At 69.0% G+C, this 57,671-nt stretch carries 43 protein-coding genes and 8 pseudogenes (2 of these 51 running past the window's edge); 25 read left to right on the top strand and 26 right to left on the bottom strand.

The window, feature by feature from the left end; all coding sequences use genetic code 11:
• From ACSYGN_RS01075 to ACSYGN_RS01030, 10 genes and pseudogenes are all read left to right on the top strand, one after another.
• Positions 1–93, top strand: partial view of a hypothetical protein gene (locus ACSYGN_RS01075; RefSeq protein WP_460390840.1) — the final stretch only. 297 nt of this gene lie to the left of the window's left edge; the window shows 93 of its 390 coding nt (coding positions 298–390); its start codon lies off the left edge, out of view; the stop codon is at positions 91–93.
• A 55-nt stretch (positions 94–148) separates the two neighbouring features.
• Entirely contained in the window at positions 149–1,285 is a 1,137-nt protein-coding gene (locus ACSYGN_RS01070; RefSeq protein WP_460390838.1) for a ricin-type beta-trefoil lectin domain protein, read from the top strand.
• A 76-nt stretch (positions 1,286–1,361) separates the two neighbouring features.
• Positions 1,362–2,828, top strand: a pseudogene (locus ACSYGN_RS01065) (endo-1,4-beta-xylanase); the annotation flags it as partial.
• Between the two features lie 422 nt (positions 2,829–3,250).
• On the top strand, positions 3,251–4,672 hold the full coding sequence (locus tag ACSYGN_RS01060; protein ID WP_460390836.1) for an arabinofuranosidase catalytic domain-containing protein: 1,422 nt from the start codon (positions 3,251–3,253) through the stop codon (positions 4,670–4,672).
• A gap of 42 nt (positions 4,673–4,714) precedes the next feature.
• The gene (locus tag ACSYGN_RS01055; RefSeq protein WP_460390834.1) at positions 4,715–6,367 is read left to right on the top strand and encodes a glycoside hydrolase family 27 protein; all 1,653 of its coding nucleotides are present in this window, start codon (positions 4,715–4,717) and stop codon (positions 6,365–6,367) included.
• Positions 6,368–6,503: 136 nt separating this feature from the next.
• On the top strand, positions 6,504–7,982 hold the full coding sequence (locus ACSYGN_RS01050; RefSeq protein ID WP_460403147.1) for an arabinofuranosidase catalytic domain-containing protein: 1,479 nt from the start codon (positions 6,504–6,506) through the stop codon (positions 7,980–7,982).
• Between the two features lie 115 nt (positions 7,983–8,097).
• Positions 8,098–9,927, top strand: a complete 1,830-nt coding sequence (locus ACSYGN_RS01045) for an RICIN domain-containing protein (protein ID WP_460390832.1) — start codon at positions 8,098–8,100, stop codon at positions 9,925–9,927.
• Between the two features lie 23 nt (positions 9,928–9,950).
• Positions 9,951–12,359 carry a ricin-type beta-trefoil lectin domain protein gene (locus ACSYGN_RS01040; protein ID WP_460390830.1) on the top strand — a complete coding sequence of 803 codons (2,409 nt, stop codon included), beginning with the start codon at positions 9,951–9,953 and terminating at the stop codon, positions 12,357–12,359.
• Positions 12,360–12,420: 61 nt separating this feature from the next.
• On the top strand, positions 12,421–14,403 hold the full coding sequence (locus ACSYGN_RS01035) for an alpha-L-fucosidase (protein ID WP_460390828.1): 1,983 nt from the start codon (positions 12,421–12,423) through the stop codon (positions 14,401–14,403).
• A 248-nt stretch (positions 14,404–14,651) separates the two neighbouring features.
• Positions 14,652–15,992: a ricin-type beta-trefoil lectin domain protein gene (locus tag ACSYGN_RS01030; RefSeq protein WP_460390826.1), complete on the top strand. Its 1,341-nt coding sequence runs from the start codon at positions 14,652–14,654 to the stop codon at positions 15,990–15,992.
• Between the two features lie 88 nt (positions 15,993–16,080).
• On the opposite strand, the gene ACSYGN_RS01025 is transcribed toward ACSYGN_RS01030, so the two are convergent.
• Positions 16,081–17,106, bottom strand: a complete 1,026-nt coding sequence (locus ACSYGN_RS01025; protein WP_460390824.1) for a hypothetical protein — start codon at positions 17,104–17,106, stop codon at positions 16,081–16,083.
• A gap of 295 nt (positions 17,107–17,401) precedes the next feature.
• Here ACSYGN_RS01025 and ACSYGN_RS01020 point away from each other — a divergent pair.
• Positions 17,402–17,521: pseudogene (locus tag ACSYGN_RS01020) on the top strand (PadR family transcriptional regulator); the annotation flags it as partial.
• 248 nt (positions 17,522–17,769) lie between these two features.
• Here ACSYGN_RS01020 and ACSYGN_RS01015 read toward each other — a convergent pair.
• The 5 genes and pseudogenes from ACSYGN_RS01015 to ACSYGN_RS00995 all read right to left on the bottom strand — a co-directional run.
• Positions 17,770–18,630, bottom strand: a complete 861-nt coding sequence (locus tag ACSYGN_RS01015; RefSeq protein WP_460390822.1) for an endo alpha-1,4 polygalactosaminidase — start codon at positions 18,628–18,630, stop codon at positions 17,770–17,772.
• A 61-nt stretch (positions 18,631–18,691) separates the two neighbouring features.
• On the bottom strand, positions 18,692–20,056 hold the full coding sequence (locus ACSYGN_RS01010) for a sensor histidine kinase (RefSeq protein WP_460403145.1): 1,365 nt from the start codon (positions 20,054–20,056) through the stop codon (positions 18,692–18,694).
• 71 nt (positions 20,057–20,127) lie between these two features.
• The gene (locus tag ACSYGN_RS01005; protein WP_460390820.1) at positions 20,128–20,802 is read right to left on the bottom strand and encodes a response regulator transcription factor; all 675 of its coding nucleotides are present in this window, start codon (positions 20,800–20,802) and stop codon (positions 20,128–20,130) included.
• Positions 20,803–21,538: 736 nt separating this feature from the next.
• Positions 21,539–22,138, bottom strand: coding sequence for a transposase (locus ACSYGN_RS01000; protein ID WP_460390818.1), 600 nt, complete (start codon positions 22,136–22,138; stop codon positions 21,539–21,541).
• Positions 22,065–22,232, bottom strand: a pseudogene (locus ACSYGN_RS00995) (NADPH-dependent F420 reductase); the annotation flags it as partial. The pseudogene ACSYGN_RS00995 and the gene ACSYGN_RS01000, both read right to left, overlap by 74 nt.
• A gap of 44 nt (positions 22,233–22,276) precedes the next feature.
• Here ACSYGN_RS00995 and ACSYGN_RS00990 point away from each other — a divergent pair.
• The 6 genes and pseudogenes from ACSYGN_RS00990 to ACSYGN_RS00965 form a co-directional block, all read left to right on the top strand.
• Positions 22,277–22,516 (top strand): annotated as a pseudogene (locus ACSYGN_RS00990) (MerR family transcriptional regulator); the annotation flags it as partial.
• A gap of 92 nt (positions 22,517–22,608) precedes the next feature.
• Entirely contained in the window at positions 22,609–23,424 is an 816-nt protein-coding gene (locus tag ACSYGN_RS00985; protein WP_460390816.1) for an FHA domain-containing protein, read from the top strand.
• Between the two features lie 243 nt (positions 23,425–23,667).
• On the top strand, positions 23,668–24,120 hold the full coding sequence (locus tag ACSYGN_RS00980; protein WP_460390814.1) for a hypothetical protein: 453 nt from the start codon (positions 23,668–23,670) through the stop codon (positions 24,118–24,120).
• A 771-nt stretch (positions 24,121–24,891) separates the two neighbouring features.
• A complete protein-coding gene (locus tag ACSYGN_RS00975) occupies positions 24,892–25,224 on the top strand; it encodes a hypothetical protein (protein WP_460403143.1) in 333 nt (110 codons plus the stop codon).
• A gap of 149 nt (positions 25,225–25,373) precedes the next feature.
• Positions 25,374–26,514: pseudogene (locus tag ACSYGN_RS00970) on the top strand (PLP-dependent cysteine synthase family protein).
• Positions 26,514–27,812 (top strand): MFS transporter, encoded by a 1,299-nt coding sequence (locus ACSYGN_RS00965; RefSeq protein WP_460390812.1) that lies wholly within the window; start codon positions 26,514–26,516, stop codon positions 27,810–27,812. Before ACSYGN_RS00970 ends, ACSYGN_RS00965 begins: the two are co-directional and overlap by 1 nt.
• 569 nt (positions 27,813–28,381) lie before the next feature.
• On the opposite strand, the gene ACSYGN_RS00960 is transcribed toward ACSYGN_RS00965, so the two are convergent.
• Together ACSYGN_RS00960 and ACSYGN_RS00955 are read right to left on the bottom strand one after the other, a co-directional pair.
• Positions 28,382–28,627 carry a hypothetical protein gene (locus ACSYGN_RS00960; protein ID WP_460403945.1) on the bottom strand — a complete coding sequence of 82 codons (246 nt, stop codon included), beginning with the start codon at positions 28,625–28,627 and terminating at the stop codon, positions 28,382–28,384.
• Entirely contained in the window at positions 28,624–28,953 is a 330-nt protein-coding gene (locus ACSYGN_RS00955) for a family 20 glycosylhydrolase (protein WP_460390810.1), read from the bottom strand. The genes ACSYGN_RS00960 and ACSYGN_RS00955 overlap by 4 nt, the downstream gene beginning before the upstream one ends.
• A gap of 269 nt (positions 28,954–29,222) precedes the next feature.
• On the opposite strand from ACSYGN_RS00955, the gene ACSYGN_RS00950 reads away from it, so the two are divergent.
• Positions 29,223–30,062, top strand: coding sequence for a GntR family transcriptional regulator (locus tag ACSYGN_RS00950; protein ID WP_460390808.1), 840 nt, complete (start codon positions 29,223–29,225; stop codon positions 30,060–30,062).
• Positions 30,063–30,212: 150 nt separating this feature from the next.
• Here ACSYGN_RS00950 and ACSYGN_RS00945 read toward each other — a convergent pair whose 3' ends face one another.
• The 5 genes and pseudogenes from ACSYGN_RS00945 to ACSYGN_RS00925 all read right to left on the bottom strand — a co-directional run bounded on the left by ACSYGN_RS00945 (position 30,213) and on the right by ACSYGN_RS00925 (position 34,636).
• Positions 30,213–30,500, bottom strand: coding sequence for a hypothetical protein (locus tag ACSYGN_RS00945; RefSeq protein WP_460390807.1), 288 nt, complete (start codon positions 30,498–30,500; stop codon positions 30,213–30,215).
• A 97-nt stretch (positions 30,501–30,597) separates the two neighbouring features.
• Positions 30,598–31,302 (bottom strand): hypothetical protein, encoded by a 705-nt coding sequence (locus tag ACSYGN_RS00940; protein ID WP_460390806.1) that lies wholly within the window; start codon positions 31,300–31,302, stop codon positions 30,598–30,600.
• Positions 31,299–31,889: an RNA polymerase sigma factor gene (locus tag ACSYGN_RS00935; RefSeq protein ID WP_460403141.1), complete on the bottom strand. Its 591-nt coding sequence runs from the start codon at positions 31,887–31,889 to the stop codon at positions 31,299–31,301. The genes ACSYGN_RS00940 and ACSYGN_RS00935 overlap by 4 nt, the downstream gene beginning before the upstream one ends.
• A gap of 75 nt (positions 31,890–31,964) precedes the next feature.
• A pseudogene (locus ACSYGN_RS00930) lies at positions 31,965–32,792 on the bottom strand (serine/threonine-protein kinase); the annotation flags it as partial.
• Complete coding sequence (locus ACSYGN_RS00925; RefSeq protein WP_460390804.1) at positions 32,789–34,636, bottom strand: ABC transporter ATP-binding protein; 1,848 nt, start codon at positions 34,634–34,636, stop codon at positions 32,789–32,791. The pseudogene ACSYGN_RS00930 and the gene ACSYGN_RS00925, both read right to left, overlap by 4 nt.
• A 334-nt stretch (positions 34,637–34,970) precedes the next feature.
• On the opposite strand from ACSYGN_RS00925, the gene ACSYGN_RS00920 reads away from it, so the two are divergent.
• The 3 genes and pseudogenes from ACSYGN_RS00920 to ACSYGN_RS00910 all read left to right on the top strand — a co-directional run.
• Positions 34,971–35,552: an IS110 family transposase gene (locus ACSYGN_RS00920; protein WP_460403139.1), complete on the top strand. Its 582-nt coding sequence runs from the start codon at positions 34,971–34,973 to the stop codon at positions 35,550–35,552.
• A 402-nt stretch (positions 35,553–35,954) separates the two neighbouring features.
• Positions 35,955–36,596, top strand: coding sequence for a cysteine hydrolase family protein (locus ACSYGN_RS00915; protein ID WP_460390802.1), 642 nt, complete (start codon positions 35,955–35,957; stop codon positions 36,594–36,596).
• 98 nt (positions 36,597–36,694) lie between these two features.
• Positions 36,695–36,840 (top strand): annotated as a pseudogene (locus tag ACSYGN_RS00910) (phosphotransferase-like protein); the annotation flags it as partial.
• Positions 36,841–36,904: 64 nt separating this feature from the next.
• Here the strand turns inward: ACSYGN_RS00910 and ACSYGN_RS00905 are convergent.
• Together ACSYGN_RS00905 and ACSYGN_RS00900 are read right to left on the bottom strand one after the other, a co-directional pair.
• Complete coding sequence (locus tag ACSYGN_RS00905) at positions 36,905–38,179, bottom strand: glycoside hydrolase family 6 protein (protein WP_460390800.1); 1,275 nt, start codon at positions 38,177–38,179, stop codon at positions 36,905–36,907.
• Between the two features lie 160 nt (positions 38,180–38,339).
• Positions 38,340–39,305: a glycoside hydrolase family 6 protein gene (locus ACSYGN_RS00900; protein WP_460390798.1), complete on the bottom strand. Its 966-nt coding sequence runs from the start codon at positions 39,303–39,305 to the stop codon at positions 38,340–38,342.
• A gap of 425 nt (positions 39,306–39,730) precedes the next feature.
• Here ACSYGN_RS00900 and ACSYGN_RS00895 point away from each other — a divergent pair, with 425 nt between their 5' ends.
• Together ACSYGN_RS00895 and ACSYGN_RS00890 are read left to right on the top strand one after the other, a co-directional pair.
• Entirely contained in the window at positions 39,731–40,744 is a 1,014-nt protein-coding gene (locus ACSYGN_RS00895) for a LacI family DNA-binding transcriptional regulator (protein ID WP_460403137.1), read from the top strand.
• A 266-nt stretch (positions 40,745–41,010) separates the two neighbouring features.
• The gene (locus tag ACSYGN_RS00890; RefSeq protein ID WP_460390796.1) at positions 41,011–41,499 is read left to right on the top strand and encodes a hypothetical protein; all 489 of its coding nucleotides are present in this window, start codon (positions 41,011–41,013) and stop codon (positions 41,497–41,499) included.
• Here ACSYGN_RS00890 and ACSYGN_RS00885 read toward each other — a convergent pair.
• The 6 genes from ACSYGN_RS00885 to ACSYGN_RS00860 all read right to left on the bottom strand — a co-directional run bounded on the left by ACSYGN_RS00885 (position 41,469) and on the right by ACSYGN_RS00860 (position 50,585).
• Positions 41,469–42,341 carry an IS5 family transposase gene (locus ACSYGN_RS00885; RefSeq protein WP_460390794.1) on the bottom strand — a complete coding sequence of 291 codons (873 nt, stop codon included), beginning with the start codon at positions 42,339–42,341 and terminating at the stop codon, positions 41,469–41,471. The two genes, ACSYGN_RS00890 and ACSYGN_RS00885, sit on opposite strands and share 31 nt — an antisense overlap.
• Positions 42,342–42,957: 616 nt before the next feature.
• Positions 42,958–44,970 (bottom strand): non-reducing end alpha-L-arabinofuranosidase family hydrolase, encoded by a 2,013-nt coding sequence (locus ACSYGN_RS00880; protein WP_460390792.1) that lies wholly within the window; start codon positions 44,968–44,970, stop codon positions 42,958–42,960.
• Between the two features lie 818 nt (positions 44,971–45,788).
• Positions 45,789–46,052 (bottom strand): hypothetical protein, encoded by a 264-nt coding sequence (locus tag ACSYGN_RS00875; RefSeq protein WP_460390790.1) that lies wholly within the window; start codon positions 46,050–46,052, stop codon positions 45,789–45,791.
• 943 nt (positions 46,053–46,995) lie between these two features.
• Positions 46,996–47,193, bottom strand: coding sequence for a hypothetical protein (locus tag ACSYGN_RS00870; RefSeq protein WP_460390788.1), 198 nt, complete (start codon positions 47,191–47,193; stop codon positions 46,996–46,998).
• A gap of 1,629 nt (positions 47,194–48,822) precedes the next feature.
• The gene (locus tag ACSYGN_RS00865) at positions 48,823–49,323 is read right to left on the bottom strand and encodes a universal stress protein (RefSeq protein ID WP_460390786.1); all 501 of its coding nucleotides are present in this window, start codon (positions 49,321–49,323) and stop codon (positions 48,823–48,825) included.
• A gap of 5 nt (positions 49,324–49,328) precedes the next feature.
• Positions 49,329–50,585 (bottom strand): SLC13 family permease, encoded by a 1,257-nt coding sequence (locus ACSYGN_RS00860; RefSeq protein WP_460403135.1) that lies wholly within the window; start codon positions 50,583–50,585, stop codon positions 49,329–49,331.
• Positions 50,586–51,080: 495 nt separating this feature from the next.
• Here ACSYGN_RS00860 and ACSYGN_RS00855 point away from each other — a divergent pair.
• Positions 51,081–51,308, top strand: a pseudogene (locus ACSYGN_RS00855) (transposase); the annotation flags it as partial.
• Positions 51,309–51,503: 195 nt separating this feature from the next.
• Positions 51,504–52,016 carry a transposase gene (locus tag ACSYGN_RS00850; RefSeq protein WP_460390784.1) on the top strand — a complete coding sequence of 171 codons (513 nt, stop codon included), beginning with the start codon at positions 51,504–51,506 and terminating at the stop codon, positions 52,014–52,016.
• Positions 52,017–52,029: 13 nt separating this feature from the next.
• On the opposite strand, the gene ACSYGN_RS00845 is transcribed toward ACSYGN_RS00850, so the two are convergent.
• From ACSYGN_RS00845 to ACSYGN_RS00825, 5 genes are all read right to left on the bottom strand, one after another.
• Complete coding sequence (locus ACSYGN_RS00845; RefSeq protein ID WP_460390782.1) at positions 52,030–52,635, bottom strand: nitroreductase family protein; 606 nt, start codon at positions 52,633–52,635, stop codon at positions 52,030–52,032.
• 137 nt (positions 52,636–52,772) lie between these two features.
• Positions 52,773–53,366, bottom strand: a complete 594-nt coding sequence (locus ACSYGN_RS00840; protein WP_460390780.1) for a hypothetical protein — start codon at positions 53,364–53,366, stop codon at positions 52,773–52,775.
• A gap of 151 nt (positions 53,367–53,517) precedes the next feature.
• Positions 53,518–56,397: a type 2 lanthipeptide synthetase LanM family protein gene (locus tag ACSYGN_RS00835; protein ID WP_460390778.1), complete on the bottom strand. Its 2,880-nt coding sequence runs from the start codon at positions 56,395–56,397 to the stop codon at positions 53,518–53,520.
• A gap of 280 nt (positions 56,398–56,677) precedes the next feature.
• Positions 56,678–56,875 carry a DUF6229 family protein gene (locus ACSYGN_RS00830; protein WP_460390776.1) on the bottom strand — a complete coding sequence of 66 codons (198 nt, stop codon included), beginning with the start codon at positions 56,873–56,875 and terminating at the stop codon, positions 56,678–56,680.
• A gap of 237 nt (positions 56,876–57,112) precedes the next feature.
• Positions 57,113–57,671: the 3' portion of a helix-turn-helix transcriptional regulator gene (locus ACSYGN_RS00825; RefSeq protein ID WP_460390774.1), read on the bottom strand. Its footprint extends 479 nt past the window's final position; 559 of the gene's 1,038 nt are visible here — the last part of the coding sequence; its start codon lies beyond the right edge, outside the window — the gene reads right to left on this strand; it ends in the stop codon at positions 57,113–57,115.

Here is a 57,671-nt window from a genome sequence, read left to right as displayed (position 1 = left end):
GACGTCTACGGCGGCAGCAACCTCGGCCGGCAGCTCGACCAAAGGCTCTGCAGGAACACGGTCGGCAGCAACCAGGACTTCACCACCCGCTGACCGGCTCGTCGGCCCTTTCACCCCACCCACTGTCCCGCACCAGTGAGGAACGCTGATGAAGAAGTACTCGGCACCCTTGGCCGCGGCGCTGACGGCCGCGCTCGGCATGGGCTGCGCAGTGCCCGCGGCGGCCGCCACCGGCACCGAGGCGCCGCCCTCCGCCGTGCGGGCCGCCGCGCCCGCCCCCTTGCGGCTGATGCCGTTGGGCGACTCGATCACCTGGGGCGTCGGCAGTCCGTCCGGGAACGGCTACCGGGGCTCTTTGTGGAACCAGCTGTCGGCCGAGGGACACGCCCTGGACTTCGTCGGGTCGGGCCGCAACGGCACCATGTCCGACCCGGACAACGAAGGCCACTCCGGCTGGCGGATCGACCAGATAGCCGGCATCGCGGACAGCTTGCTGGCCCGTTACCGGCCGAACGTGGTCACCCTGGAGATCGGTGCCAACGACCTGAACGGCAACTACCAGGTCCCGACCGCCACCGACCGGCTCCGTGCGCTCATCGACCAGATCACCAGTGATGCCCCCGACGCGACCGTCCTCGTCGGCACCCTGATCATCTCCACCAGTGGCACCGAGGAGGCCAACCGGCCCGCGTTCAACGCCAAGCTCCCCGGAATTGTCCAGGCCGAGCAGGCCGCCGGCAAACACGTACGCCTGGTGGACATGAGCGCTCTGACCACAGCGGACCTGGCCGACTCCCTGCACCCCAACGACAACGGCTACAGCAAGATGGCGGACGCCTTCAACGCCGGGGTCCAGGCCGCGGACGCGGCGGGCTGGATCAAGCCGCCGGTGTCCGTGGGCGGGCAGGTGCGCTCCGGGGTCGCGGGGAAGTGCCTGGACGCCAATGGTGGCAACAGCGCCAACGGGACCGCCGCGGAGATCTGGTCCTGCAACGGCTCCGACGCGCAGTGGTGGTCCGCGCGCTCCGACGGCACCTTACGGGCGCTCGGCAAGTGCCTCGACGCCACTGGCCGCGGTACCGCCAACGGCACCAAGATCGAGATCTGGGACTGCAACGGCGGCACCAACCAGCAATGGCAGCCGTACAACGGCGGTTACCGCAACCCGGTCTCGGGCCGCTGCCTCGACGATCCCAACGCGTCCACCACCGACGGTACGCAACTGATCCTCTGGGACTGCAACGGCGGCGTCAACCAGCAATGGACCGCTCTGCCGGTCTCATGAGCTCCGTGACCCGACTCCACCGCAGCAGCGTCCTGTGATCGGTGTCCCACCCCCCACACAAGGAGGATGATCCTTCATGCCCTGGCGCAACGAGCAACTCCGCCTCCGCAGGGCCCTGGCCTTGGCCACCGGACTGACAGCCGGGACGGTACTGGCCCTGACCGGGACAGCATCCCCCGCTGCCCATGCTGCTTCCGGCACGCCGGGCGCGGCCGCGGCCGGCAGCGGCCGCTATTTCGGCACGGCCGTGGCTGCCGGGAGGCTCGGCGACTCGACGTACTCCACGATTCTCGACCGGGAGTTCAACATGATCACCCCGGAGAACGAGATGAAGTGGGACACCACCGAACCGTCACGCGGCAACTTCAACTTCGGCCCGGCCGACCAGATCGTCGGCCACGCCTCCGCGCACGGGCAGCGGATGCGCGGCCACACCCTGGTGTGGCACTCGCAGCTGCCCGGCTGGGTCAGTGGCACGAGGGACGCGAACACCCTGCGCAGCGTGATGAACAACCACATCACCACGGTGATGAACCACTACAAGGGCAAGATCTACGCCTGGGACGTGGTCAACGAAGCCTTCGCCGACGGCTCCACCCAGCACCGCAGCTCGGTGTTCCAGGACGTGCTCGGCAACGGCTTCATCGAGGAGGCGTTCCGCACCGCCCGGGCCGCCGACCCCTCGGCCAAGCTCTGCTACAACGACTACAACATCGAGAACTGGTCGGACGCCAAGACCCAGGGCGTCTACAACATGGTGCGCGACTTCAAGTCCCGCGGCGTGCCCATCGACTGCGTCGGCCTCCAGAGCCACTTCGGCACCGGCGGGCCGCCGTCGAGCTTCCAGACCACCCTGGCCGACTTCGCGGCCCTCGGCGTCGACGTCCAGATCACCGAACTCGACATCGCCCAGGCGTCGCCGACCGCCTACGCCAGCACGGTGCAGGCGTGCATGAACGTCCCCCGCTGCACCGGCATCACCATGTGGGGGATCAGGGACAGCGACTCGTGGCGGTCGGGTGAGAACCCGCTGCTGTTCAGCGGCAACGGCAGCAAGAAGCCGGCCTACGACGCGGTCCTGTCCGCGCTGGGCGGCGGTACGGGGAACTCGGGGGGCATCGTCTCGGGCCAGGTGTACGCGCTGAGCGAGGTCGCCGCGGGGCGAGTGCTGGACGTGCCGAGCGGGCAGACGGCGAACGGCACGCCGTTGCAGGTCTGGGACGGCAACGGCACGGCCGCGAACCAGCAGTGGCGGGCGAATCAGAACGGTGATGGTTCGTATACGCTGACGAATATCGGCAGTGGGCGGGTTCTGGACGAGCCGGGTGGCCAGACCGGCAACGGCACGCGGATGGAGCTCTGGGATGCCGATGGCGGTGCGAACCAGCACTGGCGGGCGAGCCGGAACAGCGACGGTTCGTACACCCTGATCAACGTCGCTTCCGGCCGGGCGCTGGAGATTCCCGGCGGGCAGACTGCCAACGGGGCCCCCGTCCAGATCTGGGACTCCACCGGCGGCGCCAACCAGCACTGGAACTTCAGGTGAGGTGATCGGCGCCAAGCGCGCGCTCCTGCCCGCGGTCCGTTTCGGAGTACCGCGCCCCTCCGCCGCGTCCGGCGCGGTGGCCGTTGCCGGACGCGGGTTCCTGCATGCCGTCATTGCGAGCTGACTAGGGCAAACATGGGATGGATCGAGCTCTGATTCGGCGAGATGCGTGCATTGACTCTGTGTCAGGTGTGTGGGATCACTATGGAACATGGGATGTCTGAGTGTTCTCTGTGAGTACATTCGGGCCCGCTGACGGGAGCGGTCGACGGACCCCTCGACTGGATTCCCTCGGACAGGCACGGCACTCTCTGCCCCCTTCCCTCACATATTCGAGGAACAGAATGCAGCCTTCATCCGTTTCACCCCGGAGCCCCGTTCATGGACCACGCTTATCGGCAACCGCCGCCGTATGCGTGATGGCACTGCTCACCGTCTTGCTGGCGACCGCGCCGACATGGTCGGCATCGGCAACCGCGGCTCCCCTGGTGAGCTCGGCGTCGGGGCGGTGCCTGGACGTCAAGGGCAACGCCGACACGCCGGGAACGGCGTTGGAGATCTGGGACTGCAACGGCCAGGTCAATCAGGCATTCGAGTTCACGTCGGCGGGTGAGCTGAGGACGATGAGCGGCACCCGGTGCGTGGACGCCTACGACAACCGGACGGCTCCCGGAGCCCCGGTGGTCATCCGGTCGTGCGACGGGCGGCCGACCCAGGTGTGGCGACAGAACTCCGACGGGTCCGTCACCGGTGTGGCGTCCGGATTCTGCCTGGACGTCAACGGGGCGGGAACGGCCAACGGCACCGCCGTCGTCCTGTGGACCTGCAACGGCCAGAGCAACCAGAAGTGGAGCACCCCGACACCTCCGCCCAGCGGATCGGGCCCGTGCGACATCTACTCCGCGGGCGGTACGCCGTGCGTGGCCGCGCACAGCACGGTGCGGGCGCTCTACGGTTCGTACAACGGCGCCCTGTACCAGGTCAGGCGTTCCTCGGACAACGCGACCAGGGACATCGGTGTGCTGGCGCCCGGCGGCTTCGCCGACGCGGCGGCGCAGGACTCGTTCTGCGCGGGTACCTCGTGTGTGATCACGGTCGTCCGCGACCAGTCCGGACACGGCAACGACCTGTGGTACCAGGGCTCGGCCCAGGTCCCGGGATCGAGCCAGAGCAGCCCCGCGAAGGCGACCTCCGAGTCGCTGACCGCCGGGGGCACCAAGGCGTACTCGTTGTACATCAATCCCGGGAACAGCTACTGGCGGGACGGTCACCTGACGGGCGTGCCGACCGGCGCCGCACCCGAAGGGGCGTACATGGTCACCAGTGGCACCCACGTCAACAGTGGCTGCTGCTTCGACTACGGCAACAGCGAGACGACCAGGAAGGCCGACGCCGCCGGGGCGATGGACGCGATCAACTTCGCTACCGAGTGCTGGTTCGGCGGCTGCGTCGGCAGCGGCCCCTGGGTGCAGGCCGATCTCGAGTGGGGCCTGTACTCCGGCGGCAGCCAGTCCTGGAACACCAACCAGCGTGCCTTTCCCAGCAAGTTCGTCACGGCGATGCTGAAGAACAACGGGACGTCTCGGTTCGCCCTCAAGGGCGCCAACGCGCAGTCCGGCGGCCTGAGCACCCTGTGGGACGGCGGGCTTCCGGGTGGATACAGCCCCATGAAGAAACAGGGAGCCATCGTCCTGGGCAGCGGCGGCGACTGCTGCAAGCCAGGCGGCGGCGCCAACCTGAGCGCCGGCACCTTCTACGAAGGGGCGATCGTCGCCGGCTACCCCTCCGACGCGACCGACAACGCGGTGCAGGCCAATATCACCGCCGCCGGATATCGCTGAACTCCTCTCAGCTCCCCAACACAGACCAGGAGTCGATGACTTATGCCCACGACCACTGCGAGAGCCAGGGGCCTTCGGCCGCTGTCCACGCTGCTGTCCCTGCGCAGAACCCTGGCGCTCATCTTCTCGCCCCTGCTGCTCACCGCGGCCGTCCCCCTCCTTTCCCTGAGCACGGCGCAACCCGCCGCCGCGCTCGGCAACGGGCTCGCGCTGACCCCGCAGATGGGATTCAACGACTGGAACGCGTACGGCTGCAATGTCTCCGAGTCGCTGATCAAGTCCACCGCGCAGGCCATGCACGCCAACGGCATGCAGGCGGCGGGCTACTCGTACGTCAACATCGACGACTGCTGGATGACCCACAGCCGCGATTCCGGCGGCCACCTGGTGCCGGACCCGGCCAAGTTCCCCGACGGCATCAAGGGCACCGCGGACTACGTGCACTCGCTCGGGCTGAAGCTGGGGATCTACGAGGATGCGGGCACCGCGACCTGCGCGGGATACCCGGGCAGCCTGGGGCATGAGACAACGGACGCACAGTCGTTCGCGTCCTGGGGTGTGGACTACCTGAAGTACGACAACTGCAACAACACCGGCGTGCCGGCGCGGACCCGGTACACCGCGATGCGGGACGCCCTGGCGGCCACCGGCCGGCCCATCCTGTTCAGCCTGTGCAACTGGGGTCAGGAGAACGTGTGGACCTGGGGCGCGGGCGTGGGCAACAGCTGGCGCACCACCGGGGACATCACCGCCAACTACTCCAGCATGCTGTCGATCTTCCACAGCAACGTGGGACTGGCCTCCTACGCCGGCCCCGGCCACTGGAACGACCCGGACATGCTGGAGATCGGCAACGGCTCGCTGACGGCCACCGAGAACCGCAGCGAGTTCAGTCTGTGGGCGGAGATGGCCGCGCCCCTGATCGCGGGCACCAACATCCCCTCGGCCAGTGCGGACACCTTGTCCATCCTGACCAACTCCCGGGTGATCGCGGTCGACCAGGACCCCCTGGGCAAGCAAGGCACCATGGTGTCGTCCTCGGGCGGCCTGGACGTGCTGGCCAAGCCACTGGCCAACGGAGACGTGTCGGTGGCGCTGTTCAACGAGACGGGCTCGAGGGCGACCATCACCACCACGGCGGCCGCGATCGGGAAGACCGGGGCGTCCACTTATACCCTGACCGACCTGTGGTCGGGGGCGTCCTCGACCACCTCGGGCACCGTCAGCGCCTCGGTTCCTGCGCACGGCACGGTGATGTACCGGGTCGCGGGCGGCACCAGCAGCGGCGGCGGCACCAGCGTGACCGGTGAGCTGCACGCGGTGGGGGCGGACAAGTGCCTGGACGTACCGGACTCGACCACGACCGCAGGCACCCAGGTGGAGATCTGGAGCTGCAACGGCGGGGCCAACCAGACATGGACGCATTCCACCTCCAACCAGCTCACCGTCTACTCCGGCAGCGCCCAGATGTGCCTGGACGCGTACAACAACCAGACCACCCCCGGGACGAAGGTCGAGATCTGGCGGTGCAACGGCCAGACCAACCAGCAATGGACGCTGAATGCCAACGGCACGATCACCGGAGTCCAGTCCGGCCTGTGCCTGGACGTCAACGGAGGGGCCACGGCTGACGGAGCCCTCGCCGAACTGGGGACCTGCAACGGCAGCAGCGGCCAGCAGTGGAAGCTGGGATGAGTCCCCCTCCCCTCGGCCACCGGCAGCTTCGGTGCCGCCGTGCGGCGGCACCGCCACAGAGGAGGTCTCCTTGCTCGGATCAGCAACCGATCACCGGCGAAGGCGATTCCCGGCCGTGCTCCTGATCGTCCTGGCGATGGCCGTGGCCGCGTTGGGCACACCGGCGTTTGCCACATCCTCACGGACCGGTACAGCCGCCGCCGTGCACCCGGCGGCCCTGTCGGCGAAAGCCTCCGCGGCTGACGCGTCGCTTCCGTGCGACATCTATGCCGCGGGCGGTACGCCGTGTGTGACGGCGCACGCCACGACCAGGGCGCTTTTCGCGTCGTACAACGGGCCGCTGTACCAGATCCAGCGGGCCTCCGATCAAAGTTACCGCGACATCGGAGTGCTCAGCGCGGGCGGCTACGCCGACGGGGCGTCCCAGGTGTCGTTCTGCGCGGGCACGTCGTGCACGATCACGAAGATCTACGACCAGACCGCCAGGCACAACGACCTACCGATCTCCTGGGGCGGCTACTGGAAGGGCCCCGGCCCGAACGGATCCGACGTGGGGGCCGACGCCATGGCCCTGCCCGTGACCGCGGCCGGCCACCAGGTCTTCGGCGTCAAGGTCACCCCCGGCGTCGGCTACCGGATCGACCACGCGAGCGGCGTGGCCACCGGATCCCAGCCCGAAGGCATCTACATGGTGACGTCGTCGAACTACACGAACCAGTGGTGCTGCTTCGACTACGGCAGTGGCGAGAACTCCCACACCGACACCGGCAACGCCACCATGAACGCCATCTACTGGGGCAACGCCTGCTGGTTCGGCGGCTGCACCGGCAGCGGCCCCTGGGTCGAGGCCGACCTGGAGAACGGCATGTTCCACACCGACACCGGCTCCAACAAAGACCCGAACAACCAGGGCGTGCACTATCCGTTCGTCAGCGCGTGGCTGAAGAACAACGGCACCAGCAACTTCACCCTCAAGTACGGCAACGGCACGAGCGGAGGTCTGACCACTACCTTCTCCGGCCCCCTGCCCAACGGCTACTCGCCGATGAAGGTCGACAGCTCCGTCCTGCTCGGCACCGGTGGCGACAACAGCCCCTCGGGCGTCGGCGAGTTCTTCGAAGGCGCGATGACGGCGGGCTACCCCTTCGACGCCACCGAGAACGCCGTCCAGGCCGGCATCACCGCCGCCGGCTACGGGGCGGGAAGTGGCGGTGGTGGCACACCGGGCGCGCTGCACGCGGTAGGTGCGGGCAGGTGTCTTGAGGTGCCGGGGGGGTCCACGACGCCGGGGACGCAGACACAGATCCGGGATTGCTCGGGCGGGGCGAACCAGACCTGGTCCCAGACCGCCTCCCACGAGCTCTCCGTGTACTCCGGCGGCAGCCGGTTGTGCCTGGACGCCTCGAACCAGGGCACCAGCCCCGGCACCAAGGTCATCACCTGGCCCTGCAACGGCCAGACCAACCAGCAGTGGAACCTCAACGCCAACGGCACCATCACCAGCGCCCAGTCCGCTCTGTGCCTGGACGTGACGGGCGCCGCCACCGCCAACGGTACCCCCGTGGAGCTGTGGACCTGCAACGGCGGATCCAACCAGCAATGGTCGCTGAGCTGACCCCGTGAGCGAACGCACCCGACGCCGGGGCGGCACCCGACGGCCGCCCCGGCGTGTCACCGCGCCACCTCGCCCAGTGCCGCAGCGCAGCGGCGCCCAACCGCAGGAGGATCGGATGAGGACGAGAGCGAGACCCGGTCGTCTGGCACTGGTGTCCGGCATCGTCCTGACGCTCGTGCTGCCGCTGCTGTCGACGGCCGCGGGCCAGGCCGCCTCGGGCAAGTCGCTGAGCGTGAAACTCGCCTCGATCCGCGGGCCGTCGACCGGAGTGGGGGAGGGGTTCCTCTACGGCATCAGTGAAGACGGCAGCCAGCCGGCGGACCAGTTCCTTCAGCCGCTGGGACTGAACGCACTCCGCGGCGGCGGATGGTTCTCCGGTGGCTGGATCAGGGACGGCTACCAGTACGGTTCGGCCACCCGGGCCGACGTCGACTCGATCATCGGTCAGGCGAAACGGCTCAACCGGCCGCCGTACCACGCCCAGTACCAGGTGCTTGTGAGCGACATCTACGGCGCGAACGGCGGCCAGCCGTCGAACACGACGTACCCGTGCGACAACGGCGACTGCTCCAACTGGATCAGCTTCATCGACTCCGCGGTGGGAGCGCTGCAGGCTTCGGGGCTGACGCTCTCCTACGACATCTGGAACGAGCCGGACATCTCCGTCTTCTGGACCCGGGGTGTCAACGGTGCGCAGTACTTCCAGATGTGGGACACCGCCTACCGGGAGATCCGGCGCATCGCCCCCGGGGCGCAGATCGTGGGGCCGTCCCTCGCGTTCACCCCGCAGCGCAGCCCTGGTGAATGGCAGGCCTGGCTCGCGCATGTGAAGGCGGCCGGGACGGTTCCGGACATGATCACCAATCACAACGAGGGCGATGTCGACGACTCGGTCACCGTCGCACAGGGCCTCCGCAACGCCCTGAGCTCGGCGGGCATCGGTCCGCTGCCGCTGTCCTCGAACGAGTACCAGCCGGCCGACCGGCAGACCGCCGGGGTGACAGCCTGGTACCTGGCGCGGTTCGCGCAGTCCGGGTACACCAACGCGATGCGCGGCAACTGGGTGTGTTGCCTCACCCCGAACCTGACCGGCGTCCTGGCCCAGAGCGGGGGCAGCCGGCAGCCCACCGGCAACTGGTGGGCGCTTCGGGACTACGCCGACATGACCGGTACTCTCGTCGACACCTCCGGCCAGGTCGGCTCGACGGCGATCTCCGCCTCCGAGGACTCCGCCGGCAAGCGTGCGGTGGCGGTCATCGGCGACTTTGACGGGTACACCGGCGCCGCGTCCGTGATCTTCGACGGGCTGTCGTCCCTGCCCTGGCCGGCGAACGCCGGCAGCGTGCACGTCACCGTGCACCGCATCCCGGACCAGGCACCGCTCGGCGCCCCACAGATCATGTACGACCAGAACGTGAGCGCCTCCGGCGGCTCGATCACGGTGCCGTTCACGTTCCAGGGCTCGCACGACGCGTTCGCCGTCTATCTGACACCGGCCTCGTCCGGCGGCGGCTTCCCGAACGGCTATCACCAGCTCGTGGTCGCCGACAACAGCCTGTGCGTGGACGTGTACGGCAACTCCGGCAGCGCGGGCGCCGCGATCGACCAGTGGACGTGCAACGGGCAGAGCAACCAGCAGTTCCAGTTCGTGCCGGCCTCGGGCGGCTACGGCGAACTGCGGGCCCAGAACTCCGGCCTGGACGTGGCGGTGGCCGGCAGCTCCACCGCGGCGGGCACCCCGGACATCGTCCAGCAGGCGCCCGGTACAGCGGCCGACAGCCTGTGGCTGCCCGTGCGGCAGTCCGACGGCTCCTACGGGTTCCAGAACAAGAACAGCGGTCTGTGCCTGGACGTCTACGGCGCCGGCAGTAACCCGGGACAGCAACTGGACCAGTGGCAGTGCAAGAAGACGCCCGGCACGAAGCAGGACTTCATCCTCCGCTGATCGACCTGCGAAAGGAACCCACCGTGTCAGCATTCAGCCGGTTGTTCCGGCGCCTGCGCGCCTCGACGGCCGTGCTCGCGGGCCTCCTCCTGACCGCCGGCGGCCTCGTGGGCACGGCCGCCGTGCCGGCCCATGCCGCCACCTCCATCACGATCAACGGGGCGTCCGGCGGCCGGACCCTCGACGGCGTCGGCGCGATCAGCGGCGGGGGCGGCAACAGCAGACTCCTGACCGACTACCCCGAGCCCGAGCGCGGCCAGATCCTGGACTACCTGTTCCGGCCCGGCTACGGCGCCTCCCTGCAGGTCCTCAAGACCGAGATCGGCGGTGACACCAACTCCACTTCCGGGGCCGAACCGAGTCACCAGCACACCCGGTCCGACCTGAACTGCGACCGGGGCTACGAGTGGTGGCTGATGGAGCAGGCCAAAGCGCGCAACCCGGACCTCAAGCTGTACGGGCTCGCCTGGGGCGCGCCCGGCTGGATCGGCGGCGGGAACTTCTGGTCCACCGACATGATCAACTACCTGCTCTCGTGGCTGGGCTGCGCCAAACAGCACAGTTTGAGCATCGACTACCTCGGCGGCTGGAACGAGAGAGGCTACAACATCTCCTGGTACGAGCAGCTGCGCGGCGCGCTCGACAACAACGGCTACGGCAACGTCAAGATCGTCGCAGCCGACTCCGACTGGTCCGTGGCGAACGACATCGACTCCAACCCGGCGTTCGCCGCCGCGGTGAACGTCATCGGCACCCACTACCCCTGCGGCTACCGGTCGTCCCAGTCCAACTGCTCGGTGCCGTCGGCCGCCACGTCGTCCGGCAAGACGCTGTGGGCGAGCGAGAACGGCTCCGACGACTACAACGCGGGCGCGCCGGCCATGGCCCGCGGCATCAACCGCGGTTACATCGACGGCCGGATGACCGCGTACCTCAACTGGCCGGTGGTCGCCGCGATCACGCCGAACCTGCCATATCCCACCATGGGTCTCGCGCTGGCCTCGCAGCCGTGGTCGGGCCACTACGCGATCGGCAAGAACGCCTGGGTGATGGCGCAGACCAGCCAGTTCACCACCCCGGGGTGGCAGTACCTCGACGCCTCCAGTGGCTACATCGGCGGCAACCGGAACAACGGCAGCTACGTCTCGTTGAAGTCCACGAACAACGTCGACTACTCCACGGTCATCGAGACGATGGACGCCGGCAGCGCCCAGACGCTGAACTTCAACGTCACCGGCGGGCTGTCCACCAAAACCGTCCATGTCTGGTCGACGGACGTCAACTCCGACAACCCGGCCGACTACCTCGTGCACACCACGGACGTCACCCCGTCCGGCGGCGGTTTCAACCTGACCGTGCAGCCCCATCGCGTCTACACCCTGACCACCACGACCGGACAGGGCAAAGGCACCGCCACCAGTCCTGCCCAGGGCACGATGAGCCTGCCGTACAGCGACTCCTTCGACAGCTACGCCACCGGCACCGAGGCGAAGTACCTCATGGACTGGCAGGGCGCCTTCGAGGCGGTGGGCTGTGGCGGCGGCCGCAGCGGCAAGTGCGTGCGCCAGATGAGCCCGCAGAAACCGATCACCTGGGACGCGCTGTCCGATCCGCACGCCCTGCTCGGTGACGTGAGCTGGAGCAACTACACCGTCTCATCCGACGTGATGCTCGAACAGCCGGGATACGCCGAGCTGATCGGCCGTGCCAACGCACAGGACTACGGCAGCACCGGAGGGCTGAACGCCTACCACCTGCGGGTGAGCGACACCGGAGCCTGGTCGATCCTGAACTCGAACACCAACGGAAACGTCTCCACCCTCGCCCACGGCACCACCACGGCGCCGGGCACCGACCGGTGGCACACCCTGGCCCTCACCTTCTCCGGCAACACCGTCACCGCCGTCATCGACGGTTCCACGGTCGGTTCCGTGAACGACTACACCTGGGCCGGCGGCCAGGTCGGCTACGCGACCAGCCAGAGCGAGACGGCACAGTTCGACAACCTGTCCATCACCCCCGGCAGCGGCGGAACCGGCGGCGGCACGACCGCAGCGATCGTCGGAGTCGGCTCCGGCAGGTGCGTGGACGTGCCGAACCAGTCGCAGACGTCGGGCACCCAGGTGGAGTTGTGGGACTGCAACGGCGGCAGCAACCAGCAGTGGACCAGCACCCCGGCTGGTGAGCTGCGGGTCTACGGCGGCGACTGCCTGGACGCCGCGGGCCAGGGCACCAGCCCCGGCACCAAGGTGGACATCTGGACCTGCAACGGCGGCAGCAACCAGAAGTGGACGATCAACGCCGACGGCACGATCACCGGTGCCCAGTCCGGCCTGTGCCTGGATGCCACGGGCGCGGGAACGGCCAACGGCACCTTGCTGGAGCTGTGGACCTGCAACGGCAGCAGCAACCAGAAGTGGACGCGCAGTTGATCAGGTGACCGGCTCACGATCCTCCTGAGCCACCCCCGTCAATCCCTCTGAGAGGGCCCGCATGACTTCCTCCTCCCTCCCGATCAGCCGGCGCCGTCTGCTGGCAGCGGCCGGCGCGGCCACGGCCTTCGGCCTGCTGCGGTTCGCACCCGAGGCCGCCGCGACCGACGGCCCCGGAAGCTACACCGCGAGCTGGTCGTCCGTGGACCAGCACCCCCCGGCCCCGGCCTGGTTCCAGGACGCCAAGTTCGGCATCTACTACCACTGGGGCGTCTTCAGCGTTCCCGCGTTCGGGAACGAGTGGTATCCGCGCAACATGTACATCGGCGGCTCGGCCGAGAACCGGCACCACATCGCCACCTACGGCGACCCCTCGGTGTGGCCGTACAACAACTTCATCGACGGTGCCCGGGACACGGCCGGCAACCACGTGCAGTTCGCCCCCAGACTGGTCTCCCAGGGCGGCAACTGGGACCCCGATGTCTGGGCGCGGCTGTTCAAGGCCGCCGGTGCAAAGTTCGCGGGCCCGGTCGCCGAGCACCACGACGGCTTCTCCATGTGGAACAGCCGCTCCAACCCGTGGAACTCGGTCCAGCACGGCCCCGGACTCGACCTCGTGGGTCTGCAGGCGCAGGCCATCCGCGGGCAGGGGCTGAAGTTCATGGCCTCGCTGCACCACGCCTACCACTTCAACGGCTACTACGACCACGTGCCGTCCCAGTCGGATCCGACGTTGCGCATCCTCTTCGGTCAGCAGGGCTCGGCCGCGGAGAACAAGCTCTGGTACGACAAGCTGAGCGAGGTCATCGACGGCTACCAGCCGGATCTGGTCTGGCAGGACTTCGACCTGGGCCTGGTGCAGGAGTCCTATCGCCTCCAGTTCCTCGCGCACTACTACAACCAGGCGGTCTCGTGGAACAAGGACGTGGTCGCGACCTACAAGGACGGCCTGGACAACAAGGGCGAGGTCTTCGACTTCGAGCGCGGCGGCCCGGCAGGGCTGCTCAGCCCCTACTGGCTGACCGACGACAGCATCTCCTCCTCCAGCTGGTGCTACACGGTGGGCATCGGCTACTACTCGACGCAGGCGCTGCTCCACTCGCTGATCGACCGGGTCAGCAAGGGCGGCAGCATGCTGCTGAACATCGCCCCGATGGCCGACGGCACCATCCCCTCCGGGCAGCAGTCGATCCTGCTCGGAATGGGTGACTGGCTCGGCCGCTTCGGAGAGGCGGTCTACGGCACCCGCTCGTGGGCCAGTTACGGCGAGGGCCCCACCCAGATGGGCGGAGGCTCGTTCAGCGGACCGGTGGCCGGCACACCGAAGGACATCCGGTTCACCCGCAGCCAGGACAACAAGGTGCTCTACGCCACCGCGCTGGGCTGGCAGGGCGGCACCATGACCATCACGACGCTGAACTCGAGCCAGATCAACCTCAGCAGCCTGACGGGCGCGCACCTGCTGAACAACGCCGCCGGCACCCACATCAACCTGCCCGCGCCGACCCAGGATGCTTCCGGCCTGCACCTGACCATGCCCTCGTCCAACCCGCCGTTCAGCGCCCTGGCGTACACGGTCAAGCTCACCTTCTCCGGTGAGATCCCCGTCCTGGGCGCGCCGGGCGGCTCCACAACCTGGGTGAAGATCGCCAACGTGACCAGCGGACTGGTGCTCGACGGCGGGGGCAACGTAGCCTCCGGCTCCAACCTCAAGCAGTGGAACTACGACGGGAGCACCAACCTGCAGTGGCAGCTGATCGACCTCGGCAACGGCCACTACCGCATCATGAACCGCACCAACGGCATGGCCGCCGACAGCTGGGGCAACTCCGCCAACGGCGCTCCCGCCCGCCAGGAGGCGTGGAACGGCGGCAACAACCAGCAGTGGTCGCTCAACAGCCTCGGTGGCAACCGCTACCAGATCGTCAATCGGGGCACCGGCACCGCCCTTGACGGCAGCGGCAGCACCACGGTCGGCTCCACCACAGTGATGTGGACGCCGAACTCCAGCACGAACAACGAATGGACCATCACCGGCGTCTGAACCGCCCCAGCGAACAGCGCTTGGAACCACATCACCGAATCGGTTCGAGGCGGATGGGTGGCCAAGGCGGTCATGGCCTGTGTACTTCGACGACCCTGCACCGGCGCAGAAGTGCGACGACCCACCGCGGTCGGAGGCTTCGAGCTCAGGCTCTTGTCATTCGTTGTGGTGTCACCGCCGCACACGGAGCCCGTTTCCAGCCGACCCGACGCTCCCTGACCATCCCTCGACTACGGAAGAAGGAGTGTATGAAACGCAAACAGTTCTTAGTGTCCATCGCGGCTGCGGTACTTCTCGTCCTGGCAGCTGCGGGCTCCTCGTTCAGCAGTGGCCTTGGCGCGCCCACGTCTGCCACGACGGCCGGCGCCGTTCGGGCGACTGCCGGCTGCGGCAAGGCCCCAACGCTGACGAGTGGTACACACACGATTCAGAGCGGCGGCCAGACGCGCAGTTACATACTGCGGGTTCCTGCCGGCTACGACAGCAACCACCCCTACCGGCTGATCTTCGGCTTCCACTGGCGGGGTGGCACGGCCAACGACGTCGACTCGGGCGGAACGGACGGGTACAACTGGTCCTACTACGGCCTTAGGCGCCTGGCGGACAACGCGAACAACGGTACGATCTTCGCTGCCCCCCAGGGCATCGGCAACGGCTGGGCCAACTCCGGCGGCCAGGACGTGGCCTTCGTCGACGCGATGGTCAGTCAGATCGAAACAGGTCTGTGCGTCGACACTACCCAGTTGTTCTCCGCCGGTTTCAGCTACGGCGGCGCGATGTCGTACGCCCTGGCCTGCTCCCGTGCGACGGTCTTCCGTGCGGTCGCGGTCTACTCCGGCGCGAACCTCAGCGGGTGCAACGGCGGCACTCAGCCCATCGCCTACATGGGTCTGCACGGCATCAGGGACAACGTGCTTCCCATCTCGCTGGGACGGGAACTGCGCGACACCTTCGTCCGGAACAACGGCTGCACCCCGCAGAACCCGCCCGAGCCGGCCTACGGAAGTCTGACGCACATCATCACCACCTACTCCGGATGCAGGTCCGGATACCCCGTCGTCTGGGCCGCGTTCGACGGAGCGGGCCACGACCCCGGTCCCATAGACGGCTCCACCGGTGACGGCTGGCGCACCTGGACATCGGCGGCGGTGTGGCAGTTCTTCACACAGTTCGGCTCGAATCCGTCACCGCCACCGTCCTCCGGTAACCAGGAGATCGTCGGCCAGCAGTCGGGGCGCTGCCTCGACATCAACAACTCCACCACGGCCAACGGCACGCAGGCGCAACTGTGGGACTGCAACGGCGGCTCCAACCAACGGTGGACCTACACTGCTGGAAAGCAGCTGGTTGTCTACGGCAACAAATGCCTGGGCGTCGGCCAGGCAGCGGGCAACGGCACCCCGGCGGCGATCTGGGACTGCAGCGGACAGGCAGACCAGCAATGGAACATCAATCCCGACGGCATGATCACAGCGGTGCAGTCGGGGCTCTGCCTGGACGCCAACGGCCAGGGGAGCGCCAACGGGACGAAAGTCCAGCTATGGAGTTGCACGGGCGGTGCGAACCAGCACTGGCGCCTGGAGAGCTGAAACGCCGGGGCCAAGCACGGCACCGTTCGGGCCTGGCCCCACAGACCTCGGCACGCCAAACCCGCCGTGAAGCACGGCGGGTTTGCCGTCAGCAGGCTGTCCAGGTACTACCTTGTTGGGAAGATGCGGGGATCAACGCGATCTGATACGGGTGTGCGGCTCTGTCTGAGTGAGCTCCCGCGTCGGGCTTGAAGTGCGTAGATGTGCTGGTCGGCAGGGGATGGAGTCGCTCGCGCTCTTTCCTCGCGTGGAAGATCCAGTAGTCGCGGAAGTCGCCGTTGCTGATGACAGCGCGGAGGGTGAGGACGGCTTCGGCGCCGGGGACGGTCCACCCGCTGCCGGTGATGTCAAGTCTGTCGGCGATCAAGTGGCGTGCTGCTCCTTCGACGGCGCCGCTGGCGATCGGCCAGCCCGCTTCCAGGGCCTGGTCGTAGTGGACGAAGTCGGCGTTGTTCTCGAGGTAGCGGCACGCTTCGTCGGCGGCGGTGCGCTGGTCGTCGGTGAGGTGACGGCGGTCGGCTTCGGCGCGGATGTCGTGGGCCGCGCCGGGGGCGTCGCCGGCCAGGATCCGGGCGGCCTTCGCACCGACCCGGTCCTCGGCGGCGGGATCGGTGGCGGTGTGGAAACAGCGGGCGGCTGCCCACAACTTCTCGATCACGTGAACGATGTCGAGGACGACGTGGACCGTGACATCGCGGCGGGCGGCCTCGACCTGGATCAACTCCCGCTGGTGGGTGGCGCCGTCAATCAGTACTACCCACTTCTGGTGGTGTTCGGGGTCACGCGCCTCGGCCTGGTCGAACGCGGCGGCGATGATGTCGTGCGGGCGGCGGATCGCGGGCTCGGCGTCGTGGACGACGGCAAGGGTGGCCATCCGTTTCCGGCAGGACTTCTCCCCGGTCCACAGCCGGGTGCGGAAGGTGTGTCGGGCCTTGGCGGCGGCCTTCGCGGTGGCCTCGCGCAGGTGGCCCGGGCGCATCACGATTCCCTTCCCGTCGACACTGATCACCAGCAGCGTCCCGGCCGGGGCCGGGTGGGGAGTGCGGGCCGTATAGAACGCGGTGACGCCCACGGCCGCGGCCCGCACCAGATCCTCCACCTGGCGTTTGCCCACCACACGACCCCCGCAGCTGCGTCGATCGCTTCCAGCGCGGTGTCGTACGAACCGCGGGCCGCTTCGAGGACCGCGAGCCGGCGCAGTCCCAGACTGTGCCGGCCACGGGGCAGGCCCAGCATGGCGTCGGCGGGGTAGAGGTTGGTCATGCCCGCGTCGCGCAGGGCGCATCGGGTCACGGTCACCGGCCCCTCCTCCTCATGGCGGGCCCGCCACTTGAGATGGGCCTGCAGGAGCATTCGCCCCAGCTCCCGGGAGCCCGCTTCGACGTCGGCCTCAGCCTGTTCATGCGTCGCTGGACGCCCCCGACCAGCAGGCCGCTGTCCTCCGGCGGCGTCTGGCCTTCCTCCGGGAGCCGAGCAGCTTCTTCTACGAGGGCGAACGCCCGGTCGCCGCCGAGGAGTTCGACGACCCCTAGCGCCAGGGCATGCTCGGATCTTGACGGCTGAGGTCAACTGCCCGGGGCTCGCCAGGACTTTGACCGGGGGATCTCGGACTGGTCCGGGGAGACTGGAAGGCGGTCGGTGGTCGCGGCGAGGACGATGGCCCGACTTCCGCCACCGCGATCACCGCGTCCCGCGCATCCACGGTCGGACAGCCGCTGCGGCCGGCGGAGAGCGCGTAGGTGGGGCGCTGATGCGACGTCCGGTCGGTCTGCCCGCCTCAGCAGGTCCGGAAGATGTAATCACCGGACCCGCGGGGGGCGACGTCGAGATCGCGCTGGACGATGCCGAGCTTGGCACCGAAGCCCGCGCAGGCCCGGCTGAAGCCGCCGTTCTGGTACTCGATCACGAAGACACGGTTCGCGTACGCCTTGGCGTAGTCGCCGCACTCGTTGTACTCACCGCACTCCTCGGCCACCGCGAAGTCGAAGCCGATCTTCGTGCGGTCCGGCAGCATGTCGACGGTGTTCTTCTGCCCGGCGGCGAGCCCTGCGGCGTGCGCCCGGGCGGCCAGGAGCTTGGCGAAGGCCGCGTTGTGCGCCTTGCTCAGGCGGCCGCCCGAGCGCTCGTAGGAGTCGAGGTTGTCCGGCTCCACGGCCTGGAAGCCGCTCTTGGCGCAGCCGTCCACCCACTCACCGACCACTTGGGCCAGCCGGGTGCGCTTGTCCGCCGTCGACGTGTCCAGAAGCGCCTCGTTCCAGTCCTTGTCGACCACCGGACGCTTGTCCTTGTCGCGCAGGATCAGGTCGGGGTGGTTCTTCTGCCACCAGCTCAGTGCGTCCGGCTGTGCCTGGAACGCGTTGACGTAGCAGATGTTGTAGAGACCCTTCACGGGTTTGGCGGACCGGTCACGCGACACGGCGGTCACCCCCTTCGCAGGGGTGTACCCGCCGCCGATCTGATAGTCGAACGTGGCGTTGGCCGTGGGGAGTATCACCTTCGGCGCCGTCTTTCCGGCCGGAGTGGCCGCGAAGACGGCGGACAGTGTCACACCGGCCCCCAGGGCGACCACGGCGCCGACGGCCCCGGCGGCGACGGTGCTTTTGCGGCGGAGGAAAGGTACAGCTGCGTGGTTCGACACACGGACTCCTGTGCAACGTACGTACTGATGTGCACATCCTGAGCGGAGAACCGTGAGGAATTCATGAGGCGCGATTCCGGCCCGGGGAACCTAGCGGTGCCCGGCGGTGCCCCGTCGGCCGCTGCGCCGGTCCCAGCGTGAGCACAAAGGCCGATCCGCCGCCGGGCCGCTGCCGTACTGTCACCTCTCCGCCGTGCGCGGCGGCGACCTCCCGCACCAGTGACAGCCCGATGCCAGTGCCGCCGCCGGGGGAGCGGAACCGGACGAGCAGACCGGGCAGGACGTCCGGGTCCACCCCGACGCCCCGGTCGGCCACGGTGACCGCGGTGCCGCTGACAGTGATGTCCACCTCGGCCCGGTCCTGCGGGTCGCCGGGGGTCCGTCCGTGCCGCAGCGCGTTGGCGAGCAGGTTGCGCACCGCTGTCCGCACCAGTTCCGGATCGGCGGTCACCACCGACGGCTCGAGGTACGGCGTCACCGTGTGCCGAGCGGGCGGCAGTTCCTCGCAGACCTGCTCGACGAGCTGATCCAGACGCAGTGGCACGGGACGGAACGTGTTCCCGGCCTGAAGCCGACCGCGGGTGAGGATGTTGTCGACGACGTCCGTCATGCGGTCCGTGGCTCGCCGCAAGCGCGGCAGATGTGCGTGAAGCCGACCCGGGTCGGCGTCCGCGAGGTCCACCGAGCCGCGCATCACGGCCACCGGTGTGCGCAGTTCGTGTGCCGCGTCCGCGAGCAGCCGCTCCTGAGCGTCGAGCGCCTCCGCTGCGGGGCGCAGACTCCGCCCGGACAGTACGTGGCCGGTCCCGGCCGCCAACAGCACCAGGAGACCGGAGCCGGACAGCACCGATACCACCAGCCGATGGTGTTCCGCCTGCCCCTTCGCGGGGTCGCCGACCACGACCACGGCACCCGACGTCTGCTGCGTCCGGTCGTGGTAGAACGGCAGCGCCAGCAGGTACACCGGCTGTCCCGCACCGGTGCGGCCCTCCGCGCGCACGGTGTCGTCCTGAGCCATCGCCTTACGTGCCACGTGGGCGACCGCACCCGCCTCGACGTCCGCCGCAGGGCCGCGTGAGATGAACACGCGTCGCAGCCCGTCGCTGCGAGCCTGGAGCACGAGCACTTGGGGACGGCCGCTGGTCGCCTCGTCGTCGTACAGGCCGTCGAGCTGGATCCCGGCGTCGGTGTAGTAGATCAGCGAGGCGGTCACCGCCGCCCGGCGGCGCATCTCCTCGTACTGGGTGGCCTGCCAGGACCGTGCGTCGGTGCGGATCACAAGCCAGCACAGCGCCCCCACCCCGGCCAGTGTGATCAGCGTGTATGCCAGGGTCAGCCGCCGCTGGAGACGGCTCAGGCGCCTGCGGGCCGGGGACGGACGCACGTTCTGCGCGGCCCCGACGGTCCGGGTGACCCTTATCTTCACCAGCTGCCGTCGAAGCCGCAGTGGTGCGCGATGCGGACGTCCTGCGGGCCGCTCCCCGTCATGGCCGTCCGTCATGACGGCTCCGCGCCGTCCGTGAGCCGGAACCCATGACCGCGTACGGTCTGGATCATGGCGGGCCCGCCGAGCTTGCGCCGCAGGCCCGCCATGACCGCGTCGACGACGTTCGAGACGGGGTCGGCCATCTCGTCCCAGCAGTGATCGATCAGCGCGGTACGGGTGACCACCTCATCCCGGTGCAGCAGGAGCTGGCGCAGGACCGCGTACTCCTTGGGGGTCAGATACAGCACAACACCGGCGCGGCGCACCTCGCGTCGGGCCTCGTCCAGCTCGACGTCAGCGTGGCGCAGATGTACGGGCAGTCGTTCCGGCGCCCGGCGAACGAGACTGCCGACGCGCAGCACCAGTTCCACCATGGCGAACGGTTTCGCCAGGTAGTCGTCCGCTCCGGAACGGAAGCCGTCCACACGGTCCGGGACCTCGTTCAGGGCCGTGAGGCACAGGACCGGCGTGGTCCAGCCGCGGCGGCGGCGCTCCTGGAGCGGGTAGAGAGTGTCTCCGGACGGCACGAGGCGGTCGAGCACCACACAGCTGTAGGGCACGTAGTCGAGCATGACGTCCGCATCGGGCCAGTCGGACACGGCGTCGACGGCGTACCCGGCGTCCCTCAGGCCCGCCGAGATCACATACCGCAGGTCTTCTTCGTCCTCGACCAGGAGCACACGCATGGTTCTGATTTCGTCCTTGAGGAGTAGGTTGTTCGGGCACGCTGCTTGCACAGGCGGTGGCCTTGCCGACCAGGAGGGAGCCCCCGGGTCGGCCAGCGGGCCTCGGCGCCCCGACTTCGATCCCCGCATCACGCTCACCGACCGACACGGCCGGTTTCGGCCACGACTGGACCGGCCCACCGGCAGTCCTTCGGCCAGGACAGTGCGGTGGAGACTCATCCGCGAGCGATCCTGCGTGAGCCCGTACGAGCCGCGCCCGGACCGGACGACGTGCGAAGGCAGATTCACCGTGCCGGCCGCTGGACCGGCGAGCTCCTCCAATGACGCGGAAGCCGCGAAGCGTGCTGTTCGCACAGCAGCTCGAAAGTGCTCGGCGACGAGGAAGCGGAAGGCATGGACATGCTCCGCAGTATCGCCTCTCGGGCACCGCGTGGACCATTCACGGGGGAGAGTGCCCACATACTCCCCGCTCCCCGCTCGCAGGACTGCGGCCTCGACAGCCTGCGCGGTCTCGATCCCGCCGAGGTCCGTGATCCACTCCCGGCGCCATCCGAGGTCTTCGAGAAGCCCGTGGACGACCTGCTTGGTTCCCGAGTCCTCATGCGGGAGGAAGGCGGTGGGCGGCTGGGCGAGTGCGGTAGGCGCGGTCATCACCATGTAGAGCATGGTGTTGAGCGTCTTGACGACGCGTATACCGGGGAGCGCTGCTTGGAGTCTCTCCCTAGTCCTGGATTCCTCAAAGGAAGTACACATAGCGGCGGCGTAAACGCCGGGTGGGCGGTGCGGGTCTGCCCCAGATCCAGGGTCGGGCGCGGGAGTTGAGCTGGGTTGTGGCCACTTCGGTGGCATGGGTGATGTGGTTGCGGTCGCCGAAGGAACGTCCGGCCAGGGCGGTCTTGCGGAAGATGCGCCACCAGCCCTCTTGGAGGTTGAGCCAGCAGGCGCCGACCGGGATGAACACGTGCCTGATGCGGGGATGGTCCTCGAGCCAGGTCCGGGTGGGCACGCTGTTGTGCGAGGACAGATTGTCGGTGATCACATAGATGTCCCCGACGGGGTTGGCGTCCTCGACCAGCTGAAGGAACTGCTGGTAGAAGGCGCTGTTGGGGGAGGTGGCGGTCATCGTGAGCTCCTGGCCGTCGCGGACGAGTAAGCCGCCGTGGACCCGGGTCTTCTCCGATCCGCCGGAGGTAGTCGATCTCGTTCTTGACGTGGTGTCCGTCCGGTGACCAGCCCGGTGCAGGCGGGAAGGTGCGGGGGCGAGCGGGTAGTCCGTCCGGTCCGTGACGGTGGCGTTGGATATGTCTGACGAGGATTTTGCCGTCCAGTTCCTCACGCAGAGCGAGGAGCCGTTCCAGCGAGTCGGCGCCCGGTGTGGCATTGATGACGATCTGCTGGCTCCGCGATCCCGGAGCTGGGGGCCTCTGCGCGGGCGGCCGCTTGGAAGGCTGAGGGTGCGCAGTCGGCCGTCTCTGGCGGGCGCAGGCAGTACACCGAGGACGAGTTCTTCTGGATCGGCCTGGTCACGTGCTTCCGCGAGGCCGACCTCGGTATCGCGGACCTGCGCGGACTCGTCGCCATCCTGCGCGCCGAACACCCTCCGCAGGACCGGGTCGCCTTCCTCCGCGAGCGCCGTGCAGTCCCGGAGCAGCGGGTGGCGGCGCTGCGTCGGGCCGTGGCGGTCCTTGACGAGAAGATCGCCTACTACAGCTGAGCGCCAAGAACACCGCACACACCTCGCACCCCGCCCATCACACATCGCGGACACACACCGCGGCGGCACGCCGGCTCAGCCGACGGAAGGCCGTGCTCGCGGCCGGATCGGCCGTAGTGGCCGGTACGCTCGCCGTCGTCGGCACCCACGCCATGGCGAGCACCGGCGGCGCCAGCACCGCCACCGGCTCGGTTGCCGCCGGCAACGCGACGGCCAAGGCGGGGAGCTGGAAGCTGATGTGGCACCCGGACGCGGCCAAGGACGGGCTGGGCGCCTTCGAAGGCGTCGAGGACGACCGGTCCGGCTCGCACCCCGGTGTCAAGCACATCTATGTCAAGGACGGGGCGTACCGCTTCGACATGCACCTCAAGGACCGCGACGGTTCGGACCGTCAGCGCAACGAGGTCAAGGGGATGTCTGCAGCCGGCCAGGACCTGAAGATCCTCCGGGGCCAGACCTGGCGCTTCACCTACTCCATGTACATCCCGAGCTCGCTGCACGCCACGACCAGCTTCACCCACATCATGCAGTTCAAGGAGCCTGGCGGCGGCACATCGCCGATCATCGTCATGTCGCTGCGCCAAAGCGGCGGCAAGCCCACCATCGAACTCAACTCGGCTCTGAGCGGGAAAATCGTCGGCCGTACCCCTCTCACCCCGCTCCAGGACAAGTGGATCAGCACCCAGCTGGACATCACTTTCAAGGACGGCACCGGCGGCAAGATCGACTGGACGGTCAACGACGGCTCCACCACCGTCGCCAACGCCTCCGCAAGCGGCCTGGACACCTGGCTCGGCCCCGAGCGGGCGCGCCCCAAGTGGGGCATCTACCGCTCCCTGAAAGACCATGCCAACCTGCGCGACACCTACCTGCTCATCAAAGACGTCAAGGCCTACCAGCAGCAGTAGCGAGCGCAACACGGCGAACGGCCCTCATCGCCCTGGCCAACACCGACGGCGGGGTCCTGCTGCTCGGGTGTCCGAGGACGACCAGACCCGCGCGGCCGGAGCCGACGGGGTCGCGCTCAAGCACAGCGACGATGCTGCGCATCCGCAGCATCGTCGCTGACCTGGTCCACCCGTTGCCCACTTCGACGTCCTGCAGATCGAGGATCCCGCCAGGCCCGGTCACGGCTTTCTGATGACGGCGCCTTGGACGCCCAGCACGACTTCGGTGCCCGCGACGGGCACCGGCCCGCCCTCCTGCCGTTCACGGCGTCGTGGACGACGGCAACCGCCTACCAGGGCGAACTCTCGGTGCGGTTGATGAGCCGGTACTGTCCGCTGCCCCGGTTCTCCAGCACGAGGCCAACCGCCGGACTCCTGGTGGCACGACCTTGCCGGGACGAGAAGGTGTCGGCCGTCAGCACCGACCGTGTCGCCTATGGCAGCAGTACATGGGGCGGGCCATCCCCACAGGCTCCGGTGAGGCCGCGTCCCGTTCTGCTGCGGCCCGATCGTGTCGAGGAAGGCTGGGGGTTCCGTGCCGACACCGTCGTGCTGACATTGCCAGCGCGCGCCGACGCCGCCTCCAGGAGCCACCTGCACACTCGCCGCTGCAAACAAGCCATCATCTGGCGAGTCAACCCGGTGTTTCCGCACTGAAGGTCGATCACCGCCGACGAGCCGCTAGGATCACGGCATGGTTACGGCTTGGTTGCCCTGGCGCATAGACGGGACCCGCCCCGACGCGGGTCCGTTGCTGCGCGTGCTGGCCATGGCCGTGCTCCTGTTCGGCGTCCTGGTGACACACGGCATGCATGTGGAGAGCGTCCAGGGACACTTCTCCACCAGCGCGACGACTCCCGCCGCAGCGTGGGACGAGAGCACTCACCATGCAGCTGCGGAGTCCGTACCGCTCTTCGCCGCGGAACCCGACGATCACCCCGGCGGGCATGGTTCGTCACATTCTGTCGGGCAGTGCGCATCAGGGCAGCCCAAGCAGGGTTCTGTCCTGGCATCGCCGCGCATTGCGCCATCGGTTCGCGAATCAGCTGATGCTGATGCCTCGGCCCTGCGGATGTCTGCCGTCGGTCCACCCGTCGACGGGGCGTCAACAGTGGCTCTGAGAGCAGCCTCGGTGGTGCAGCAGGTCTAGCGGTTCGGAATCCTCCAACCGGCCTGTCAGGTGTCACCAATTCGGCCGATACCACGCGACAAGCCCTGTACCCCCATGCTCATGATGGGGCGTCACGTCCGTCGAAGCCGTCCTGCCCCCACCCATGTCTGCGCCTCACTCCGGTCTTGCCGGAGGCGGGGCAGCAGTGCGGAGGACCTGTGCCGACACAACCCCGTATGCCCGCGCGTGCCTCATGGAGCTCATGCGGCTCATCGTCGTGGCGCCGATTCGTATCGGCGATCCCCGCCGTGCTCGTGATGGCGCTCGTGCTGTGCGCCGTCATGCACGGTGTGCCCGATGAGACGCACGCCTCGGTGTCCGTGCCTGCCGCGTCGTCGGTGACAGCCACCGGCGGGGAGCCGCATGAGCCCCACAAGCACCACGAGGCCGAGGACTGTGAGGCGGACGCCATCGTCCGTACCGTGGCCCAGTCGACGGAGGATCTTCCCCTCGCCCCGCTGGCTGTGGCCGTACTCGTCGCCGTATCCGTGGCGACGGCAAGCCCCCTCGTACGCCATCAATCCCCCAGACGCCGCAGGACCCGCAGCGGCCGCGTTGCGCTCGCCCGTACTTCGCGGTGGCGAATCTAGGCCACTTGCTCGCAGCCGACCGACCTCACCGGCTGCCGCGCCCCCATGCCAAGAACGCCGAACCACGGTCCGCCACTGCGCCATGGGGCGCGCGATGAACCCGCACGTGCATTCATCTGCATTCATCGAGCGAGAGTGACAACACAGACATGCAGTCATTGACCAAGGCCGCGGTCGACCCGGGCCGGTCCGCCCTGTCCGGTCTGGTGGGCAACACCCCGATGCTGAGGGTGTCGGAGCCGTTGACACCGGCCGGGCGCGGCTTCTGGGCCAAGCTCGAGGGCTTCAACCCCGGCGGGATCAAGGACCGTCCGGGGCTGCACATGGTCGAGCGGGCCCGCGCCCGTGGCGACCTGAGGCCCGGCGGACGGATCATCGAGTCCACCAGCGGCACGCTCGGCCTGGGGCTGGCGCTGGCCGGCATGGTGTACGGCCACCCGGTGACTCTGGTCACCGATCCGGGACTGGAGTTGTCCATGACCCGGCTGCTGGCGGCGTATGGCGCTCAGGTCAACGTCGTCTCGGAGCTGCATCCCACGGGCGGCTGGCAGCAGGCCCGCCGCGAACGCGTGCAGCGACTGCTGGAGCAGCATCCGGACTCGTGGTGCCCGGACCAGTACAACAACCCGGACAACGTCGCCGCCTACACCCCCCTGGCTCTCGAACTGGCCTCGGAGATGGGCCACATCGACGTGCTGGTGTGCAGCGTCGGCACCGGCGGCCACTCGGCGGGCGTCTCGCGCGTCCTGCGCCAGCTCTACCCGGAGCTGACCGTCGTCGGCGTGGACACGACCGGCTCAACGATCTTCGGCCAGCCCGCCCGGCCCCGGCTGATGCGAGGCCTCGGCTCCAGCATCTACCCCCGCAACGTCGCCTACGAGAACTTCTCCGAGGTGCACTGGGTCGCCCCGCATGAGGCCGTATGGACGAGCCGCCAACTGGCCGCGTCCCACTACGCCACCGGCGGGTGGAGCGTCGGCGCGGTCGCGCTGGTGGCCGGCTGGCTGGCCCGGACTATGCCCGTCGACGCACGCATCGTCGCGATCTTCCCCGATGGCCCTCAACGCTACCTGGGGACGGTCTACGACGACGACTACTGCACCGCCCACGGTCTGCTGGACTCACCCCCGGCGCCCAGAACCGGAGCTGATCGGGCGCCTGGACGAGAAGGAAGTCACCTGCTGGACCCGGTGTACCACCGTGGTCGATCCCCTCACCCTGCGAGGCGGGAACCAAGGCGTCACCGAGGACTCTCCAGGCGTCGGGACCGACCCCGCGGAGGAGGACTGATGAAGGGGCTCCTCACCCAGGTTCGGTCCTACGAACGCAGCGTCCAACTGTTGATGGTCAACCAGTTCACCATCAACCTCGGCTTCTACATGCTGATGCCCTACTTGGCCGCCCACCTCTCCGGCACCCTCGGGATGGCCGGCTGGACGGTGGGACTCGTCCTCGGCGTACGGAACTTCAGCCAGCAGGGCATGTTCCTGGTCGGCGGCACGCTCGCCGACCGGCTCGGCTACAAGCCGATGATCGTCGCCGGATGTGTGCTGCGCACCCTCGGCTTCGCGACACTCGGACTGGTGGATTCCTTGCCTGCGCTGCTCGCCGCGTCCGCGGCCACGGGGCTGGCCGGGGCACTGTTCAACCCGGCCGTACGGGCCTACCTCGCGGCCGACGCGGGGGAACGCAGGGTCGAGGCGTTCGCCCTGTTCAACGTGTTCTACCAGGCCGGCATCCTGTTGGGCCCGCTGGCGGGCATGGTGCTGACCGGCGTGGACTTCCGCATCACCTGTCTCGTCTCGGCCGGCATCTTCGCGCTGCTGAGCGTCGTGCAGATCCACGCGCTGCCCGCCCGGCGGGCCGAGGACGCCGAGCGGCAGGAGGGCTTCGGCCAGGACGTGCTTGCCCAGTGGCGCGGCATCATCGCCAACCGGCCGTTCCTGCTTTTCTCCCTCGCCATGATCGGGTCGTACGTCCTGTCCTTCCAGGTCTATCTGGCGCTGCCGCTGGAAGTACGTCGGCTCGGCGGCGACGGGGAGTCCGGCACGGCGGCGGTCGCGGTGCTCTTCGCGGTCTCCGGACTGAGCACGATCCTCGGCCAGACGCGAGTGACCGCTTGGTGCAAGGCGCGCTACGAGCCCGGGCAGGCGCTCGTGCGGGGGCTGGCCGTCATGGGCCTGGCCTTCGTGCCTCTGCTGCTGGCCACCGCCCTGCCCGTACCGAAGTCCGGGATCGGACTGTGGCTGCTCGCGGCAGTGCCGCCGACGCTTGCCGCGCTGCTGCTGGCCGTCGGCACGATGATCGGATACCCGTTCGAGATGGACACTATTGTCCGCCTTTCCGGTGACCGCCTGGTCGCCACGCACTACGGGCTCTACAACACGATCTGCGGCATCGGCATCACCATCGGGAACCTGGGCACGGGTGCAGCGCTCGACGCTGCCCGCGCGGCCGGGCTGCCCGCGCTGCCGTGGATCACGCTGTCCGCGCTCGGCCTGGCGTGTGCCGCCGCGCTGTATGGCGTGCATCGCACCGGTCGGCTGGCGGCGCCGCCAGCTTCCGAGCCGCTGACCGCCACTGTCTGACCCACCGGCCCCCGGCCTTCTGGCCCTCCGGTCCGGGGGCGGGGCGCCGCACGGGTGCCCCGCCCCTGCTGGGCCCTGCCGCCATCCAGGAGTCTTCGATGCCCGGCCCGAAACACACTCCCGCCGTCGGGCCGGAGGGGACACAGAGCGCGCGCCTCTGTGCGCGCGTTCCGTCCCCCCCTCCGGCCCGCCTTTCGAGTGATCACCGGGCCGTGTCCTCAAGCAATGGGCAGTTCCTGCCATGGCACAGGCCCGAGACAGTCAACTGCCGTGCCAGTCCTGGGCGATCGTGCCGACGGCGGCATGCGCGCCACTGTCGTACGGCTGCCGTGAGCACACCAAGGCGCACACCCTCGCCGTTGCGGATGGTCACAAGGCTGTGATCGCGGCGACCACGGGGGCCTCCCCGTCACCGGGCCGTGTCGTGCACGTCGTAGTTGTCGTTGAAGGCGTGTGGTTCATGAGTTCTCCGGACACCAGCAGTCCGCCGATCCGGGTCACGAACTCGGGGCAGGACCGCTGCATCGACACGGCCGCCGATGCAGCGGTCCTGGACTGGGCCGGCAGGATCAGCTGCTGGGGACGGTGTCCTCGAACGTGGTGCCCGCGCCTCGGTACGCCGTCACCTTGGCGGCGACCTGCGCTGGAGTGAGGACTTGGTCCTTGACATTGGCTCCGGTCGCGCTCGTCCGGTACTGGACGCTCAGCCCGTCGCCGGCCGCGGTGGCGGGGCGCGCGGTGAGCGCGGCGACGCCGAGGGCGAGCGCGAGGGCGGCGGACGCGGTGGCGCGTAGCGGCTTGTTCGCGGATCTCATCGTTGTTCCTCTCCAGAAGGTGGGGGTTTCCGGGAAGGGGACAGGATCAGGGGGTGATTGGTGTCGAGCGCGTCCGGCCGGTCGGTGTGCTCGTCGAGGCGGGCATGGAAGCCGGCCCACTCGGTCGGGCCGCTCCAGCCGTGGTCCGCGAGGGCGCACAGCCGCGGGCGGGTGAGGTGTTCGATGTGGGCGGGCGTCGTGACGAACTCGGCCCACAACCGGGCCTGTGTACCGAGCACCCGCGCCGCCACGTCGGCGTCCGCGTCCTCCGGTACGAGTGGGACTGGGCGAGACGCTGCCGCACCGGCAATGAGGCGGAGCTTCACGGTTCACCTCTGTAGGACGTGACCTGGCCACCTGACCAGTGAGGTTCACTGGACAGCTCACCTCTTGATGTGGGGAAGAAGGTGGCATAGACCAATTGAAGCGTCAACCGCCCGTGTAGGGACGCGATTTGAGTCGTAGGTCGGCCAGGATCCGAGTGGCCGTTGCTTGACGGTGGTTACACTTCCCCAGTCAAGAGGGCCGTTGCACCTGCCGACTGGTCAACTGGTCAAGTGAGTGACCGGGTATTCCTCGCAAAAAGGAGCACCATATGAAGGCCGACGCACCAGGTGCGGTGCTCAAACGTGAGCGGGTTCGTGACTTTCTCCTCGGTCTCGTCGAGTCGCACAGCACGGGGGACGCGATCCCCTCCGAGCGTGCCCTCTGCGCCCGCCTGGGAGTGTCCCGTCCGACCCTGCGCGCGGCGGCCGACGAATTGGTCGCTGCGGGTCTGTTGGTACGGGAACACGGGCGCGGCATGTTCGTTGCACCCGAGAAGATCACCCAGGAACTCGTCTCCGGACAGCAGGCCATGACCGCGCCTCAGGCTTCTGGGACCTGGTCGAGTCGTCTGCTGGAGTTCACCACCATCCCGGCGGGCGCGCGCGTGGGCCGCAAACTGCGTATCTCGCCCGCCGCTGAGATCGTGTACGTGGCACGGCTGCGCCTCGTGGATGGAGCCCCGATGGCCATCGAGCACCTGCACATCAGGGCCGACCTGGTCCCCACACTGTCCGCACTGGAGCTGGAGGCCGGCGACCTGTACGAGCACCTGCGCGAACAGCACGACGTGCACGTCCAGGAAGCCGTCCAGGCGATCGAACCGACCGTCGTCACCCCGGCCGAGGCCGAACTGCTCGACGTGCCCGAGCTGTCGCCGGCGCTGCTCTTCGAGCGGCTCACCTCGGATACCACGGGCCGGCCCGTCGAATATGTCCACTCGATCTACCGGGGCGACCGCTACCGCATCGTGTCCCGGCTTACTCTCGGCCCCTCGGCCTCGGTGCCGTCGGCCCGAGCCGGACACCACCCCGGCATCCCCCCGGGCGACTTCGCGCACCGCGACACCATCACGTCCTCCACACGCGGCGACATCCAGTCGGCACCGTGACGGCCTTGCGGCCGCCACGGTGATCCGCGGATCGGGGAGAACCACCTCGGCCCCTCGGGTCAGCTGCATGCCGGCTCGCTGGAGATGCACGCCGGGTTCGTCCGCCTGTCAGCGGGAGGCGTTCCGGGACTCGGTGACTGCCTCGTCTGTCTAGAGGTAGGTCACTGGCAACTGCCCTTCGAGCACCTCCAGGATCTCCACCTCTTGGCCCGGAACGGAGTGTGCTGCATCGAGATCCTTATCGGTCCACCATGCGCACGTGTCTGGCTGCTGTCCCGACTGGCCCCACTGCATCATCTCCAGCTCCTCACCGGGGTGGAAGATCCTGAGCACCGAGGGGTCCACCGAGGCGGACCGATGTGAGCCGCGGATACGGACGTGAGCACGTACGAACCAGTCCTGCCCGGCGAAGCCACGACGGGCCTCGTGATCACTCATTTCTCATTTCTTCTACACGGTCGGTGGCCGCGTTCGGCACGTCGTGCTCCCGGCCCTGGATGATCGATCCGCGGCTGTGACTCATGGACCGTACCGATCACTCGGCTGGACCCTGTGCGGACGCGACGGTGTCGTGGAAGACGGAGGCGGTCGCCAGGACCGAGCCGTCCGGTGTGAGCAGCCGCACGGCCGTGACGGGGGAGGAGCGAGCGGGGAACGGACCGCCCCAGTGGGCGTACCCGTCGTCCAGGCGGAAGGTGCCTACGGTACTGATCGAGCCGTCGGCGCGCACCACCTGGCAGCGTACGGTGGGGTCGTCGGTGACCTTGCCGGCGTCGAGGTTCATGTAGAGCCAGGGCGACGGGCCGGTGTAGGCGTACGCCTCGCCGATGTGCCGTCCCTGGGCGGTGAGCACGGCGATGCGCAGTGCCGAGTGTGTCGTGGGGGCCGAGGCGCTGCCGACGGCCCAGCCGCCCAGGGCCAGGGCAGCGGCTGCCGCGGCGGCGGCCAGGACACGGCCGAGCCGGTGCCGTCGGCGCCAGGGCGGCCGGGCGGGCAGCCCCATACGCCGCAGGACGCGTGACTCGAAACCCGGCGGCGGTTCGGCGGCCGGAACCAGATCGAGGAGACCGTCGGCCATGGGCGCCAGATCACGGACATAGGCCCGGCACTCCGCGCAGTGCTGGAGGTGCGCCACGGCGGTGGCGCGCTCGCGTCCGGGCAGCACATCGAGCGCCAGCTCCGCGCTGCAGTCGTGCAACTGGGCGCAGGTCAGCCGACCGTCGCTGCTACCTCCGGTCATGGCTCACCTCCATTCTGGGCATCCTGCGAGGCCAGGGCGTTCCGGAGCTTGCCCATGCCCGCCCTGATGCGGGTCTTGGCGGTGCCGAGCGGGACATGCTCGGCGTCCGCGACCTGCTGGGCGGTCATGCCGTAGATCCCCGCCATGACCAGTGCCCGAGCCTGCTCACGGGGCAGGCGGGCGACGGCGCTGCGCAGTTCGGCGGAGGTCTCGTCGGCGAGGGCCTGCCGCTCGGGCGTGCGGTTGACCTCGTCCAGGAGCAGGGACAGCTCGTCAGGGTCGACGGGGACGGCCCGGCGAGTGCGGGTGGCGTCGATGGCCAGGTTGCGGGCGATGGTGGTGAGCCAGCTGCGTACGGAGCCGCGCCGCGGATCGTACATCTGGGCATGCCGCCACGCCCGCTCGAAGGTCTGCTGGGCGACGTCCTCGGCGAGTTGGGCATCCCCGGTCACGGTGACGGCCACGCCGAAGATCCGGTGCTGGAACCTCCGCACGAACGACACCGCGAGCCTGGGATCCCCGGTGGTCAGGCCCTCCAGCAGCGCGTCGTCGGGCAGGTGCTCCAAGGGAACGCCCATATGTCGCATATCCCTATTACGTAACACCTCCAAGGAGGGATTGCGTCGGCTCTGGGGCAGCAGCGTGTCGAGGATTTCCGCGAGTTCGGTGACCGTGGGCCGGGCCAGGGGTTCCGGCTCCAGACAGCGGTCGATCGCCTGGGCGAGCGTGGGCGGCAGCCGACGCCGGGACCTGACCGGTGGGGCACGCCCCTCCAGCTGGGGATACCAGTCGTCGTCCCCGGACACGTTCGTGGAGGAAGCTGTCTCACCGCAGTCGAAGGGCACCGCGCCGGAGGCAGCCTCGTACAGCGTGATGCCCGCACCCCACACATCGGCGGCCGCCGTGACCGTGCCGCCGCGCGCCTGCTCGGGCGCGAGATACCCGAAGGTCCCCATCCCGGCCGGTACCGGCCCGGGGGCATGGGCGACGCTCAGGTCGAGGACCTTGGCGCGGTGGCATTCGACCACCACGTTCGCCGGCTTGATGTCCAGGTGCAGCAGCCCCCGGCCGTGCAGATAGTGCAGTGCCGAGCACAGATGTAGACCCAGGAAGGCGAGGTCGGTGGCGGCCGGACGGTGCCGCAGCCGGTGGATCAGGAACGACAGTGTCTCTCCGGTCAGGGTCTCCAGGACGACGAGCGGCTCCGGTTCCTCGATGGTGTCGTACGCGCGGACCAGGTGGGGGTGGGTGAACTCCTGGAGCCAGCGGCCTTCCCGCAGCAGCCGGTCCCGCAGCCGGGGCTCGTGCCGCCGGTCCGGGCGCAGCAGCTTGACCACGCAGCGGCACTCGCGCTCCCGGCTCCAGGCGTCGTAGACGTCCAGCCAGCCGGTGCGGGAGAGATGGGCCAGCAGTTCGTAGCCGGGGGCGGGGGCCGGTCCGGGGGTCGCCAGGGGAGGCGGCGGTGGTGCTTCGGTGGTGTGGACGCTCATAAGACCGCCCGGAGTGAGGAGCCGTGCAGCTTGTGCAGGCGGGCGTACACCGCGCCGCGCAATAGGAGGTCATCGTGCGTACCGGACTCGACGATCCGGCCGTGGTCGAGGACGACGATGCGGTCGGCGTCGCGGACGGTGAGAAGATTGTGGGAGATGATGATCGTGGTGCGGCCGGCCATCAGGCGGTGCAGCGGTTCCAGGATCCGTCGGCCCGACTCGGCGTCCAGGCCGGTGGTCGGCTCGTCGAGGATCAGCACCGGAGCGTCCCTGACCATGGCCCGAGCGATGGCCAGCCGCTGGCGTTGCCCGCCCGACAGCAGCCGGCCACGCTGGCCGACCAGGGTGTCGTACCCTTCCGGCAGCCGCCCGACGAACTCGTCCGCGTCGGCCGCCCGGGCTGCGGCGACGATCTCGGCGTCGGTGGCTCCCGGCCGTCCGTAGGCGATGTTCTCCCGTACGGTGCCGTGCAGGACCAGTGTCTCCTGGAGCACCACCGCGATGCTGTCCCGCAGATCGCCCAGGCACAGATCACGCAGATCGATCCCGTCCAGGCGTACGGATCCGGAGCCCGGGTCCGGGTCGTAGAAGCGCAGCAGCAGCTTGGCGACGGTCGACTTGCCGGCGCCGCTCGCCCCGACCAGTGCCAGGGTCTCGCCGGGCGTGACCTGGAAGGACACATCCGTCAGCGCGGGGCGGGGGCTCTGCGGATAGCTGAAGCAGACGTGGTGGAACCCGACGTCGCCGCGAGCCCGCCGTAGCGGCCGGCGGTCGGTGGCATCAATGACCTGAGGGCGTTGGTCGAGGAGCTCGATGATCCGCTCGGCGGAGGCAGACGCCGAGTAGAAGGTGTTGTTGAGCCGGGACAGGCCGCGGATCGGGCTGTAGAGCTGACTGAGCAGACCGAGGAAGACCAGCAGCCCGCCCAGCGTGATCCGGCCGTGTGCCAGCTCCCAGGTGCCCAGCCCGATCACGGTCAGCGCGCCGGCCAGTTCGATCAGATCCACCATCGGCCCGAACAGCGCCTTGATCCGGGTCGAGGCCATGGCGGCCCGGAAACGTCCCAGGTTCTCGCGCTGGAAGCGGCCATGCTCCCAGTCCTGGCGGTTGTAGGCCTGGACGAGGGCGACGTTGCCCAGCACTTCCTCGGTGATCGCGCTGATCGAGCCGCTGCGGCGGCGCCGTTCGCGCGAGGCGGCCTTGATCAGGCGGGAGAAGCGGCGCGCGGCGAACCAGAACAGCGGTGCGATGACGAGCGCGAGGAGGGTCAGATCCCAGCTCAGATAGAACAGCAGACCGAGGAAGACGCCGAGGCGCATCATGTACCACACGGTGTTGGCGACGCCGGAGAGCAGGAATGTCTCGACCGCGTCCACATCCCCCGTCACCCGCGACAGCACGTCACCCAGCCTTCGCCGTTCGAAGAAACCGAGCGACAGGCCCTGCACATGCCGGAACAAGTCCGATCGCAGGGAGAGCAGAAAACGCTCGCTGACCCAGGTCGACGTCACGTCGTCGGAGAAGGCCAGCACGCCGGACACCAGAAACAGTCCCGCATACGCCAGAGCGATCGGCCCGAACGGACCGAGGTCGCGGGGTACCAGTACCTTGTCCACGACCAGCTTGAACAGCCAGATCTCCGCACCGTCGATCAGCGGTCCCGCCATGCTGAACGCCAGGATCAGCCACAGCCAGCGCCGGCCGCCCTTCGTATAGGGCCAGAAGCGACGGAACACCTCCCGCAACGGCACCGGCGGCGCGGCCGCGACCACGGCGTCGGGATCCTCCGTCACGGACAGCAGCCGACGCACCGCGGCCGTCATGCGCCGCCGTGTGTCAGGCATCGCACCCATCCGAGATGATCCGGGGCCGGAGGGCCGGAGGTGTCCCCGGCCCGTTGGCCCGTTCGAGTGCGGTCAGGTCAGCCCCGCGAGGTCGCGTGGCTGTGCCGGCGATGCCGACGGCGGCGGCTGACGCTGTGTGTCGTGCCCTTCGTGGTGTCGGTCGTGGTCTTGTGGTGTTTCTTGTGTTTGGCGGGATTCATATGACTGAAGATCGCCATGGTTCCTGCTTCCTTCCTCAGGACGCTTCTCATGGGCCGGTCATGGAAGATACGAATCAAATGGGCGGTTGGATGTCTGTTCCGGCGAATCAGACAAAATCAGACACGGCCGCGGTGTGCCGCGTGTGCGGACGCCGGTGCCGCCGCGCGCACGCACGGCGGTGAGGAAGCCAGGCTCCGCACAGCTACGAGCGCACGACAGTCACGGCCAAGGGTTGTCGGAGTCTGCGGGACCGCGGAGGGCATCGCCGGACAACTGCCCGCGGCGTGTCGGCCAGGTCGGCGGCGTCGGACGGGCAACTTGTCGCGATGCTGATCGACCGGGCCTGCAGCCGACCGGCGAGGGCCGGCTGCCGCACCACGCCTCCGCCTCCTACCGCGGCGGCGGAAAGACCGGCGCCAAGGACGCGTATGTGATCGCTGACCAGGTGTGTATGCGCCGTGGCTCGGAGCCGCTGGCGGCCGGCAACGAAATCGCGGTTGACCCGCGGATCCTCACAGTCCGCCGCTACGGCCTCGCTGCGGACCGCACCTGGGCGATCAACCGGATGCGGGCCCAGATGCTCGAGTACTTCCGGGCCTTGGAACGCGCCTTCGACTACAGCGCTTCTATGGCATCACAAAACATAACGGGGACAGGGAGCCATGGAGAAGCCGTACGCCGGGGAAGCGAGCACTCCCGGAACCGCGGCCGGTGATGCGGCGCGCTCGTGGTGATGCCGGTTGGGATGGCCTTGTACAGTTCCAGGGCGCGGCGCGGGACGTCCGGCGCGGTAACCGTCCGGCAGCGCGGTGAGGGCGGCAACGGCGCGGTGGCAGCCACGCTCGGTGTCGCCGCCGTTGTAGGAGCAGGCCGGTGGCGCCCATGTGCAGCAGAACACGCGTCGTGATGCTGGTCGGCGCGGACAGCTCGGTGTCCTGCGGGCAGCCGCGAAGCCGAACGCGGCGGCCGGACCAGATCCACCCGAGAGGTCGATGGCCGCCGCGCGGCTGGAGACCAGGAAGGCACGGATCGCTCCGCCAAGAGCGGTGAAGCTGCCCCCGTGCCGTTCGGCGTGTGGATGCGTTCGTGGCGGGGGAGCGGGGGTAGCGTCATGCCCGTGGACGAGCGATATGGGCTTGCTGTTCCGCGTTCGCTGGAGGAAGCGTGCGATCCGCGACGCATGGCGTTGCTGGTCTACGACATGCAGGCAGGCATCCTGGACCAGATCCGCGAGCGTGATCGTGTCGTCCGCCGGGCCGTCGACGTGGTGGAGGCCGCCCGGGCCGCTGGGCTCCGCACGTTCTTCCTGCGCCACGTGACGCTTCCCTGTGAGCTGATGGGTGTCTCCCAATTGCGTATGTGGCGCGGCTGGCAGCGGGCCGAGCGAGCCGCCGATGTGGTCTCGCCCTTCCCGCCGGGTGCCGCGCAGACGCAGCTTGTCCCCGAGTTGCAACCCACTGACCGCGAGGCCGTGGTGGACAAGATCACCATGTCGGCGTTCGAGGGCACATGGCTCGACATCGTGCTGCGCGACTGTGGGGTCATTACCGTCGCCGTCATCGGTGTCGCCATGGAGGTCGGCATCGAGCCCACGGTCCGTCATGCGGCGGACCTGGGCTATGTCCCGGTTGTCGTGACGGATGCCTGCGGCGGCGCCGACACGGATGCCGCCGAGCGTTCGCTGGCCGCGCTTCGCTTCGCCGGGGACGCCCTGCTGACCACTGCAGAGGAGTTTCGCTCCGTGCTCGCTCGTCATTGAGTCAGCCTGCGAGCTGTTCGCCCGGCTGCTCCGTGCAGCCGGGCGATTCCGGATCAAGGCAAGGCGGCGTGCCACGGGGTCTTCACTCTGACACGCGCCGCTCCAGCCGTCTGGGCTTCCACCGCTCAATTGCGGCTATGGCTGAGGCGGGCAACGACATCGTGGTCGACCACGTGCTGAGCGAGCCGTGGCGACCGCTCGACTGCCTGACGGGCCCGAGAGCGTACTGTTCGTCGGCATCCACCGCAGGGCGGCAGTGGCGGGGCGAGGTTGACGAAGCCTTCGGCCTGCGGGGAGTCCGACCGGGCTCAGCGGTTGAACGTCAGACGCGGTGCCGCGTTGCGGGCCAGTGCGTGGGCCTGCTCGGGCCACCAGGTGCCGGCGGGCGGGTCGACGATGCCGTACTCGGGGTCGATCGTGCCACCGGTGTTGCGCGTGCAACTGCCGTCGGACTCACCGGGGATCTTCACCCACAGGTAGGCGTCGACGAGCGGGACGCCCGTGTCGGCGGCGGGACGCGGACCGAGACCACGGCCGGGCGCGTTGCACCAGATCTCCGGGTCCCCGCTGTACTTGCCCGGTTCCGGGGTCCACGCGCCCAGACCGTCACGACTTGTATCGATCACGAAGTGATGCAGCTCATCGGTCGGCGGGGTGCCTGTGTTCTGGTCGAACCACGCGTCGGTCCACCGCCAGGTAGTGGGGTCGGCCGAGGAGACGGAGTTGCCGGGAGCGCCGTCGTTGGGTGCGGCGGACGAGTAGTACTGGCTGGCGCACCAGTCGGTGTGGCCGCGTGCCTGACCGGGCCCCTCGGTGGCGTACCACATGCACTTGGCTATCCAGGTGCCGTACCGGGCGCTGTGGTCGGTGGGGTGGGTGTTGGACACGTTCAGGGCGAAGCCGTCGCTGTAGCGGACGCCGGCGTCCAGCAGCCGCTGTGCCATTTCGCCGACGGCATGCCACTGGACGTTGCCCGCGTCCAGGTAGACCGCGGTGCGCGGCCTGGCCTTCAGGGTCTTGACGGCGTATTCGAGGTCGGCGATACGGGCGGCCGTGAGTTCGCCTGTCGGGTCGGTGGTGGGCCCGCAGTCCTTGGGAAGCAGGGCCAGGCCGTCGGGTTCGACGACGACCAACGCCCTGTTGTCGCCGATGCCGGCGGCGAAGGCGTCGATCCACTGCCGGTAGACGTCGGAGGATGCGGCTCCGCCGCTGGAGTACTGCGAACAGTCCCGGCCCGGGACGTCGTACGCGACCAGGACGGGGGTCCGGTGGACGGTTCTGGCCCGGTGGACGAGCTTCTTCACCTTGACGCGCACCTCGCCGGGCGTGCCCTTGGTGAACCACTCGGCCTGCGGCCAGCTCGCGAGTCTGGCCATGTTCACGGCGTTCTCGAGGTCGCCGTTCCTGAAGTCCACGAGGGCCTGATTCGCGGCCTTGCTGTTCGGGTCCACGTAGAACTTCGTGGCCGGAGTGATCACGTCCTGTGTGGGTGTGGCCTGCGCCTGCGTCGTGGTGAGGGCGGCGCAGGCGGTGAGCGCCGCGATGACGGCGGCCGCGCGGCGCCGTAGGCTGCGTGGTTGCATGGCTGCTCCTGTTCGATGAATGGATGAGAGAGCGCCCGCGCCGACCGGCGGGCTGTCGACCGCCTTGCGCACCGCGCTGAGCGGCGGCCCGGCGGGGTGTGGCGGACGGTGCCCGTGACCCGGTCGCGGGGCGTGGATACCGGGCCACGGGAGTCCGGGATCAGTAGCCGTAGATCATCTTGTAGGCGACCTCGGGGAGGAACTGACCGGCCGAGGAGCCGGCTCCGACGCCGCAGTTGCCGTCGGACTCGCCCGGGGCCTTGATCCACAAGAGCATCTCGGCGCCTCCGCCCAGCCGGGTGGGGGTGCCGGTACGGCGGCCGGAGGGGTTGCACCACTGGCCGTTGGAGCCGTTGCCGTTGCGGCTGCTGTCCACGACGAACGGCTTGGTGTAGCCATAGCGGGCGTTCAGTTCGCTGTTGACGGCATTGCCGTAGGCGGTGTTCTCCGCTGTGGTGAAGTAGTTGGAGATGTTGAGCGAGAAGCCGTGGGCCTGACGGAGGCCGGCCTCGTGGAGGCGCTGGGCCATGGTCGCCGGGCTGGCCCAGCCGGGGTTGCCGGCGTCGAGGTAGACCCAGGTGTTGGGGGCCTGGCGGTTGAACTGGGCGAGGGCCCCGGTGAGCATGCCCTGCCGTTCGGCGATCTGAGCCCGCGTCATGCAGCCGTAGTCCCCGAGAGAATCCGGTTCGAGGAGTACGACGGCCGGGCGGTTGGCGATGCCCCCGGCGAACTGTGCGATCCAGGTCGCGTAGGCGGACGGCGAAGCGGCCCCGCCCGCGGAGTGCCCGCCGCAGTAGTCGCGGTTGTAGATGTCGTAGGCGACAAGGACGGGCAGTTTGTCCGAGGAGTCCGCCGCCCCCGCATACGCACCCGTGGCGGTGCCGATGGTGCCGCTCCACGAGCCGAACCAGCGGGCCATCGGCGTGCTGGAGATGGAGGCGTTGATCGCGGGCGTCCGGCCGTCGCCGGGGTTGGCGGCGGCCCACCGCTTCGCGCTGGAGTCGGGGTCCACGTAGAAACCGTTGGTCATGGTCGTCGGGTCGGCCGCGTGGGCGGACGGTGCGACGGCGAGCGCCAGCGGCAGAGCGAAGAGCGCTGCCGCGAGGGCGCGGAGTCTGCGGCGCATGACTGTACCTCGTTTCCTGGCAGTGGTGCGTCGCACGCTCTCGTCCCGAGCATGCGGCGCGCTGAGGAAGTGCGGTGGTACGACGTCCCTTTGTGCCGGCGGGCTCTTCGGCGGGGACGACACACCCAAAGGGTCGGCGGTGAGCTTTGGGAGCGCTCCCACTGGAAGCGGTCCCAAAGGCACCGAAGGCCTTTGGGGTGTGGTCGGTATGGTGTTGCGGGCTGATAAAGCTGTCAAGTGCCGATGTACGATCGCCCTTTACATGGCGAGAAACAAGGCTCTGCAGTCCCGGAACTGGAAGCGGTCCCAGAACATCGGGTCCCTGAGGACTCCTTGCCTCTCCCACGTCCCCAGCCAGCCGGGTGGCAGCGGCAAGGCCGGGATGAGACGCTTCCCGTCCGGCCGCGAGGGAAGGGCTCATGTTCATGGCAGAAGCTGCGCCGCGTCGGCAGCCGACGCTCGACGAGGTGGCCGAGCTCGCCGGCGTGTCCCGCTCCGTGGCCTCCCGCGCCCTCAACAACGCGCCGCACGTCAGCCGCGCCAAACGCCAGGCGGTCGAGCGGGCTGTCCGGCAACTCGGTTACGTACCCAATCCGACCGCCCGCGCTCTGGCCACCCGCCAGACAGGAGCGGCCGCCCTGGTCGTCTCCGGAGAGGATCCGCCGATCTTCGCGGATCCGTTCTTCGCCCAGGTGATCGTGGGGGCGTCGGCCGCTCTGGAGGAGGCCGACCTGTATCTGATGCTGTGCCTGGCCGCTTCCGACCGGGGCCGCAGGCGGGTGGAGGAACTCCTTCGGTCCAGGGGCGCCGACGGCGTCATGCTGATGGCACTGCGTGCGGACGATCCGCTGGCCCGTGTGGCCGAGGAGGCGGAGATGCCCGTCGTGTTCGGCGGACGTCCGGTCGGTTCGCTTCCCAGGTGGTACGTGGATGTCGACAACGTCGGCGGAGCGCGCGAGGCGACCGAGTACCTGGTCTCGCGCGGCCGGACTCGCGTGGCAGCGATCTGCGGGCGTCTGGACACCGAGGCCGGGCGCGCCCGGTACCGCGGTTACCGGGACGCCATGCTGGCGGCCGGGCTCGACCCGTTGCCGCCGCAGGAGGGCGACTTCACCGAGCCCAGCGGAGTCGCCGCCATGGCCACGCTGCTGGCGAAGCACCCCGACCTGGACGGGGTGTTCGCCGCCAACGACAACATGGCGGCGGGCGCGCTGCGCACGTTGCGCGAGGCGGGTCGACTGGTCCCCGCCGACGTCGCTGTGGTCGGCTTCGACGATCTGGCCGTGGCCCAGATCGCCGATCCGCCGCTCACCACCGTCCATCAGCCCATCACGGCTTTCGGACGGGAGATGGCGCGCATGCTCGTCGCGCTCATCAACGGACAGGACCCCACCCCGCTCATCCTTCCCACACGCCTGGTCACCCGCTCCAGCGCATGACGGCCGTGCCCCAGACCACCGACGCACGCTGACACACTGTCAGAGGAATGGCGACGTGCGCCCTGGTGTTCCAGGGGTCGCCCACGTGTGCCTCGCTGGGGCGATCACCTGCTGCTGCGGCGCCGTGGGCCTCCTCCTGCTTGCCGCTGAGAACCCTTCGCGAATCCGATGATTGTGAAGTGATTCGTTGATCGTTTTGCCTGTGGGTGTCCGGGCGGTCCAGGTTGGGCGTCGTTGGTGTTGTCGTCTGGCGGGGAGATCGGTTCGTGTCGCAGGTGACCCGGGACAAGGTCGTCCAGGAGTGGTTGGCCGAGGCCGAGTTGGCAGTGCAGGTCGCCGAGCAGGTTGTCGAGGCGGCCCGTCGGGAGCTTGAGGAGGTGCAGGGTCGGCTGTTGCGTCTGCGGGCCGCGCGGGAGATCGCGGCGGAGGCCGACGCGGTGGTGCGGGAACGGGCCGGCCAGGTGCCGGAGGACGCCGGGACATCGCAGGCAGGGCAGCCGGAAGCGATTGCGAAGTGGCGCCCCGGGGCCGATCCGTCACTGCTGCCACGGGACTACCCGAAGATCGCGATGATCGTGCGGGAGGCAGGGCCGGAGGGGATCCGGGCGGTGGAGGTGCACCGTCGGCTGGGACGGCCGGACACCGACGGCTCGCGGCAGAACGTGCGTAACCGGCTGCAGCGCCTGACGCAGAAGGGCTGGCTGCGGCTGATGAGCCGCGGTGTCTATGCCTGGGCCGAAACCTCTTCGGCCTGAGGCCCGGAGGCCGCGACGCGGCGGGCCATGATGCGGATCATCGCCCACTTCACCATCGCCTCGTGCACGACGGGCAGATACTCGTAATCCCGGGCCAGACGACGGGAGTTGACCAGCCACGCCAGCGTGCGCTCCACGACCCACCTGCGCTTGAGCAGAACGAACCCCTTCGCCTCGTCGGGTCGGCGGACGATCTCGACGTCCAGTCCCAGCGTGGTGCGGGCCCATTCGGTCAGCGAGCCGGTGTATCCGCCGTCGGCCCACACCTTCTTCACCGTGGCGAAGCCGCGACGCAGGCGTGTGAGGAGGGGCAGGGCCACGTCGCGGTCCTGCAGGCCGGCCGTGGTCACGGTGACCACGAGGAGCAGGCCGAGGGTGTCCACCACCAGGTGCCGTTTACGGCCCGTGACCTTCTTCCCGCCATCGAAGCCGCGGGTCTCCGCCGCGACGTGCCAGGACGCCTTCACGCTCTGCGAGTCCACGACCGCGGCCGTCGGCTGTGCCTTCTTCCCCGCCGCCCGCCGGGCCAGCTCTCGCAGGGCGTCGTGCAGGGTGTCGAGGAACCCGGACATCTGCCAGCGGCGGAAGAAGCGGTAGACCGCTTTCCACGGCGGGAAGTCGGCCGGCATCTCGGTCCACTTGATCCCGTTGTTCACCAGGTAGAGGACTGCGTCGATCATGACGCGGTGGCAGTAGCCCTCCGGCCGCCCGCCCCGCCCTGCCATCCACGCCGGCACCGGAATCAGCCTCCGCACCACGCGCCACTGCCGCCGGTTCAGATCCGACGAATAGCACGCTTCCCGTCGCGTGCCGTGGGCCGCGTTCCCCGCGCGATGCGGCATGCAGTCACAGCCATGACCAGCCGACTTGCCCGATGCGACCGACTCGGATGTACTGGCGCGCACCAACGGGACCTCGGTTCACGCGTGTTGAGGAAGTAGAGAGCCCTCACGCTAGAACCAGGTCCCGTTGCCGCGCCGCGATCTCCCGCCGCCCGGACCGCCCCGTACAACAGTCCAGATCACACCTTCGCTTCGCGGATTCGCGAAAGGTTCTGACGAGTGCGTTCACCGTGAGGTGGGAAGCCAGGCGGGCCGGCCGCCGAGCGGGCGGACGATACGTCGCGGGGGCCTGTCTGTCCGGCGCCCGCAACGGGTGCAGTCTGCGGTCGGAGCAGTAGCAAGTGGTCCGCCTTTGAAGGCATCGGCGCCGAAAGACTTCGGGCTGGAGACGTAGGTGCCGGCGCCCTGCGGTGACCTGGATCAGACCGGGAGTCAGGGATCCGCGGCGCGACCGCCCTTACCCTGCTTATCGTCACGGCGCGGACGTTCGGGTCCGAGAGGCCCGTCCGTGATGTGCGCCCAGAACACCGACGAACTCTCCGGCGTTGTCGCCGACTGTTCGAATCGCCGACGGGGAGGGCCGGGCCCCCGGACCGTGCCGGGGGCCCGGAGTCGGTCAGCAGGTCGAGTTGGTCTGGGTGAGGAGGCCGAGCCGCCACGGGAGGAGGTTGTAGTCGCCGCCCGCGTTGGGGTCCACGCCCTGGTAGAGGTACTGGAGTCGGCAGGCGGGAATGGTGAGCGTCTGGTCGTAGCCGGCCCGGATCATCTCGCCGTGACTGATGTCCCTGGTCCAGGCACTGGAGGGGAAGGTGACGTTCCCGGCCCGTGCGAACGGGGTGTTCTCTGACGCGGCCAGCGGCGTCCAGGAACCGGCCAGGCTGCCTGACGTCCAGGAGCGGAAGTATCGCCGGCCGTCCGATCCGACGGCCTCGACGAGAAGCAGATACTGGTTGCTGCCCTGCACCTTGTAGACGTTGCTCGCTTCGAACAGGGCGTACCTGTTGGAGTCCTGGGCCGCGATGACGGTGTTCGTGAAGCCGTTGGGGAACTGGCCGACGGTCGTCCGGGAGCGGTACAGGTGCCCGTTGTCGTCGGAGGAGAACAGGTAGCAGTCGGCGCTGTCGCAGATCACCCACATGTCGACCCAGTAGCCGTTGCCGATGTTCTGCCGGATGACGTCCGGCATCGACGCGTAGAAGTTGTGCGGCGCGCTCCACCCGTTGGGGTTGCTGATGTCGGGGTTGGTGGAGTACGAGGCGTTGCCGGTCTGGTAGACGAGGTACCACAGTTTCTGAGGCGCGTAGTAGAACACCTGGGGCGCGGCCCGGTAGCCGCTGCCGATGGCTGTGCGGTCCAGATAGTGGTGCGTGGCCGAGCCCGCCTGGGACCAGTCGCTGAAGCTCAGGTACACCAGGTTGTAGCCGGAGGAACTCGCAACGCTGGCGAACACGTGGTACTTGCCGTTGTAGTAGACGACCGACGGGTCCTTGATTCCGGCGATGTTGTGGGTGGCGTCCGGCTTCGGTGAGATCAGCGCGCCGCTGGAGCTCCAGGAGAAGCGCGAGGGCAGCGCGGCGGCGGAAGGGGCGTTGGCCCGCTGCGTCGCGACGGCGCCGCCCAGCGCGGTGAGTGCCGTCTGGTAGGCCGGTTTCTTGTTGCCGTTGCGGTCGAACAGCAGAGGGTTCTCGCCGCTGCGCCAGGAGTCGCTGTCACGGATGCCCCAGACGGTGATGCCGGTGCAGCGCGCGACGTTCATGCATGCCCTGACCGTGTTCGCGTACGCGGTCGGCGATGCCTGCGCGATGTCCAGCTCGGTGATCTGGACGTCCACGCCGAGAGCGGCGAAGTTCGACAGCGTCGTCTGGAGACTGGCGGGCGGGCCGCCGGTGCCGAAGTGGGCCTGGAAGCCGACGCAGTCGATGGGCACACCCCTCGACTTGAAGTCGCGCACCATGCGGTAGACGCCCTGGGTCTTCGCGGCGTTCCAGTCCTCGATGCTGTAGTCGTTGTAGCAGAGCTTGGCCGACGGATCGGCCGTCCGAGCCGTGCGGAACGCCTGCTCGATGAAGCCGTCGCCCAGCAGGTCCTGGAACACCGAGGGGCGGTGCTGGCCACTGCCACCGTCGGCGAAGGCCTCGTTGACCACGTCCCAGGCGTAGATCCGGCCCTTGTAGTGGTTCATCACGGTGGTGATGTGGTTGCTCATCACGCTGCGCAGCGTGTTGGCGTCGGTGATGGACTTGACCCAGCCGGGCAGTTGGGAGTGCCAGACGAGGGTGTGGCCGCGTACGCGCTGACCGCGGGATGCCGCCCGGTTGACGATCTGGTCCGCGGGGCCGAAGTCGAACGAGCCGCGGGACCGCTCGGTCGTGTCCCACTTCATCTCGTTCTCGGGTGTGACCGCGTTGAACTCGCGGTCCAGGACGGTGGTGTACGTGCCGTCGCCGAGCCTGCCGGCGGCCACGGCGGTTCCGAAGTACCGTCCGGACTGGGCCGCCTGGGCGCCCAGAGTGGACGCCTGGACGGCGTCGGGTAAGCCGGTCGCGGTCCCTTGCGTCATCATGACGGTTGCGGCCAGCAGGCCCAGGACCGATGCTCGGCGACCGCCGAGCCGTTTCAGCCAGTTCATGGTTCTCCCTCGCAGGGGTGGGTGGGGGGTTGGGGTGTGCGATCGATGAACCGGTTCAGGGCGTGGACAGCTCGAACCGTGCGACGCGGACCGCGCCGCCGAGTGCCTGCGTGGCGTGTACGTCCGGGCGAGTCGATGTCGAAGCCGAGGCGTAGTAGGTGTCGCCGACGTGGAGACGTCCATGCCCGTGAAGTCCTGCCAGATCACCGGGTTTGTGCACTCCGCTGCGGCCGCCGGCGCCCGGCGACGAGAAGAGAGGTGATCGGTGCATGACAGATCCATGGGTGGCGTTCTCCTTGTACGGCACGGCCGTTGCGGTGAGGCGTTGCCCGGAGGTGCCTTGCTTCGTTCATACGGAGCGGCTCCACTGCGTTCGCCTTGCCGAACATAGTTCGACTAGCGAGCACCAAGGATGATAGGGAGCCTGAGGATGCCGTCAACCCCTATCGCATTATTCGGTTCATGTTTCGAAACATTCGGAGTCTTGGGAAGCGGTGAGTGTCGCAGCTCAGCCCGGGACGGCGCAGACGTGCCACCTTGTTGATCTTCGTGAACCGCGCGGTCGGGGCAGGTTCGGTGGGTGGTGTTGCCATGTTCGGGCACCTGTCTGATGTCCGTGACACCCAGGGTTTCCGAATTAGAACCGAAATTTCGAACGACATCATGCCTCTGTGCAACGCCACAGAGGTGACAGGTGACCAGCCCATTGCGACCCTTCAGCCAAAGGAGCCTCTGTTGCCCAGACGACCTGGCGGACGACAGCTCCGCCTCCTCGCAGCAGCCGCGCTGTCGGTCACCGCGTCGGTGACGGCCTCCGCTCACTCCACCGCCTCGGCCGCGCCGGGCAGCCCGGCTCTCGCCCCACCGCCCAGGTTCCAGCCCGGCTGCATCGCGGCCACGCCCGCCATCGCATCGGCGGGAACCGGGGCCGGCGCTGCTGTCGTGTCAGCCCTGGCGTCGTCGCCGAACGTCCCGAAAATCGTGCCGTAGGTGAGAACGCCCGCGGCGAAGAGCGCCAGCGGCGCGCATACGGCCAGCCGAAGCCTGCGTCGGCGGTGCTGCGGGCCCTGCTGCTCTCTCATAACTCATCCGTTCTGGAAGATCAGGCCGGTGTCGCTCTTCAGTGGTCGCTGACGGGCAGAAGGTTGCCGCGTTTCACAGGACTCGCACAGAAGGGGCGCTGCCGTCTGCGGAGGGACGGCAAGGACGCGACGATCATGCGCGTCGTCAGCTGGTAACATGGCTCTCCGCGACGACGCCCGTCCACTGGATGCCCCTGGAGCAGGGCTCGTTCCATCGCTGATGCGGACGGCCACGTTTGCGTGGTCCGGAGGACTGTCGCCTGCCGGACCACGGGAAGCACAGCCAGCCACCGCCGGTGTCGAAGGCACGGCGGGCGCAGTAGCGGATGACCACGACGACGGCTGGCCGTATTCGAAAGATCCGCGGGGAAGACGCCCAACGCCGATGCCGTGGGTGCCAGGCTGCCCCATCGGGCACCATGCGCAGCTGTCCGCTGAGATGTGGCCTCAGACGTGTGTGAGTTGCACTGCGGCGTGTACCCGGAAGGGTATGACTCAGTCGAAGCGTGAGACAGAGCGAAAGTACGATGCTCCGTCGGCCGATGACACTTCGTGGCTCCCGGGTCTCACCGGCGTGGACGGCATCGAGTCGGTTGTGGAACGGGTACTCCGACGGCAGGGCGTCCTCCTCCGCACCAGGGCCTCGGCTGGGGACCAGCAGCACCCCACGGCCAGCGACTTGGGCCGTCGCCGATGCGGCGCCGGCCGCCCGCTCGCGGCCGACTGCTTGTCCATCCGGCGCAGGACCCGCTCGGCGACCGCGAGTTCGTCGCGCCTGGCGCGCACCTCCGCCAGCTGCTTGTCCAGCCGCTCTTCGAGGTCGTGCAGGCCCACGCCCCGCGCCACCACGCGCTGCCCTTCGCTGACGGCCGCGTACGCCGTCCCGGCCTGTGCTGCACCTAGCGACCCCGTCACCATGTTCCCGTGGGACGTTCTCGCGCAGTCAGACCCCGACCCGGTTGCTGCGGCCCACGCCGCCGACAGCGCCCCTGCCGACGGACGGCCGCAGCACGTGCGGCGCCGGTCTGGCCGCTGTCAGGGGGGCGGCATGGGGAAGCAGTCGGAAGGAGAGCGGGATAAGGAACATCATCCCGGTGAACGCGATGGCGAGCAGCCAGGTGGTGGCGGGTGGTCCGGCCACTCCTGAGACACCGGCACGCCTGTTACCTGTAAGGAGCCTTAACAGTTCCTCAAGCCAACCTTGATCAGAGTCATTGCCGCCTGTCACCTGCTGGGATGAGATTCGGGCGGCTCACCGCGGCCGCCGCTCTCACCCGTACGCTCTCGCACGAGGGCCGCGGAGAGCCGATTTCCAGGAGAACACAGTGGCGCACTCCCACCGGCAGCGCCGGCTCAGCCGACGGAAGGCCGTACTCGCGGCCGGATCGGCCTAGCGAGCGCAACACGGCGAACGGCCCTCATCGCCCTGGCCAACACCGACGGCGGGGTCCTGCTGCTCGGGTGTCCGAGGACGACCAGGCCCGCGCGGCCGGAGTTGACGGGGTCGCGCTAAGCGACAGCGAGGTGCTGCGCATCCGCAGCAATGTCGCTGACCTGGTCAACCCGTTGCCCACTTCGACGTCCTGCAGATCGAGGATCCCGCCAAGCCCGGTCACGGCTTCCTGATGATCGCGGTGCCCCGGAGCCCCTCCGCCCCGTACGGGGTCCTGGTCCACCAGGGCCTGCGCCACCCCCGACGGAACGGGGTGGGCATCGTCTACCTGTCCGAGGCCGAGCCGCAGCCACCTACCAGGACCGCTTTGCCCGTCGCCAGACCCGCCAGGACGAGCTGGTCCAATACGGACGTGACCTGATCGGCCGCCTGGACGTGAGTGAGCAGACATACATGACCGACCTGATGGCCCGCCCCCTCTCCGGCAAAGCCACCATCTCCTGGCGCGATCCGACATCACCGGATCAAATCTGCATCACAGGATGAAACGGCGGGAGAGCAAGCTGTTGCACACAGCGGGGCACCATCCGCGGCGGTAGGGCCGATCGTCGAGAGCTGCCCCGCCTGGATCCCCCCGTCCGTGGCCGGGCCAGTCGGCCACGGACGGCTGCGGCACGGCGGTCGATGTGGTCAGTCGGGTGGCCACAGAAGGCGTGGGCGCGCGTATATGTAAGCCCATGGCTTGCCGCCGTGGTCCACCTCGTGCCATCCCTCGGCCTGTAGGCGGCGGCGCAGCTGCTGCAGGGCCTCGTTCATCCCCGGCGCCCACGATTCCTGCGGTGTCATGGTGTCGGGGATACCGCGGACACGGGGGAATACGGGTCCCGGAACCGTGTATTTGGTCCAACGGGGATGGGTACCGGTGGCGTGGCCGACGAACCTGCTGTAGGCCTGGCCGGACGGCGAGGCCAAAGTAGCGATGATGCTTGCCCACCACGACGCGGCATTGACGTCTTCGAGCTCGATGACCAGCGTGTCCTGCTCGTCACGGACGGGGAGCCACCGCTTTCCTGCCTCGTCGAACCACTGCTGCCCGTCGGGCGAGTAGTGTCCGGGCCCCTGCGGCGGTCCAGGGTTACGACGACGTCGCGATGCAGAAATGACGGATCACCTCTTGCGGTTCTCCTGCCAATCAGCCCCCGAGCGGGCTCGATGGCGTGCGTGATATGTCATCGTTGACACTGCAAGCGTGCAGCTTCTCGCAGGGAGGGACTAGACGGCTCTGTCACAGAGCCGGATGGCCCCGGCGGTGTCCTCGTCGTTGGGCTGGAGCCGCTCCGCGATCAGCTCGCCCGAGCCCGCCTTGGAATAGATCATCTAGCGGTGGTGCGGCGGGTGGGGTGGCGGTGGGGGGATGGTGGCCGTGCTGGGTGCGGTCTCCGGCCAGACCAGCAGAACGGGGCAGGGGGCGTGGTCGACGATGAATCGGCTGGCGGGGCCGAGGCTGTGGGGTCCGAGGTGGGTACGGTCGCCGTCGCGGGCGAGGATGAGCAGGTCGGCACCTTCGGCGGCGGCCACGACTTCCCGTTCGACGCGGCCCGAACGTTCTCGCCGGGCGCATGGGCGTCCCAGACGCTCGGCCGCACTGGCCAGGAGCCGTTCGCCCGCTGCGGCGGCCAGGTGCTCCACCCGCGTGCCGGGGTCGCGGTCGGGACGTGCGCGGCCCAGCAGCCCGGCGTAGGCGCCGTGCGCGGCACCCGGCACCTCGGGGCCGGTGACGTGCAGCAGTACCACGTCGGCGCCCTTGGGCGTGTGGGTGCGCGCAGCGTCGACGCAGGCGGGCCAGGTGCCCTCCACGACCCAGACGATGACGGTCATCGTGTTCAGCCTCCGATCACTTGGAGTGACACCCACAGTGCCACCACCGAGAGGAGCAGCGCGGTGGGCACTGCGAACAGACCGAGCCGGGTGAACTCGCCCAGCTCCACGTCGGTGTCGTGTTCGCGCACGATGCGCCGCCACAGCAGGGTGGCCAGGGAACCGGCGTAGGTGAGGTTGGGGCCGATGTTCACGCCGAGGAGCACGGCCAGGACGGCGCCGGGGCCGGTGGGTGCGGTCAGCGGCAGCAGCACCAGGACGGCGGGCAGGTTGTTGATGACGTTCGCCAGGACGGCTGCCAGTGCCGCGATGGCGAGGAGGGCCGCCAGGCCGGTGTCGGCAGGAACCACGTGGCCGAGCGCGCCCGCGAGGCCGTTGTCGACGACCGCGCGGACCACGATGCCCAGCGCCAGGACGAAGGCGCAGAACGGCAGGGCTGCGGCCCGCGCGATTGCCGTAGGGGTTGTGCGGCGCTGGGCCAGGGCACGTGCCGCCAGGGTGGCCGCGCCCGCGGCCGCGGCCCAAGCGGGGTTGATGCCGAGCGCCGAGGTCAGCACGAAGCCTGCCAGAGTACCGGCCACCGTGAGCAGGGCGAACAGCGGCAGTTCGCGGGGCTCGGCGGCGGGCGGGGCCTCGGCGCCCGCGTCCAGGTCGGTGGCGAAGAAGCGGCGAATCACCACGTACTCGGCCCCGATGGCGACCAGCCAGGGCAGCGCCATCAATGCGGCGAAGCGGGTGAAGGCCAGGCCGCTGGCGGCGAAGGCCAGCAGGTTGGTGAGGTTGGAGACCGGCAGCAGGAGCGAGGCGGTGTTCGACAGGTGGGTGCAGGCGTAGACGTGTGGCTTTGCGCGAGCGCCCAGCCGGGCGGCGGTGGCGAAGACCACCGGGGTCAGCAGCACCACCGTGGCGTCCAGGCTGAGCACAGCGGTGATCAGCGAGGCCGTCACGAAGACAAGGACCAGCAGTCGGCGGGGGCGGCCGGCCGCCCGGCGGGCCATCCAGGCGCCGCAGGCATGGAACAGGCCCTCGTCGTCGCACAGCTGGGCCAGGACCAGGACGGCCGCGAGGAAGCCGATCACCGGGCCCAGCCGGGCGGCCTCGGACGCCGCATGGTCGAGCGAGATCGCGCCGGTGGCGATGACCACCCCGGCGGCGGGGAGGGCCACGACCGCCTCCGGCCAGCCCCACGGCCGGATCACCGCGCAGGCCAGCACCGCCAGGAGCAGGACGACGGACAGTGCTTCTGCGACTGGGGCGTTCAGTGTCGGGGCCTTTCCGGGGGATTCCTGGCACGAGGAGTTTGTCACACATTTCGCCTACTCCTGCGCGCACGGTCTCAACGTCATCCACGGGGGTGCCTGTGGCGTTCGGGTGGGGCTGGGCCTGGAGCCGTTCGCGCAGGTCGATCTCTTCGCGGGCGAGCGGGTCCTCGGGCGGTGTACGTACGGGCTTGGGCTGCGTGCCAACGCGTCTCGGAGTTGGAGCGGCTGCGGACGCCTCCGACGAAGTCGACGGGAACGGCGATGGCAGGGAGGACCGTGCAGAACACCGCCACCAGCCGCGTGAGGCCTGCACGGTAGGTAAGAGGTCCTTCGAGAACGCTCGTCGCGTAGCCGTAGTCATAACCTTGTCAATTGAGGTCCGGCGTCGAACGCGGCTCGAACTTGGTCGGGGTTTTCGCAGTTCAGCGGACGTGAGGGCGGCCTTCGTATGATCCTGTGCTTCGCCACAGAGTCAGAAGAACCGGTACAAAGGCCGTGGTTGCGAGCGTGGAGCGTCAGGGTGTCCTGCGGGATGTGTTCGCGGAACGGTCACGCTTCCGGACGGAGTTGTACGTGTGTCTGACCACGCGAAGCGACGCGTTGTTCGAGTTGTGCGATGCCCTGTTGTGCACGGACGGGTCGGTGCGGACGCCCGTCGACCTGGCGCTCGCCCCGGAACACCGCCGCGGGCACGGGGCTCTCTACGGCGGCCTCAATGAGGGACCGCCCGCCCAGCGGGGAGCGGTGGAGGTTGACCGTGGGGGCGAGCACGACATGCACGCATCGCCAACCTCATCGGCGGCCGCTGAAAGGTGAGCACCCGCCGCCATGGACCCCCGCCGCCTACTTTGCTGACGCGGCCATCGATCTTGCCCCCGCGGAGCCCAAGCCCACCAGCACCACCGGCGAGCGAGCGCGGTGGGCACCAAGTACGTCGGCGACATCTTGTACCTGCCGCCGGCCGACGTGGAATTCCGCTGTCTCGCGACCGTGATCGATCTCTGCTCACGGCGCCTGGCCGGGTGGGCGATCGCCGGCCACCTGCGCGCCGACCTCGTTGTCGACGCCCTGAAAGCTGCCGGGCGGACCCGCGGCAGTCTCGCCAGCGCCGTGATGCACACCGATCACGGGGCCCAGTACTGCAGCCCGGCCTTCGCCGACGCCTGCCGCTGGGCCGACGTGGCTCAGCCCATGAGCGCCATCGGCAGTTCGGCGGACAACGCCCCGGCGGAGTCGTTCAACGCGACCTGCAAAACGCGAGACCCTCCAGGGCCGCAGGGCCTGGAACAACGAGCGCGAGGTCCGCCTGGATCCCTTACGCCGACTCCACCGCTACAACACCGTCCGACGCCACTCCCGCCTCGGACACCGCAGCCCCATCGCCTGCGAAAGCGGACGAGTGTGTCCAAAGGCGCGTGGCCGGCCCACTGACCAGGCCGCGGCCTCACTCCCAGTGGTCGTAGAAGACGCAGTCCTCAGCAGGGCGCACCGACTTCGGGCCGGGCTCCTCGGCCGGGTAGCCGATCGGCGTCAGGAACAGGCACACCAGCCCGTCGGGCAGGCCGAGGATCCGGCTCGCGGCACGTGTGTCGAGGTGGCCGACCCAGCATGAGCCCAAGCCGTGGCTGGCCGCGGCGAGGACTACATGCTCTCCGGGAATGAGTGGTGAGGAGTTCTCCAGGAGCACGCGCATGGCGTCGCGGTCGTGGTAGGCGTTGAGATATGAGACCAGGTCGGTGCCGAACCGGTCTTTGTTGACCGCTACGCGGAAGTCGTCCTCGCCGGCCGTCGCGAGATCGGCGCCCAGCCACGCGCAATGCGCGATCACCACCGGTGCGCCGGCCACCCATTCCTGACCGCCCGCCGCCTTGGCCAGCGCCGCCTTGGTCGGACCGTCCTTGATTACGCCGAACACACAGCACTCGATCCCGCCGGAGGATGGTGCCTGCCGTCCCGCGTCCAGGATGTCCGCCAGGATCTCGTCTGGAATCTCTCGCGCCTCAAACCGGCGGACCGACCGCCGCGCCCTCACCGCGTCCATCAGCTCCATGCTGCATGCTCCCGTCAACATCGTTACGGCCCGGCGCAAGGGGGCCGGGTCCGCCGGGTCATCTGCCGGATCCGCCGGACCTGCCGGGATCAACACAGCCGCGTACCGATCTCACAGACCGGAACTCCGCGTTGAGGCTAACCGGCAAAGATCGGCCATGTCCATCGGGATCGCGCGCGCCAACGAGGTATGGCTGCGGGCACCATCGCCTTGGGAGGTGTTCCTCGGGCTGACCGCAAGGATCCTCCGCCCATGACGATCAGCAAATGCCACAGCGTTCGGACGCCTGCCAGATTTCCTGGCCGGGTGAGTGACGAGGCGACGACGATCAGGGGTGCCGCGGTGGGCGAGGACGTCCAGTAGGGGCCGTGCCAGCCCTGGCCGACCTGGCACCGGGGGCAGGTGAGCTGTCGGCGATCGGATTCGATGCGGAAGTCGTCCCGGTCGAAGCCTTCGTTTCGGCGGTGCCAGCGGGTTGGGTTGCCCGGCAGCGGCCCGCTGAAGGTGACGTGGTGTTCGCGCTCAGCTCGTTCGAAATGAGCGGGGGAGGTGTGGCCGCCGTCGGCGGGGTGCTCGGCGGGCAGCAGCCCGCGACGCGCCGGGCGGGCGTGGATGGCGGGCAGGGCCTTGGCGGCGGCTGAGGTGGTGGCCACGTCCGTGACCACATTGACGCTGTCGGAGGCACGCGTCTCGGTGACATGCGCGGCGAACTCCTTCCAGCTGTCTGCCATGGCCGGATGACCAAGGAAGCCAACCGTCCCGGCCTGACCGTACGTTTCGAATCCATCACCGCGACGGCCTGACCATGCACTCGGTGTTTCGGACCAGAGTCAAGCTCAGAGATCCTCATCATGGCGACGGGATCGGGGGTGGCTGAGTCTGTCATCGGGCTCGGTGATCTGGGCCGGGGGCGTGGTCGAGGAGGAGGGGGTCGGGGAGAGATGCGGCTGGGTTCATGCGCAGGAGGGTGTGGACGACTCCGGCGAGGCCGGCCATGAGACTGGGGGAGAAGGCTTCGCGGGCCAGGCCGCCGATGGGGCCGCGTTGTTCCAGGCTGGTGAGGATCTCCGCGTCGAGATCGGTGGCGCGGGCGGGGTCGAGAGCGGTGAGGAGTTCCCAGAGACCGAGGTCGCCGTGGCAGAGGGTGTGGCTCCAGCCGAAGCCTTCGGCGGTGCAGGCTTGGGCGGCGCGTTGTGCCATGTCGAGGCGGGCCGGATCGCCCGTGCGCCGGTGGAGGTCGAGCATGGCGATGCCGATTCCCGCGCTGCCGTGGCACCAACTGGTGAAGAAGTCCTCCTCGGCGCCGATGCGGGCGTCGAGCCAGTTGCCCTGGTGGGGTTCCCAGAGGGATTCCTGGTAGGCGAAGGCCTGTTCGGCGAGGTGCCCCCAGCCGTCTCGTTCAGGGGCGGTGCCCGCGCCGCTGAGGGAGAGACGGGCCAGAGCCCAGCCGATACCGGTGGCTCCGTGGGCGAAGCCGCCGATGCCCTCGGGGTTGAGCCTGGTGCTCCAGCGGGCGCCGGTGCCGTCGAGGACGGCCAGTCGGCTCAGGCGGTGGCCGATGCGGGCGGCGGCGGCCAGCCAGCGGCCCTGTCCGGTCGCGGTGGCGAGACCGAGCAGCGGGACGACGGCCCCGGCGGCGCCGTTGAGGAGGTCGACCTCGACGTCGTTGGCGACGAGCGGGCCCTGCGCCAGGGGGAGAGCCCGTAGGCCGGCTCTCCGCAGCAGCCAGTCCTCGCCGAGCACGTGGTGCAGCGCCAGCCAGGTCCACACCTGGGAGGCAGCGCCGCTGAAGGCTCCCGCTGAGGGCGGCGTGGGTGTCTGGTCCTCGGTGCCGATCAGGACCCGTAGTGCCCCGTTGAAGGTGTCGGCGACGCCGGGCACCTCGTCGGCCCGTCCGGCCCGCACCTCGGTCAGATACTCCGCGAGCGCCAGCGCGACGCCGCCCTGCCCCGTGTAGAGATCGGCGGGCAGCACCCTGATGGACCATCCCGCGGGCGTGAAGACGGGACTGATCCAGGTGACCGTGCCGTCCGCGCCGCGCACCGCCCCGTCACACAGTCGCCGTACCGTCTGCGCGGCCAGGTCACGACGGCGCCGTTCCCGGTCCCGGGCATGCGGGTGGCGGGCGGTGGCCTGCACCCGCCCGGGCAGCGAACGCTCGTTGAGGTAGGCGCCGACCAAGGCGTCCTGGATCACCGATTCCTCCAGCGGCAGGTCGGCCGTGAGCCAGTCCCGGACTGTGGCATCGATCGCGGTGGTGTCCACGGTGAAGGTGTACATCGGTACGTCCCCGGCGAGGAGGTCCGAAATCTCGCCGTCGATGGCCTCGCGGTCGGTGGGCGCGCCGGGGAGCACCTCGGCGTTGCGACGCAGGATGTCACGTGCCCGTTCGACGGCCGCGGGCTCGTCGTGCAGCGACGCCGGATGCCACAGCATCCGGCCGATGTCGACGTAGGCCTGCGTGGGCCGCAGGATCCGCCGGGCCTCGGCGCCTTCGAAACGGAGCAGCAGCCGGTGACAGTCCATGCCGGGGCGCCGCAAGTGCGCGGTCATCTCGCGGAACCCGGCAAGGATCCGGTCCCAGTACGCGCTCAGCACCGGGGCGGGGCTGGGGTGGTTGCCCGCGGTGGGCATGGCCACCAGGTCGACCTCGAAGCGGGCGGCACCGGTGCCGCCCTGCGCGATCACGGGGTGGGGGATCAGCGGCTGCTGGCCGGGCAGCGCGCCGACTCCGGAGATGTCGACCCCGCCGAGTGCGAAACCGGTGCCGCGTACCGGCAGCAGTCCGGTGCGCAACACCGTGCGGCGGATCGCTGCCGCGGCCACGTCCACCGCGTCGCCGCGTCCGCTGGGCGGGAATGGCGCGGGGGAGTCGAAGAGGGTCTCGGCGTCGACGACGACCGGCACCGGGCCGGCCGCGATCATGTTCTCGGCGTGCATGTCGGTGCCGCCCGTCAGACGCAGGACGGCCAGCCAGTGTCCGACGTTGCGATAGAAGGCGGCGAGTTCGGCGTCGTCGGCGCAGTACCGGTGACGGACGAACTCGGCCCAGCCGTAGCCCTCGCGGGCCAGCGTCCTCGGCACCCGGATGCGCTCGTGCGGCGCCGGGGCATCGGCGAAGTCCGCGAACAGCTCCTTCAGCAGGGCACCCAGCGCCACGTCGATGCGGGACGAGCGTGGCTTGTACATGATGCTCGCGTCGCCGAAGTCGACCCGGCTGACGGTCAGTCCGCCCCGGTGGGTGTCACCCGCCCCGAATGTGACGGCCCGCAGCCGTCCCGCGGATGCTCCGCACAGCGGCAGCAGGAGCTTCCGGTCTGCGGCGAACCGCCCGGCGAAACCGGCTGTCGCGGCCACCGAACGCCGTGCGACCGACGCGATCCGCCGACCGGCGACGGGGTAGCGGCCGGCCAACCGGTCGAGATAGCCCTCCTCGGCGGCCTCTTCGATGAACGCGGCCCATGTTGCCGTGTCGGAGCCGTCGTCCTCCCCGTGACCGGCCCGCGCACCGTCCCTCGCGATACGCAGCGCGTGCAGTTCGATCAGAAACAGACGGGACAGCTTCGCGTGCAGGGACCTGAGCAGGGCGGAGTGACCGGCCTCCAGCACCACGTCCCGTTCCTGGACACTGAGGCCGTCCACCTCCGCCAGCCGGCGGGCGAGTTCTTCCCGCCAGGGGCGGCCCAGGGTACGCACTGGGTGCGCGAACCATTCCGTCTCGTCCCTGTCCGCCGACTTCACCGGAGCCGATCCGTCCACCATCCACCATCCCTGTTCCACCGCGCGTGTGCGCTCGCCTGCCGATGCGCCAGGAAGAGGAGCGGGGGACTGCGCGGCCGGCCCGGGACAACCCTGCCCGTCCCTGGGGACGGTGCGGGTTTCGCTACGGCGCCGTCGCCCCGCTCCCGTTGTTCCGCCTCACTCCGCGCGGGCGGGCGTCCGCCTCGACGCCCAGCCGCGGACAACGGCCGATGTACGCGACACGGAGAAGGCGTTGCACGAACGAGCCCTCCGACGAAGGCCGCACGAGTGACTCAGGCGATCAGCAGCACCAACTGCCGTGCGACCCGCTCGGGCTGGAACAGAAACCGTAGAGGGAGTCGCTCGGGTCGGTGAGCGCGGCTTCGGCGGCGGTGCCACCGACGTAGAGCGGCCCCGCGGGGTTGACCTGTCCGTACGCGCTCTCGGCACCTGACAGCCAGGCGTCGAGCACGGCGGTGTGAAGACTGATCTGCGGCATCAGCGGCCTCCGGACATGGGAATTCGGGACGGTTCGCCCAGCCCCGAGTATCGCCGAGACCGAACATCCGTCAGCCGGCTAATCCGGCCACAGTCAGGCAGTGCTTCCGAGGCGCGGGGCCACGCCTGGGGCGGGTGGTACGACACAACACCGAGAACCTCAAACACCCGGAGGAGCACGCAGCGCTGCCGGCCGAGTCTGCGGTGACGGGGTGCGGCCCTGCACCATGGGACGACCTCACAGCCAGCCGCGCTGCGCCGCCCGCACCCCCAGCTGGAACCGGCTCGCCGCCCCCAGCCGTTCCTGCAGCTCGCTCACCCGTCGCCGCAGCGTCCGCAGGCTCACTCCCATATGCCGGGCCACCGCCTCGTCCTTCATCCCCGCCGCCAGGAGCCGCGTCAACGACCGCTCCTCCTCGGAGAGTTCACAGTCGTCGTCGAGGCGGCCGAGCGGTGTCGCCTGCTGCCAGGACATGTCGAACAGCTTCTGCAGGGCCTCGGTCACCGCCGAGTGCCGCACCACGACACAGCAGTAGCCGCCCGCCGCCGACGCGGTCAGCGGCATCAGCACCCGACACCCGTCCACGATCAGCAACTTGACCGGAACTGACGGCAACGCCCGTGCACGTTCGCCGAGTTCGGCCATCCGTAGAGCCTGGGCCAGGACCTTCGGGTCCTCCAGGGCGGTTACCGCGTAGATCCCCCGGGAGACGATCCCACGGCGCAGCAATTCGGCCTGGAGGTCCTGCTGCGGAGCGACCGGCGCGAGATATGGGGGAGTGTCGAAGAGACACACC

The organism is Streptomyces sp. YIM S03343, assembly GCF_054729195.1.
Note: the sequence above shows the minus strand (reverse complement) of the source record. Positions and strands in the feature narration are given on the sequence as shown.

Excerpts from the sequence above, each read along its gene's own strand:
- ACSYGN_RS01070 (WP_460390838.1), top strand. The coding sequence starts at position 149 with ATGAAGAAGTACTCGGCACCCTTGGCCGCGGCGCTGACGGCCGCGCTC.
- ACSYGN_RS01060 (WP_460390836.1), top strand. The coding sequence starts at position 3,251 with ATGGCACTGCTCACCGTCTTGCTGGCGACCGCGCCGACATGGTCGGCA.
- ACSYGN_RS01055 (WP_460390834.1), top strand. The coding sequence starts at position 4,715 with ATGCCCACGACCACTGCGAGAGCCAGGGGCCTTCGGCCGCTGTCCACG.
- ACSYGN_RS01050 (WP_460403147.1), top strand. The coding sequence starts at position 6,504 with ATGGCCGTGGCCGCGTTGGGCACACCGGCGTTTGCCACATCCTCACGG.
- ACSYGN_RS01045 (WP_460390832.1), top strand. The coding sequence starts at position 8,098 with ATGAGGACGAGAGCGAGACCCGGTCGTCTGGCACTGGTGTCCGGCATC.
- ACSYGN_RS01035 (WP_460390828.1), top strand. The coding sequence starts at position 12,421 with ATGACTTCCTCCTCCCTCCCGATCAGCCGGCGCCGTCTGCTGGCAGCG.
- ACSYGN_RS01030 (WP_460390826.1), top strand. The coding sequence starts at position 14,652 with ATGAAACGCAAACAGTTCTTAGTGTCCATCGCGGCTGCGGTACTTCTC.
- ACSYGN_RS01005 (WP_460390820.1), bottom strand. The coding sequence starts at position 20,802 with ATGCGTGTGCTCCTGGTCGAGGACGAAGAAGACCTGCGGTATGTGATC.
- ACSYGN_RS00975 (WP_460403143.1), top strand. The coding sequence starts at position 24,892 with ATGGCGCTCGTGCTGTGCGCCGTCATGCACGGTGTGCCCGATGAGACG.
- ACSYGN_RS00965 (WP_460390812.1), top strand. The coding sequence starts at position 26,514 with ATGAAGGGGCTCCTCACCCAGGTTCGGTCCTACGAACGCAGCGTCCAA.
- ACSYGN_RS00960 (WP_460403945.1), bottom strand. The coding sequence starts at position 28,627 with ATGAGATCCGCGAACAAGCCGCTACGCGCCACCGCGTCCGCCGCCCTC.
- ACSYGN_RS00950 (WP_460390808.1), top strand. The coding sequence starts at position 29,223 with ATGAAGGCCGACGCACCAGGTGCGGTGCTCAAACGTGAGCGGGTTCGT.
- ACSYGN_RS00945 (WP_460390807.1), bottom strand. The coding sequence starts at position 30,500 with ATGAGTGATCACGAGGCCCGTCGTGGCTTCGCCGGGCAGGACTGGTTC.
- ACSYGN_RS00940 (WP_460390806.1), bottom strand. The coding sequence starts at position 31,302 with ATGACCGGAGGTAGCAGCGACGGTCGGCTGACCTGCGCCCAGTTGCAC.
- ACSYGN_RS00935 (WP_460403141.1), bottom strand. The coding sequence starts at position 31,889 with ATGCGACATATGGGCGTTCCCTTGGAGCACCTGCCCGACGACGCGCTG.
- ACSYGN_RS00925 (WP_460390804.1), bottom strand. The coding sequence starts at position 34,636 with ATGCCTGACACACGGCGGCGCATGACGGCCGCGGTGCGTCGGCTGCTG.
- ACSYGN_RS00905 (WP_460390800.1), bottom strand. The coding sequence starts at position 38,179 with ATGCAACCACGCAGCCTACGGCGCCGCGCGGCCGCCGTCATCGCGGCG.
- ACSYGN_RS00900 (WP_460390798.1), bottom strand. The coding sequence starts at position 39,305 with ATGCGCCGCAGACTCCGCGCCCTCGCGGCAGCGCTCTTCGCTCTGCCG.
- ACSYGN_RS00895 (WP_460403137.1), top strand. The coding sequence starts at position 39,731 with ATGGCAGAAGCTGCGCCGCGTCGGCAGCCGACGCTCGACGAGGTGGCC.
- ACSYGN_RS00885 (WP_460390794.1), bottom strand. The coding sequence starts at position 42,341 with ATGCCGCATCGCGCGGGGAACGCGGCCCACGGCACGCGACGGGAAGCG.
- ACSYGN_RS00880 (WP_460390792.1), bottom strand. The coding sequence starts at position 44,970 with ATGAACTGGCTGAAACGGCTCGGCGGTCGCCGAGCATCGGTCCTGGGC.
- ACSYGN_RS00875 (WP_460390790.1), bottom strand. The coding sequence starts at position 46,052 with ATGAGAGAGCAGCAGGGCCCGCAGCACCGCCGACGCAGGCTTCGGCTG.
- ACSYGN_RS00865 (WP_460390786.1), bottom strand. The coding sequence starts at position 49,323 with ATGACCGTCATCGTCTGGGTCGTGGAGGGCACCTGGCCCGCCTGCGTC.
- ACSYGN_RS00845 (WP_460390782.1), bottom strand. The coding sequence starts at position 52,635 with ATGGAGCTGATGGACGCGGTGAGGGCGCGGCGGTCGGTCCGCCGGTTT.
- ACSYGN_RS00840 (WP_460390780.1), bottom strand. The coding sequence starts at position 53,366 with ATGGCAGACAGCTGGAAGGAGTTCGCCGCGCATGTCACCGAGACGCGT.
- ACSYGN_RS00835 (WP_460390778.1), bottom strand. The coding sequence starts at position 56,397 with ATGGTGGACGGATCGGCTCCGGTGAAGTCGGCGGACAGGGACGAGACG.
- ACSYGN_RS00830 (WP_460390776.1), bottom strand. The coding sequence starts at position 56,875 with ATGCCGCAGATCAGTCTTCACACCGCCGTGCTCGACGCCTGGCTGTCA.